At 61.9% G+C, this 55,999-nt stretch carries 57 protein-coding genes and 1 pseudogene (1 of these 58 cut by a window edge); 31 read left to right on the top strand and 27 right to left on the bottom strand.

Translation table 11 applies throughout. From position 1 onward, the window contains the following. The first annotated feature begins 10 nt into the window (after nt 1-10). Together B5V02_RS27630 and B5V02_RS27625 are read left to right on the top strand one after the other, a co-directional pair. Nucleotides 11-1,072 (top strand): NAD-dependent epimerase/dehydratase family protein, encoded by a 1,062-nt coding sequence (locus B5V02_RS27630; RefSeq protein WP_111547179.1) that lies wholly within the window; start codon nt 11-13, stop codon nt 1,070-1,072. A gap of 5 nt (nt 1,073-1,077) precedes the next feature. Beyond that, complete coding sequence (locus B5V02_RS27625; RefSeq protein WP_167458686.1) at nt 1,078-2,397, top strand: DUF4910 domain-containing protein; 1,320 nt, start codon at nt 1,078-1,080, stop codon at nt 2,395-2,397. Here the strand turns inward: B5V02_RS27625 and rfbC are convergent. Next, nucleotides 2,392-2,943 (bottom strand): dTDP-4-dehydrorhamnose 3,5-epimerase, encoded by a 552-nt coding sequence (gene rfbC, locus B5V02_RS27620; protein WP_111547178.1) that lies wholly within the window; start codon nt 2,941-2,943, stop codon nt 2,392-2,394. The two genes, B5V02_RS27625 and rfbC, sit on opposite strands and share 6 nt — an antisense overlap. Before the next feature lie 339 nt (nt 2,944-3,282). Between rfbC and B5V02_RS27615 the strand changes: the two genes are divergently transcribed. From B5V02_RS27615 to B5V02_RS41205, 4 genes are all read left to right on the top strand, one after another. Beyond that, nucleotides 3,283-4,578: a class I SAM-dependent methyltransferase gene (locus B5V02_RS27615; RefSeq protein WP_111547177.1), complete on the top strand. Its 1,296-nt coding sequence runs from the start codon at nt 3,283-3,285 to the stop codon at nt 4,576-4,578. Continuing rightward, nucleotides 4,575-5,390 (top strand): sugar phosphate nucleotidyltransferase, encoded by an 816-nt coding sequence (locus B5V02_RS27610; RefSeq protein ID WP_111547176.1) that lies wholly within the window; start codon nt 4,575-4,577, stop codon nt 5,388-5,390. The genes B5V02_RS27615 and B5V02_RS27610 overlap by 4 nt, the downstream gene beginning before the upstream one ends. Then, entirely contained in the window at nt 5,387-6,040 is a 654-nt protein-coding gene (locus tag B5V02_RS27605) for a PIG-L deacetylase family protein (RefSeq protein WP_111547175.1), read from the top strand. Before B5V02_RS27610 ends, B5V02_RS27605 begins: the two co-directional genes overlap by 4 nt. 206 nt (nt 6,041-6,246) lie before the next feature. Then, the gene (locus B5V02_RS41205) at nt 6,247-6,615 is read left to right on the top strand and encodes a hypothetical protein (RefSeq protein WP_208647142.1); all 369 of its coding nucleotides are present in this window, start codon (nt 6,247-6,249) and stop codon (nt 6,613-6,615) included. 131 nt (nt 6,616-6,746) lie between these two features. Here the strand turns inward: B5V02_RS41205 and B5V02_RS27595 are convergent, their stop codons facing one another. The 3 genes from B5V02_RS27595 to B5V02_RS27585 form a co-directional block, all read right to left on the bottom strand. After that, nucleotides 6,747-8,171: a glutamate-1-semialdehyde 2,1-aminomutase gene (locus B5V02_RS27595; RefSeq protein WP_111547174.1), complete on the bottom strand. Its 1,425-nt coding sequence runs from the start codon at nt 8,169-8,171 to the stop codon at nt 6,747-6,749. Between the two features lie 387 nt (nt 8,172-8,558). Further along, complete coding sequence (locus B5V02_RS27590; RefSeq protein ID WP_111547173.1) at nt 8,559-9,317, bottom strand: response regulator transcription factor; 759 nt, start codon at nt 9,315-9,317, stop codon at nt 8,559-8,561. A gap of 512 nt (nt 9,318-9,829) precedes the next feature. Continuing rightward, complete coding sequence (locus B5V02_RS27585; protein WP_111547172.1) at nt 9,830-10,054, bottom strand: exosome complex component; 225 nt, start codon at nt 10,052-10,054, stop codon at nt 9,830-9,832. A 487-nt stretch (nt 10,055-10,541) separates the two neighbouring features. On the opposite strand from B5V02_RS27585, the gene B5V02_RS27580 reads away from it, so the two are divergent. Further along, complete coding sequence (locus B5V02_RS27580) at nt 10,542-11,954, top strand: hypothetical protein (RefSeq protein ID WP_245446224.1); 1,413 nt, start codon at nt 10,542-10,544, stop codon at nt 11,952-11,954. A 46-nt stretch (nt 11,955-12,000) separates the two neighbouring features. On the opposite strand, the gene B5V02_RS27575 is transcribed toward B5V02_RS27580, so the two are convergent. After that, nucleotides 12,001-12,987, bottom strand: coding sequence for an aldo/keto reductase (locus B5V02_RS27575; RefSeq protein ID WP_111547170.1), 987 nt, complete (start codon nt 12,985-12,987; stop codon nt 12,001-12,003). Between the two features lie 162 nt (nt 12,988-13,149). Between B5V02_RS27575 and B5V02_RS27570 the strand changes: the two genes are divergently transcribed. The 5 genes from B5V02_RS27570 to B5V02_RS27550 all read left to right on the top strand — a co-directional run bounded on the left by B5V02_RS27570 (nt 13,150) and on the right by B5V02_RS27550 (nt 17,867). Beyond that, on the top strand, nt 13,150-14,364 hold the full coding sequence (locus B5V02_RS27570; protein ID WP_111547169.1) for an ABC transporter substrate-binding protein: 1,215 nt from the start codon (nt 13,150-13,152) through the stop codon (nt 14,362-14,364). 140 nt (nt 14,365-14,504) lie between these two features. Further along, the gene (locus B5V02_RS27565; protein ID WP_095080594.1) at nt 14,505-15,386 is read left to right on the top strand and encodes a branched-chain amino acid ABC transporter permease; all 882 of its coding nucleotides are present in this window, start codon (nt 14,505-14,507) and stop codon (nt 15,384-15,386) included. Continuing rightward, complete coding sequence (locus tag B5V02_RS27560; protein ID WP_111547168.1) at nt 15,383-16,414, top strand: branched-chain amino acid ABC transporter permease; 1,032 nt, start codon at nt 15,383-15,385, stop codon at nt 16,412-16,414. The genes B5V02_RS27565 and B5V02_RS27560 overlap by 4 nt, the downstream gene beginning before the upstream one ends. Continuing rightward, nucleotides 16,411-17,139 carry an ABC transporter ATP-binding protein gene (locus tag B5V02_RS27555; protein WP_111547167.1) on the top strand — a complete coding sequence of 243 codons (729 nt, stop codon included), beginning with the start codon at nt 16,411-16,413 and terminating at the stop codon, nt 17,137-17,139. Before B5V02_RS27560 ends, B5V02_RS27555 begins: the two co-directional genes overlap by 4 nt. Next, a complete protein-coding gene (locus B5V02_RS27550; protein ID WP_111547166.1) occupies nt 17,136-17,867 on the top strand; it encodes an ABC transporter ATP-binding protein in 732 nt (243 codons plus the stop codon). The genes B5V02_RS27555 and B5V02_RS27550 overlap by 4 nt, the downstream gene beginning before the upstream one ends. 8 nt (nt 17,868-17,875) lie before the next feature. On the opposite strand, the gene B5V02_RS27545 is transcribed toward B5V02_RS27550, so the two are convergent. Continuing rightward, entirely contained in the window at nt 17,876-18,616 is a 741-nt protein-coding gene (locus B5V02_RS27545) for a FadR/GntR family transcriptional regulator (protein WP_111547165.1), read from the bottom strand. 105 nt (nt 18,617-18,721) lie between these two features. Between B5V02_RS27545 and B5V02_RS27540 the strand changes: the two genes are divergently transcribed. Continuing rightward, on the top strand, nt 18,722-19,627 hold the full coding sequence (locus tag B5V02_RS27540) for an NAD(P)-dependent oxidoreductase (RefSeq protein ID WP_111547164.1): 906 nt from the start codon (nt 18,722-18,724) through the stop codon (nt 19,625-19,627). Between the two features lie 41 nt (nt 19,628-19,668). Here B5V02_RS27540 and B5V02_RS27535 read toward each other — a convergent pair whose 3' ends face one another. Then, complete coding sequence (locus tag B5V02_RS27535; RefSeq protein ID WP_111547163.1) at nt 19,669-20,559, bottom strand: ankyrin repeat domain-containing protein; 891 nt, start codon at nt 20,557-20,559, stop codon at nt 19,669-19,671. A 161-nt stretch (nt 20,560-20,720) separates the two neighbouring features. On the opposite strand from B5V02_RS27535, the pseudogene B5V02_RS27530 reads away from it, so the two are divergent. Then, nucleotides 20,721-21,125, top strand: a pseudogene (locus B5V02_RS27530) (NAD-binding protein); the annotation flags it as partial. A 245-nt stretch (nt 21,126-21,370) separates the two neighbouring features. On the opposite strand, the gene B5V02_RS27525 reads toward B5V02_RS27530, so the two are convergent. Further along, entirely contained in the window at nt 21,371-21,571 is a 201-nt protein-coding gene (locus B5V02_RS27525) for a hypothetical protein (protein ID WP_111547162.1), read from the bottom strand. A 297-nt stretch (nt 21,572-21,868) separates the two neighbouring features. Then, nucleotides 21,869-22,750, bottom strand: a complete 882-nt coding sequence (locus tag B5V02_RS27520; protein ID WP_111547161.1) for an AraC family transcriptional regulator — start codon at nt 22,748-22,750, stop codon at nt 21,869-21,871. A gap of 152 nt (nt 22,751-22,902) precedes the next feature. On the opposite strand from B5V02_RS27520, the gene B5V02_RS42785 reads away from it, so the two are divergent. Continuing rightward, complete coding sequence (locus B5V02_RS42785; protein ID WP_245446221.1) at nt 22,903-23,046, top strand: hypothetical protein; 144 nt, start codon at nt 22,903-22,905, stop codon at nt 23,044-23,046. A 101-nt stretch (nt 23,047-23,147) separates the two neighbouring features. After that, nucleotides 23,148-23,753: a GNAT family N-acetyltransferase gene (locus B5V02_RS27510; protein ID WP_245446219.1), complete on the top strand. Its 606-nt coding sequence runs from the start codon at nt 23,148-23,150 to the stop codon at nt 23,751-23,753. 20 nt (nt 23,754-23,773) lie between these two features. On the opposite strand, the gene B5V02_RS27505 is transcribed toward B5V02_RS27510, so the two are convergent. The 3 genes from B5V02_RS27505 to B5V02_RS27490 form a co-directional block, all read right to left on the bottom strand. Beyond that, a complete protein-coding gene (locus B5V02_RS27505; RefSeq protein ID WP_111547160.1) occupies nt 23,774-23,983 on the bottom strand; it encodes a hypothetical protein in 210 nt (69 codons plus the stop codon). A 10-nt stretch (nt 23,984-23,993) separates the two neighbouring features. Next, a complete protein-coding gene (locus B5V02_RS40850) occupies nt 23,994-24,173 on the bottom strand; it encodes a hypothetical protein (RefSeq protein ID WP_167458662.1) in 180 nt (59 codons plus the stop codon). A gap of 417 nt (nt 24,174-24,590) precedes the next feature. Continuing rightward, a complete protein-coding gene (locus B5V02_RS27490) occupies nt 24,591-25,304 on the bottom strand; it encodes an SOS response-associated peptidase (protein ID WP_111547237.1) in 714 nt (237 codons plus the stop codon). 499 nt (nt 25,305-25,803) lie between these two features. On the opposite strand from B5V02_RS27490, the gene B5V02_RS40200 reads away from it, so the two are divergent. From B5V02_RS40200 to B5V02_RS27475, 3 genes are all read left to right on the top strand, one after another. Beyond that, complete coding sequence (locus tag B5V02_RS40200) at nt 25,804-26,085, top strand: hypothetical protein (protein WP_146606155.1); 282 nt, start codon at nt 25,804-25,806, stop codon at nt 26,083-26,085. A gap of 160 nt (nt 26,086-26,245) precedes the next feature. After that, nucleotides 26,246-26,896: a hypothetical protein gene (locus B5V02_RS27480; RefSeq protein ID WP_111547158.1), complete on the top strand. Its 651-nt coding sequence runs from the start codon at nt 26,246-26,248 to the stop codon at nt 26,894-26,896. Continuing rightward, nucleotides 26,893-28,056: a helix-turn-helix domain-containing protein gene (locus B5V02_RS27475; protein ID WP_111547157.1), complete on the top strand. Its 1,164-nt coding sequence runs from the start codon at nt 26,893-26,895 to the stop codon at nt 28,054-28,056. The genes B5V02_RS27480 and B5V02_RS27475 overlap by 4 nt, the downstream gene beginning before the upstream one ends. A gap of 362 nt (nt 28,057-28,418) precedes the next feature. On the opposite strand, the gene B5V02_RS27470 is transcribed toward B5V02_RS27475, so the two are convergent. Both B5V02_RS27470 and B5V02_RS27465 read right to left on the bottom strand, forming a co-directional pair. Continuing rightward, nucleotides 28,419-29,207, bottom strand: a complete 789-nt coding sequence (locus B5V02_RS27470) for a FadR/GntR family transcriptional regulator (RefSeq protein ID WP_111547156.1) — start codon at nt 29,205-29,207, stop codon at nt 28,419-28,421. 9 nt (nt 29,208-29,216) lie between these two features. Further along, complete coding sequence (locus B5V02_RS27465) at nt 29,217-30,656, bottom strand: FAD-binding oxidoreductase (protein ID WP_111547155.1); 1,440 nt, start codon at nt 30,654-30,656, stop codon at nt 29,217-29,219. 161 nt (nt 30,657-30,817) lie between these two features. Between B5V02_RS27465 and gloA the strand changes: the two genes are divergently transcribed. Continuing rightward, on the top strand, nt 30,818-31,228 hold the full coding sequence (gene gloA / locus B5V02_RS27460; protein WP_019856614.1) for a lactoylglutathione lyase: 411 nt from the start codon (nt 30,818-30,820) through the stop codon (nt 31,226-31,228). Between the two features lie 86 nt (nt 31,229-31,314). Here gloA and B5V02_RS27455 read toward each other — a convergent pair whose 3' ends face one another. From B5V02_RS27455 to B5V02_RS27440, 4 genes are all read right to left on the bottom strand, one after another. Further along, entirely contained in the window at nt 31,315-32,283 is a 969-nt protein-coding gene (locus B5V02_RS27455; RefSeq protein WP_111547154.1) for an ABC transporter permease, read from the bottom strand. A gap of 153 nt (nt 32,284-32,436) precedes the next feature. Beyond that, complete coding sequence (locus tag B5V02_RS27450; protein WP_111547236.1) at nt 32,437-33,939, bottom strand: sugar ABC transporter ATP-binding protein; 1,503 nt, start codon at nt 33,937-33,939, stop codon at nt 32,437-32,439. A gap of 5 nt (nt 33,940-33,944) precedes the next feature. Further along, nucleotides 33,945-34,985, bottom strand: a complete 1,041-nt coding sequence (locus B5V02_RS27445) for an ABC transporter permease (protein WP_245446217.1) — start codon at nt 34,983-34,985, stop codon at nt 33,945-33,947. Nucleotides 34,986-35,082: 97 nt separating this feature from the next. Further along, nucleotides 35,083-36,165 carry a sugar ABC transporter substrate-binding protein gene (locus tag B5V02_RS27440; RefSeq protein WP_111547152.1) on the bottom strand — a complete coding sequence of 361 codons (1,083 nt, stop codon included), beginning with the start codon at nt 36,163-36,165 and terminating at the stop codon, nt 35,083-35,085. Nucleotides 36,166-36,379: 214 nt separating this feature from the next. On the opposite strand from B5V02_RS27440, the gene B5V02_RS27435 reads away from it, so the two are divergent. Next, a complete protein-coding gene (locus tag B5V02_RS27435; protein WP_111547151.1) occupies nt 36,380-37,975 on the top strand; it encodes a GMC family oxidoreductase in 1,596 nt (531 codons plus the stop codon). A gap of 66 nt (nt 37,976-38,041) precedes the next feature. On the opposite strand, the gene B5V02_RS27430 is transcribed toward B5V02_RS27435, so the two are convergent. Then, nucleotides 38,042-38,872, bottom strand: coding sequence for an NAD-dependent epimerase/dehydratase family protein (locus B5V02_RS27430; RefSeq protein WP_245446216.1), 831 nt, complete (start codon nt 38,870-38,872; stop codon nt 38,042-38,044). A gap of 158 nt (nt 38,873-39,030) precedes the next feature. On the opposite strand from B5V02_RS27430, the gene B5V02_RS27425 reads away from it, so the two are divergent. Continuing rightward, a complete protein-coding gene (locus B5V02_RS27425; RefSeq protein ID WP_111547149.1) occupies nt 39,031-39,762 on the top strand; it encodes a FadR/GntR family transcriptional regulator in 732 nt (243 codons plus the stop codon). A 48-nt stretch (nt 39,763-39,810) separates the two neighbouring features. On the opposite strand, the gene kdgD is transcribed toward B5V02_RS27425, so the two are convergent. The 4 genes from kdgD to B5V02_RS27405 all read right to left on the bottom strand — a co-directional run bounded on the left by kdgD (nt 39,811) and on the right by B5V02_RS27405 (nt 43,953). Beyond that, nucleotides 39,811-40,743, bottom strand: coding sequence for a 5-dehydro-4-deoxyglucarate dehydratase (gene kdgD / locus B5V02_RS27420; RefSeq protein WP_111547148.1), 933 nt, complete (start codon nt 40,741-40,743; stop codon nt 39,811-39,813). Between the two features lie 79 nt (nt 40,744-40,822). Further along, nucleotides 40,823-41,650: an ATP-binding cassette domain-containing protein gene (locus B5V02_RS27415; protein WP_111547147.1), complete on the bottom strand. Its 828-nt coding sequence runs from the start codon at nt 41,648-41,650 to the stop codon at nt 40,823-40,825. Further along, nucleotides 41,647-42,720 (bottom strand): ABC transporter permease, encoded by a 1,074-nt coding sequence (locus B5V02_RS27410; RefSeq protein WP_111547146.1) that lies wholly within the window; start codon nt 42,718-42,720, stop codon nt 41,647-41,649. Before B5V02_RS27410 ends, B5V02_RS27415 begins: the two co-directional genes overlap by 4 nt. A gap of 141 nt (nt 42,721-42,861) precedes the next feature. Beyond that, on the bottom strand, nt 42,862-43,953 hold the full coding sequence (locus B5V02_RS27405; RefSeq protein ID WP_111547145.1) for a sugar ABC transporter substrate-binding protein: 1,092 nt from the start codon (nt 43,951-43,953) through the stop codon (nt 42,862-42,864). Between the two features lie 187 nt (nt 43,954-44,140). On the opposite strand from B5V02_RS27405, the gene B5V02_RS27400 reads away from it, so the two are divergent. Continuing rightward, nucleotides 44,141-45,187, top strand: coding sequence for an aldo/keto reductase (locus B5V02_RS27400; RefSeq protein ID WP_111547235.1), 1,047 nt, complete (start codon nt 44,141-44,143; stop codon nt 45,185-45,187). Nucleotides 45,188-45,496: 309 nt separating this feature from the next. Then, complete coding sequence (locus tag B5V02_RS41930; RefSeq protein ID WP_245446213.1) at nt 45,497-46,003, top strand: hypothetical protein; 507 nt, start codon at nt 45,497-45,499, stop codon at nt 46,001-46,003. Between the two features lie 214 nt (nt 46,004-46,217). Here B5V02_RS41930 and B5V02_RS40840 read toward each other — a convergent pair whose 3' ends face one another. From B5V02_RS40840 to B5V02_RS27375, 4 genes are read right to left on the bottom strand one after another with little or no spacing between them, the layout of a single operon-like run. Further along, the gene (locus B5V02_RS40840; RefSeq protein WP_167458684.1) at nt 46,218-46,391 is read right to left on the bottom strand and encodes a hypothetical protein; all 174 of its coding nucleotides are present in this window, start codon (nt 46,389-46,391) and stop codon (nt 46,218-46,220) included. Between the two features lie 32 nt (nt 46,392-46,423). Then, entirely contained in the window at nt 46,424-47,551 is a 1,128-nt protein-coding gene (locus B5V02_RS27380) for a WD40 repeat domain-containing protein (RefSeq protein ID WP_167458683.1), read from the bottom strand. Nucleotides 47,552-47,564: 13 nt separating this feature from the next. Continuing rightward, on the bottom strand, nt 47,565-47,882 hold the full coding sequence (locus B5V02_RS40835; RefSeq protein ID WP_167458682.1) for a hypothetical protein: 318 nt from the start codon (nt 47,880-47,882) through the stop codon (nt 47,565-47,567). Then, entirely contained in the window at nt 47,879-48,352 is a 474-nt protein-coding gene (locus B5V02_RS27375) for a hypothetical protein (protein WP_111547142.1), read from the bottom strand. The genes B5V02_RS40835 and B5V02_RS27375 overlap by 4 nt, the downstream gene beginning before the upstream one ends. Before the next feature lie 565 nt (nt 48,353-48,917). Between B5V02_RS27375 and B5V02_RS27365 the strand changes: the two genes are divergently transcribed. The 7 genes from B5V02_RS27365 to groEL form a co-directional block, all read left to right on the top strand. Beyond that, nucleotides 48,918-50,591: an aromatic/alkene/methane monooxygenase hydroxylase/oxygenase subunit alpha gene (locus B5V02_RS27365; protein WP_208647141.1), complete on the top strand. Its 1,674-nt coding sequence runs from the start codon at nt 48,918-48,920 to the stop codon at nt 50,589-50,591. A gap of 55 nt (nt 50,592-50,646) precedes the next feature. Next, the gene (locus B5V02_RS27360) at nt 50,647-51,708 is read left to right on the top strand and encodes an NADH:ubiquinone reductase (Na(+)-transporting) subunit F (RefSeq protein WP_111547140.1); all 1,062 of its coding nucleotides are present in this window, start codon (nt 50,647-50,649) and stop codon (nt 51,706-51,708) included. A gap of 47 nt (nt 51,709-51,755) precedes the next feature. Next, on the top strand, nt 51,756-52,814 hold the full coding sequence (locus B5V02_RS27355; RefSeq protein WP_111547139.1) for an aromatic/alkene monooxygenase hydroxylase subunit beta: 1,059 nt from the start codon (nt 51,756-51,758) through the stop codon (nt 52,812-52,814). 17 nt (nt 52,815-52,831) lie between these two features. After that, nucleotides 52,832-53,203, top strand: a complete 372-nt coding sequence (locus B5V02_RS27350) for an MmoB/DmpM family protein (RefSeq protein ID WP_096455128.1) — start codon at nt 52,832-52,834, stop codon at nt 53,201-53,203. Nucleotides 53,204-53,274: 71 nt separating this feature from the next. After that, entirely contained in the window at nt 53,275-54,297 is a 1,023-nt protein-coding gene (locus B5V02_RS27345) for an amidohydrolase family protein (protein WP_111547138.1), read from the top strand. A gap of 5 nt (nt 54,298-54,302) precedes the next feature. Beyond that, complete coding sequence (locus B5V02_RS27340; RefSeq protein WP_111547137.1) at nt 54,303-55,100, top strand: iron-sulfur cluster assembly protein; 798 nt, start codon at nt 54,303-54,305, stop codon at nt 55,098-55,100. Between the two features lie 77 nt (nt 55,101-55,177). Then, nucleotides 55,178-55,999, top strand: partial view of a molecular chaperone GroEL gene (gene groEL, locus B5V02_RS27335; protein WP_111547136.1) — the 5' portion only. 810 nt of this gene lie beyond the right edge of the window; only the first 822 of its 1,632 coding nucleotides appear in the window; the start codon lies at nt 55,178-55,180; its stop codon lies off the right edge, out of view.

The following is a 55,999-nucleotide window of genomic DNA, read 5'->3' as shown; positions in this document are numbered from 1 at the left end:
AAGGTGTGCGATGAAAGTCATGGTAACCGGCCATCAAGGCTATATCGGCTCGGTGATGGTGCCGATGCTGCTGCGCGCAGGGCATTCGGTGACGGGTTACGACAGCGATCTCTACCGGCGCTGCACCTTTGCCTCGGGCGGAGAGCGGGCTTCCGTTCCGTCCATCCAAAAGGACGTCAGGGACGTGCATGCGCGCGACCTCGAAGGGTTCGATGCCGTCATCCACCTGGCGGCCCTTTCCAACGACCCGCTGTCCGATCTCGATCCGGACATCACCTACGAGATTAACCACAAGGGCAGCGTCCGTTTCGCGAAGGCGGCCAAGGAGGCCGGCGTGTCGCGCTTCCTCTTCGCCTCGTCGTGCAGCAATTACGGACAGGCGGGCGAGGGGATGGTCGACGAAACGGGCGAGTTGAACCCGGTCACGCCCTACGGCTGGTCCAAGGTGCTTTCGGAGCGGGACATTTCCGAACTGGCCGACAGCAGCTTCTCTCCCACCTATTTCAGGCCCGCCACGGCCTATGGCCTGTCGCCCCGGCTCCGCTTCGACATCGTGCTGAACAATCTGGTTGCCTGGGCCGTTACAAAAGGCGTGATCCTCCTGAAGTCGGATGGGACACCGTGGCGGCCGATCGTCCACATCGAGGACATTTCCAGGGCGTTCATCGCCGGACTGGAAGCGCCGCGCGAGATCATCCACAACGAAGCCTTCAATGTGGGACGGACGGATCACAACTACAGGATCCGCGACATCGCCGAGATTGTCGCCGAGGTCGTGCCGGGCTGCCGGCTTGAATTCGCGTCCGATGCCGGGCCCGACAAGCGGTCCTATCGCGTCAGCTTCGACAAGATCGCGCGCTCCCTTCCTGCCTTCAAGCCGCAATGGGATGCGCGCAGGGGCGCCGAGCAGCTTTACCAAGCCTACGGCAAGTCGAATGTCACTCTCGAGGAATTCGAGGGGCCACGCTTCCAGCGCATCGGCCACATCAGGTATCTTTTGGCCAACGGACTTCTAGACCAGCGGATGCGGCTCGCCGAAGCCTCGAGAACACTGGAGGCAGCGGCGGGATAACCGGTATGGAACACGTGAACCCCGGCGGACTCGGCTCGCCGCCGGCGTCCATCAGCGTCGGCCAAGAAATCTATGCCTTGGCCGAACGTCTCTTTCCGTTCTGCAGGAGCATCACCGGAGACGGCGTGCGACGAACGCTGGATATCCTGTCGGGGCACATTGACTTGGAACGGCATGAGGTGCCCACCGGCACGCAGGTGCTCGACTGGACTGTTCCTAGGGAATGGAACATCCGCTCGGCCAGCATCACAGGCCCGGACGGGCAAACGGTCGTGGATTTTGCCGACTCCAACTTGCACATCGTCAACTACAGCGTACCCTTCATGGGGATCCTGCCGCTCAACGAGTTGAAGGCGCATATCCATACGTTGCCTGAACAGCCGCAAGTGATCCCCTACCGCACCTGCTACTATACCCCGACATGGGGCTTCTGCATGGCCTACGACCGTGTGGCCAAAATGCCTGACGGTCTCTACCGAGTGGAGATCGATGCCGAGCTCAAGGACGGCAGCCTCACTTACGGCGAATACCTGCACTGCGGCCAGACCGATCGGGAATTCCTTCTTTCGGCGCATATCTGCCATCCGTCGCTGGCCAACGACAACTGTTCAGGCCTGGCCCTGCTGGCAACCCTTGCGAAAAGCCTGAGGGCAAGAAAAACACGATACAGCTACCGCTTCCTGTTCGCTCCGGGCACGATCGGTTCGATCGCGTGGCTGTCTCGCAACGAGGACCGGACACATCTCATCGACCACGGTCTGGTGCTGTCATGCGTGGGGGACGCGGGAAGCCCTGCATACAAGCGCAGCCGCCGTGGCGACGCCTTCATCGATCGCGCCATGGCTCACGTGCTGGGGCGTGAAGCCGGGGCAAAGTTGATGGATTTCTCCCCTTACGGCTATGACGAGAGGCAATATTGTTCGCCGGGCTTCAATCTTCCGGTCGGCATGTTCCAGCGGAGCGTCCACGGCACCTTCCCCGAATACCACACGTCGGCTGACAATCTCGACTTCATCAAGCCGGAGTACCTGGAGGATTCCTTCCGCATCCTGACGGACGTGATCGACATCGTCGAAGACGATTGGACGCCTTTGAGCCTCTGTCCCAAGGGCGAACCACAACTCGGCAGGCGCGGCCTCTACGCTGCCCTGGGGGGGCAGGCGTCTTCGGGAGCAACCTCGATGTCCCTGCTTTGGGTGCTCAATCTCGCCGACGGCCAGCATTCGCTGCTCTCCATGGCGGAGCGCTCGGGTCTGCCATTCAGGGAACTGGCTGCCGCCGCGAGATTGCTGTCGGATCACGGTCTGCTGGCCACGGCTTCATAAGGCTCCAGCGGCCGTTCGCTGCATGAGCAACGGCCACGTCCTGTCCCTTTCCGACATCGCCGTCGGCATCAAAGGCCAGGCTATCGAAAAGGCAGGGTCGTTGTAGCGGGCGCCCGTCGACGCATGGGGCGTATAGAACTGCGATATGAGATACGAGACCTCGGCATCGTCCGTAAGGGTCTGGAGCCCGTGGGCGAACCCGGCAGGGATGTAGACCTGCCTCATGTTCTCGGGCGTCAGCTCGAAGCCCAGCCAGCGGTGGCGTGTCGGCGAGTTCGGGCGCAGATCCACCACGACATCGAAAATCGCGCCGCGGACACAGGAGACGAGCTTCACCTCGGCGTACGGGTCGTCCTGGAAATGCAACCCCCGCAGTGTTCCCTTTTTGACCGAATGTGCGCGGCTGTGCTGGACAAAGCGGGTCGCCAGCCCGCAATCGGCCATCTCCTTTTCACAGAATAGGCGGGTGAAGGAACCGCGATCGTCAACCACCGGTGTCGGCTCGATCAGCCAGACACCCTTCAGCTCCGTTTCGGTAAACTGCATGTCTCCCTAAATCCCCAGCAGCCGGGCAAGGGCCGGCGGTCCGATTGTCGGCACCGCGCGCCCGGGCTGGAAGAGCTACCTAAGCCTTAGGTGGCCTCTCCGATCGCGGTAAGCCAGGCCGACCGCAGTACCCCGTTCGGAGGTCTTTGCTGAGTCATTGCCCCTGCCGTTTCCCTATAAGGATTAAGGCACCCGACGGATTGGCAAATCGAACTCGGGGGGCGTCCCGTCCTAACCTGCGTTGAAAAGGAAGCACTCCCTACGGAGCGCGGCGGGCACAGGTTCATCGTCAGGCCACCGCGTCTCCGTTTTTTCAAACCAGCGCGACAGGAGTACGGAATGAATATTCAGGCTGTCGAAATCGTTCGCGACCAGAACACGGCACGCCGGAATGTCAGCTGCAGGCTGTGCGGGTCGCGCCTGCGCCACACTCTGGTCGACCTTGGCATGTCGCCGCCTTGCGAGAGCTTCCTGCAGGCCGAGCAGCTTGACCAGATGGAACTCTATTATCCGCTCAATGTCCTGGTCTGTGACCGCTGCTATCTGGTGCAGCTCAAGGAGTATGTGAGCCCCGAGACCATCTTCAGCGAATACGCCTACTTCTCTTCCTTCTCGACAAGTTGGGTGGCCCACGCGAAAGCCTATTGCGGGGCGATCACGGAGCGACTTGGGCTTGGCGCCGACAGCTTCGCGGTAGAACTCGCAAGCAATGACGGTTACCTGCTGCAGCACTTCCTGCCGCTCGGCGTTCCCGTGCTTGGCGTCGAGCCGGCGGCCAACGTTGCGCGCGCTGCGGTCGAGAAGGGCGTGCCAACCCGGGTCGACTTCTTCGGGGTGCGGCTGGCACTTCAAATGGTGGCCGAAGGACTCCGCGCCGATCTCATCATTGGCAACAACGTCCTGGCGCAGGTGCCCGACCTCAACGACTTCGTCGCGGGAATAAAAATCCTGCTCAAGCCGGAGGGCGTGGTCACTCTTGAGTTCCCGCATGTCGAGCGGCTGATGACGGAGAACCAGTTCGACACCATCTACCACGAGCATTTTTCATATTTCTCGCTGCTGACGATCGACCTGATGGCGGCCCGCCACGGGCTGCGGTTGATCGACGTCGAGGAACTGCCCACCCATGGCGGCTCGCTGCGTGTCTATCTCGCCAACGAGGGCAGCAGCTGGGCTACGGATGACAGTATCGCCGAACTCCTCGACCGCGAAAAGCGGCATGGGCTTACGGAAATGACGACCTACACCTCTTTCGGCTACAAGGCGCAGCGCGCGAAGCGCGATCTCCTCGCGTTCCTGATTTCGGCCAAAGACGAGGGCAAGACGATTTGCGGTTACGGCGCGCCTGGCAAGGGCAACACGCTGCTCAATTACTGCGCCATCGGCACCGACTTCCTTGACTTCACGGTCGACCGCAATCCCTACAAGCACGGCCGCTTCACGCCGGGCATGCACATCCCGATCAAGTCCATCGAGGCGATCGAGCAGGCCAAGCCAGACTACATCCTGGTCCTTCCGTGGAACCTGAAGGACGAGATCATCCAGCAGATGCACCATGTCGCCGCCTGGGGTGCGAAATTCGTGGTGCCAATTCCTTTCGTGACAGTGATCGATCCATCGGAGTTACGGAGATGAAAGTCGTCCTTTTCTGCGGCGGTCGCGGGACCCGCATCCGCGACTATTCCGACAGCATACCGAAGCCGATGATTCCGCTCGGCCACCAGCCGATCCTGCGCCACGTCATGCAGTGGTACAGCGACTACGGGCACGACGAATTCGTCTTGTGTCTGGGCTACAAGGCCAACGTCATCAAGGATTTCTTCCTGAACACCCGGCCGCAGACCTTTTCCGATTGCGTCGTCACGCAAGGAGGCCAGGACGTGAAGCTGCTCGGCGACACGGTCAAGGACTGGAGCATCACCCTGCTCGATACGGGCATCTGGCGCAACATCGGAGAACGCCTCTGGGCTGCGAAGGACCACGTCAGGAACGAGAAGATGTTTCTGGCCAACTACTCCGATGGCCTGACCAACGTCGACCTCGACGATGTGATCGCGAAGTTCGAGGCCAGCGACAAGATCGGCTGCTTCCTCGCCGTGCGCGCGCCGCTGACATACCATTTGGCCGACATCGCCGAAGATGGTCGCGTGCGCGAGTTCCGCACGACGGAGACGTCCGAGATCTGGATCAACGGCGGGTACTTCGTGTTCCGTCCCGAAATCTTCGACTACATGCGTGACGGCGAGGAACTCGTTGTCGAACCTTTCAAGCGATTGATCGATGACAACATGCTGATGGCGTACAAGCACGAGGGGTTCTGGCGTTCGATGGACACGCTGCGTGATTGGCAATCGCTCGAAGACATGGTCGAAAAGGGTGACATGCCCTGGAATAGAAGGGTCACCGCAGAGAGAATCAGGCGCAGCATGGTAATGGCTGCATCATGAGGGGACTTGGCCTCGCACGTCGCGGCGAGGAACTCTCGATCCTCTGCCTTGGTGCCCATTCCGACGACATAGAGATCGGTGCGGGAGGTACGATACTCGGGCTGATTGCGTCGGGGGTCAAACTGCATGTCGACTGGTGCGTACTGAGCGCCGGCGGCCAGCGGTCGGCCGAGGCCAGGGCTTCGGCCGAGGCCTTCCTCGAAGGATCGCGCTCGTCCACGGTCGACGTTGCGGATTTCGAAGACAGCTACTTTCCGGCTCATAGCCGATCTATAAAGAAGTGGCTGATGGATTTAAGATCGCGGGTTCATCCCGATGTGGTGCTAACCCACGCCAGGTTCGATGCCCATCAAGACCACCGGGAGGTCAACCAACTGACCTGGAACGTCTTCCGCGATCATCTTGTGCTCGAATACGAGATTCCGAAATGGGACGGCGATCTCTGCCAACCCAATGCCTACGTGCCGCTTACGGCCGAGGTGCTGGAACGCAAGATCGAACTCCTTCACGAGCACTTCGGGACGCAGCGCTCAAAGGACTGGTTCGACCGCGAGACATTCGCCGGGCTTGCGCGGTTGCGCGGGATGGAATGCCGGGCGCCCGAGCATTTTGCCGAGGCGTTCACGCTTCGAAAGGCCAAAATTCTGTAGCGGTTTGCACACATTTTCTGGCGAAGAAACGAGCGGTGGATGACCGAATGAATCGGGTGAAAGGGGGGTTGAACTGACCCGGCGATCTGTTACTAAATTCGCTGTCGCGGGGTAAAAAACACCGACAGAGCGGGCCATCAATCCTAAGGTTTTCCTTTCTGCCTTTTCTGCCATCCATTTTGAAGTTGAAGGGATTTTTTGTCAAAATGGGCAATGCAAACATTGCGCCTGGATATTCTTTCAGCGAAGCTCGGATCGGAACGGTCGAGGGCGGAGAATCCGGGGTTCTTGTGTGGAAATCCGACCAACTGGTCGCCGTCCTTACCCAGATCGACGAGGAAGCCTACTGCATGAAAGGCAAATGGTTCCTCGAGACAGGCTTCGGGCTGCTGAGCGGGCTGCACAAGAACTTCGATACGATCGAAGAAGCCGTAAGATGGGTGGGCAACCACACTTTCCCCGAGCCTGTTGCCACTGCAGATCGATCAGCGGATTCCGCGGCAGCAAGGCGCCTGTGCAAGCCAGCGATGCCTTTCGGCCCGCGTCCTGTATCTCCCTCGCCTGAGGGGCCTTGACAGCCTGCACCTTGCTGTTTCTGCAGCCGAAGTGAGATCCTGTCCCATGGCCTCATGTGGAAACAATGTGGGATTGCCGTATACGGTCCTGCTTTGGTCCAAAAGAATGAGAAAGCAACGCTTTCGTGGCGTCAAGATGTCGCCGCGAGCTGGGTTTCAGATTGCCCCATGGTCGCATTATTCGCGGCTTGAGGGTTCTCTGGAGTCGTCATTATTTCAGCTCGGCCATCACCATTGTTAAAACGGCGGAAAACAACCTGCGTGGGGCGGCCTACCAAGAAACGGCTCGTTCCCGATTCCAGGGCCTGCGCATACACCGCCAGTGCACCGTCGACGGCCTCTATCGTCTTCATGACGGCCGCGTCGTCGTGGGTGTAGCTGACGACGAGAGACGGCATAAGCACTCCACGCCTGATCGTCTCCTGCAGGAACAGCGAGCGGTATGCCTGCGACGGCTTGCCGTTGGGGTCGAGCGTGGCATATGCCAGACAGCAGGAACGGCCGACAACCTTGAAGTGCCCATCCACCCCATGCCGTCTGGCAGCCTCTGCGATCCCCATCCTCAGTTTCGTCCCCTGACGGTGCAGGTGTTCGATCACGGACTCGTTCTGGTAAGTCCGCATGGTCGCGATCGCCGCCGCAAGCGCATGGGTCTCCGCGCCGTGCGTGGTCGACAGCAGAAACACCCTTGGGCGGTCCGTATGCTCGAGGCCGCCGAGCCGCATGTATTCGCGTTTGCCCGCGAGGGCCGAGACCGAAAACCCGTTACCGAGCGCCTTGCCGAATGTCGACAAGTCCGGTTCTATGCCATAGAGCTTCTGCGCCCCGGCCGCATGCCATCTAAACCCGGTGATCATCTCGTCGAGAATGAGCAGTGCGCCCTTTTCCCTGCAGAGACGCTGGACTTCATGCAGGAACCCGTCCACCGGATCGTCGCCGCGGGAAGGCTCGAGGATCAGGGCTGCCAGCTTGCCGGGGTGCCTGTCGAACAAATCCTTTACGCTGGCGATGTCGTTGTACCGGAAAGTGACGGTGAGCTTTCGGACCGCCTCCGGAATTCCGGCATTCATCGGTGTGGTCCCGATGAACCAATCGTCTGTCGAAAAGAAAGGATGGTCGGCGCAGCAGGCAACGAGATCGCGACCCGTGTAGGCGCGGGCAAGGCGAACGGCCCCCGAAGTCGCATCCGATCCGTCCTTGCAGAACTTCACCATCTGCGCGCCGATGAGCTCCAGGAACGTCTCGGCGCAGTCGACCTCGATCCTGGCTGGCCGCGTGAAATTGGACCCACCTTGGAGGGCCGTCTCCACCGCTCTGACCACGGTCGGGTAGGCGTGTCCCAGCCCGACGGAGCGGTTGCCCATGCCGTATTCGATGTACTCGTTCCCGTCGACGTCCCAGACATGGCATCCCAAACCACGCTCGATGAAGCCGGGCGCCAGGACGGGATACTGGTCCTCGCCTTTCGCGTAGGTGTGGCTACCGCCCGGGATCAGTTCACGACCGCGTTCCTGCAGGCGGACGGATTTGCGAAAACGAAGGTTTTGCTCAGACATGCCAACCACTCCATTCCGGCAGCAAGTCTACATGCTCGGCTCAGGATTTCGCGTTCTCCATAAGGTCAGCGGTTAGCACTTATGGTGGATACCCAGGCGGGCACCGACTTTGATACCGCGCAATGGAACAGCATTTCAGGGAACTACAGAACCAGATCATCGCGACGAATCCGGGCGTTTCGGAGCACTCCGCAAATATCCACCTGCAGCACACGGTCAGGAGTTCGGGGCAACGAACCGCATCGGAGCGGGGTCATCTATCTCGGGCGGCTCCCGATGCCATTCGCGGCGACGGAGATCCATCGACCTTCACTGAATGAGTCTGTAGTACGATACAAATACGACCCGCCAGGATTCACCCAGGGCGGGCCGTCTTATTGTTTGCGATTACTCTTCGGCCAGAGCTCCTTCTGCGAAGAGATCGTTGACCTTGTAGGCGACTTCCGTCCGGTTGGTCGCCTTCAGCTTCTTCATGATGTTTCGGATGTGGACCTTCACGGTGCTTTCGCGCAGGTTCAGTTCGTAGGCGATGATCTTGTTCGCCTTGCCACGCCGCAGCGCCTGGGCGACCTCAGCCTGCCTGAGCGTGAACATGCCCGTCAAAGGCCGTGTGTCGCAACTGCCTGAATTGATCAGGTGCCGCATGGAAAGGACACTGCTCGCCGGAACGAAGATGCCTCCCGCTGCCGCCAGGTTGATCGCCTCGACACACACATCGATCCCGACCGAAGTCGGAATGTAGCCGCGTGCGCCGCATTCGAGAGCCGTCAGTATCTGTGCAAGGTCTTCCGTGTCGGCCAGGATGACCACAGGGACTGCCTTGAACTCGGACGAAATATGCCTGATCTCGTCTGCGATGCCATGATCGGTGACCTTCCGGCCACCAAGGTTGAAGAGTATGGCTGCAAGGGGAGGGGCCGAACCCTTCCTCAGGCGCCATTCTTCGATCGAACCCATGGCGACGACCGCCATGCCCAGTTCATGATCCTCAAGGGCCGATGCGAGACACTCGCGGTCTAAGGCCCTTCCATCCAGCATGAGGAGGTATTGCTTGCCTGCTTGTTCGTGGACATTTTCAGTTCCGCTGGACGGAACTCCTGATTGACTTGTCGAAACGTGATTATGCAGTCCTACTGTGGAACCCATACTTATACCCACCCTTCCCCAACAAAGGCCGCCTTGCGGCGCCCAACAGAGCCCCTCATTCTCTAGAATTGAAAGTTTGATACCCAACCCATTTCAAAGCTCAAAGCCGGATTGCCCCAACCTGGAGCCTTGAGCAGTTCTTGGCTGCTGACATGTAGAGCAGCACTGGCAGTGTATGGCCTATTTATAAGCGGTCTCTAACTTAAGTTAATTTTCGGTAAATTTTTAAGTCGCTATAAGGACCGCACACAAATGGCCCCAAGCGCTGTGAGACGCAGGAACGGCAAGGCTCGGCCATCCGGCGTCTGCTCAAGGCTTACGCGGCCGGTCCGCGGAGAAAACGTGGAGACAGGATAGGGGAGTCACTGCCCGCCCACCCGCCGTCAGGCCAGTTCCCAAAGAAGTTGATTTTGGAGCGGCAAGCAGGATCCGCCTGCAGGGCAAGGCTAACGTCGGCAGAAATGAAGCCGTTCACCGTAAGGCTTTCGCGGACGCCAGATGAAGGCCTGGTCTCAGGCGTTTCCCTGGGGATTTGCCTCGCTTAGCCACTGCACATCCAGAACCGTCCCGTCAGCCTGGATCACGGCTTCGAAGGCCTCTATCAGCCTTTTGGCGGCTTTGCTGGCAATGTGGGACTCGGGGTAATTTGCCTCCACTACCCGGGCACGCTCGTAAACTTCCTTGAGTTGCCTGACCTGCTTGGGACCGAATACGCCATGTACAACCTGAGTGGTCATACCGCTTCTCCTCCTGGTGCTGGAACTCAAACAACCCGCCCGTCGCCCAGCGCTCCCACGATTTCAACATTAACACAGGGTTCTGCAACTGAAAGCCAAAACAAGCCTGCACCCGTACTATAAGATTACTATTTTCCTTGGTCGAGGCGTTCTTTAGTAGGCGTTCGCGGATTGAGGGTTAGCCGTTTGCAGGAGGGCCGGATTGCGAAAAGACCGCCATCGCGAAACAGCTCAAGAAGCCCACCGACCCGCTTGGTCACCCCTCGCTCGAAGACGAAAAGGCTTCATATCCTCTGATGCCGCCGTGCATTTTACAACGCAACGGCCGTGACCGGGTCCTGCGGATGTGGGTGTCAGGCTACGTCCTTTGGCTCTCTTGCCCGGGATATCCATCTGCCGAAAGATGAGCCGTCGGACAGCTTCCTGAGTCCGCACAGTCCAGGGCCAAACCAAGCGGGAGGCTCGATCAACAATGCAGGTCTCTTTGATGGGGCTGCTGGTGTGCGCGGCTATTTTGGTCGTTGCCCGCTATTCCAGGGGAATGCTGATCATCGGCCTGATCGCTTCGCAGGCGTTCGGTGCGACGGCCATCGTGACGCTGACCTTTTTAGGTGGGTCGTCTCCGCTGATCTACACCATGTTTGCGGCCTTGCTCGTCATGGCCACCACAGTCAGGCGTCGCATCTGGCTCGACCTTGGAAGTGTGTTCGGGAGCATCCGCCCGGTCTGGGTTCTCACAAGCCTCATGGCTTACGCAATCATCGGGGCATGGCTATTTCCAAGACTGTTCGCAGGACAGACCGCCGTCTTCGTGCAGTCGAAAACCCGAGGCGCCGTCGTAGAAGCGTCCTTGGCCCCGGTTTCGGCCAACACTTCACAGACGGGCTACTTCATTCTTGGCGGGCTCACCGCCATCGCGCTTTGTGTGCTGCTGCTGCACTCCAACAGGATCGACCAGGTCCGCCGCGGCTTCTTCTTGTGGTGCGGTCTGCATGCGGGCATGGGGCTGGTCGATTTTATCGGCAAGAATGCAGGAGCGGGAGACTTGCTGGGCCCGATCAAAACCGCCAATTACGCACTCATAACGGAAGCGGTCGAGGCAGGATTCGTACGGATCACGGGACCTTTTTCGGAAGCCTCTTCGTTCGCCAGCGCTTCCCTCGCCTGCCTGGCATTCTGCTACACGTACTGGAGAAAGACCAAGTCACGCCTTGCCCAATGGCTGGCGGGCATCCTGCTCTTCCTGACCATTCTGTCGACTTCATCGACCGCTTACGTCGGTCTGGCTCTCCTGTGCCTTCCGGTCGCCTTCTCGATGTTGGTTTCAGTCCTCAGGGGGCGGGTTGAGCGCGAGGAGATACTGGTAACCGCTCTGATGGCGATAGGCGTGGTCGCCATTATGGGCGTCAGCCTCTACGACGCCGGAGCCTTGGAGCCTTTCGTCAGGCTGATCAACAGCACCATCATCAACAAAGCGGATTCTGGCTCAGGCCATGAGCGCACCTATTGGAACATCAAGAGCCTGCAGTCCTTCCTGGACACCAGCGGCCTTGGCGTCGGTTTCGGCAGTTCGAGGGCATCGAGCTGGCCGATCGCGGTCCTTTCCCAACTTGGCTTGTTCGGATCGCTGATGATGGCGATCCTGCTCGGTGTCCTGGTCGCCGGAATGGGACGGATGCGGGAATGGGTGGACCCGGAAACGGATGCGGTCGCGACGAGCGTCAGGAATGCTTCGCTCGCCGGCATAATTGCCATCTCAGTGTCGGGTGGCAGCGCCGATCCAGGCATCCTCTTCTTCATCGCACTTGCCGTCGTTTCCGCCACGCGGGTCCGTGCTCGACGTTCCATGGCGGCGTTTGGGCGAACCGCCTGGCATCAGACAGCGGCAGAGGCAATATGAAGGATCTCGCCGTGGCGGAGAAGGTCGAAATGCTATTCGCTTTCGATCACCAGCGCTGGTGCACATAGGGCTTGATGTCCTGGTCGTAGATATCCCGGATCTTGCCCATGAGTTGATCCGACAGTGGCGCAAGGTGCGCCGCTTCGGCATTGGATATCGCCTGCGCCGGATTGCGGGCGCCCGGAATGACGACCGTGACCGCGTCGAACATCAGGATCCAGCGCAGGGCGAATTTCGCCATCGTCGTGTCGCCGGAAACCAGCGGCCGGATGCGCTCGACCGCCGCCAGTCCGACCTCATAGGGCACGCCTGAGAAGGTCTCGCCAACATCGAAGGCTTCGCCGTTGCGGTTGAATTTGCGGTGGTCGCTGTCCTCGAATTTGGTGTCGGCCTTGAACTTGCCCGACAGCAAACCGCTGGCCAGCGGGACGCGGGCGATGATGGCCACATCGTTCTTTTTCGCCAGGTCGAAGAACAACTCCGCCGGCCGTTGGCGGAAGGCGTTGAAGATGATCTGGACGCTGACGACGCCGGGATACTGCATCGCCTTCAACGCCTCTTCGACGCGCTCGACGCTGACGCCGTAATTGCGGATCTTGCCTTGCTCGACGAGCCGGTCGAGCCGCTCGAAAACCTCCGGGTGGTAGTAGAGGTCGGTCAGCGGGCAATGCAGTTGCACGAGATCGAGCGTGTCCGCCTCGAGATATCTCAGGCTGCGGTCGACCCAGTCGGTCAGGTTCTTCTGGCTGAAACCCTCGACGCTCTGCGCCGGCAGGCGTTTTCCGGCCTTGGTGGCGATGAATGGCCGCTCGCCGCCGCGCTCCTTCATCACCCTTGCAATCAGTTTTTCGGAACGGCCGTCGCCATAGACGTCGGCGGTGTCGATGAAGGTGACGCCGGCGTCGAGGGCCGCGTGCAGGGCGGCCACCGCATCGTCGTCATTGACCTCGCCCCAGGCGGCGCCGATGGCCCATGAGCCAAAGCCGATCTCGCTGACATCGCGGCCGGTACGGCCGAATTTCCGTGACTGCATGTCCTGTTCCTAACCGCGGCTTGGTGCTGTTTCCTGATCTGCGGGTCGCCTTTTATCGCATGGCAACGCGATTGACATCCCCGTTCGTTAGATTTACCAGATAACAGGGTTGTATGACAACCCGGTAAGACTGCAATGATTTGGAGTCGGGAGGATCTCAAGTTGAAAACCGTTCTGAAAATGGGCGCGTCGGCGGCCTTGTGCCTTGGCGCGCTTGCTCATCCTGCATTCGCCGAGGACAACATCGTCAAGATCGGCGTCGTCGCGGCGGAGTCGGGCTCGTTCGTTTCCGCCGGCCACACCTTGCCGGCAGGCGTCGGCCTTGCCGTGAAGCAGATCAATGACGCCGGCGGCATCAAGGTCGGCGGCAAGACCTACAGACTGGAAATGGTCAAGCGCGACGACCGCACGGATATCGCGACCGCAATAGCCGCCACACAGGAACTGGTGCGCGACGTGAAGGTGCAGGCGATCTTCGGATCGGAGACGCACGACTTCACGCTGGCCATGGCCAAGATCACGCAGCCGGCCAAGATCATCCATTTCGCCGGCAATTCGACGCTGGCGAAAATCCTGACACCAGACTCGGTCAAGCCGGGCGGCGAGGATCACTATCTCTTCCAGTCCGAGCCGCAGGAGTTCCAGCGGTCCGGATCGACCGCGCGCGGCGTGCTGACCTTGCTTGAGCCGCTGCTAGGGTACAAGCCGAAGAAGTCGGTCATGATCGTCGGCAACGACGCCACCGGCCAGTTCCTGTCGTCCTACTACTACAAGGCGCTGAAGGCCGAGGGGCAGGACGTTCCCGACATCATCTTCTATCCGCCTGACACAACCGACTTCTCGCCGTTCCTGACCCGCGCCAAGAGCCTCAATCCGGATATCATCCACTTCTGGTACAATGGCGATTCAACGCTGACGGCACTGCCACAGGCGCTCGAACTGGGTGCCGCCAAGAGCTACTTCCTGTTCGGCGTCGACCCCGGCATCTGGAAGGAGAAGCAGCTTTCGGCCGATGTGCCGGTGGCGATGAGCTGCGTTCCGGTCTGCTGGGGCGAGTCGTCCAACCCGAAAGCCAAGGCCTATTTCGACGCTTACTTCGCCGCCGGCGCGCCGCACGGCGTGACCTCGTCGGTGTCGCTGCTCTACCACGACTATGTCCACTTCCTCGCCGAAGCCTGGGAGAAGGCCGGCAGCTTCGATCCGGACAAGACGGTCGAGGCGCTGCTGACCCTCCACCATCAGGGCGTGGTCTCGGATGACCTGACCTTCAATCCAACGCACCAGGTCACCCATGCCACCGAGGTCTGCGCCGCGGCACCCGGCGGCGCCATCTCCTGCTCGATGCAGCAGCCACCGGCTGAAGCGCCGAAGAGCTGATCAGGCGAACCGACCCTCGAGTTGGCGGCGTCACCCGCCGCCAACTCATCCTTCCCAGAATATTTCCAGAATATTCTCGGAATACAGGCGGGTCTCGATCGCCGGCCTCCACGTCAACAGCGCCACCACTTAAACAGCGAATGCGAGCCGTGGACATTTTCATACAGCAGATCCTCAACGGGCTTTCGATCGCCAGCGTCATCACGCTGATCGCCATTGGCGTGACCTTGATCTTCGGCCTGACCGGCATCATCAACTTCGCCCATGGCGAATTCCTGATGATCGGCGGCATCGTCACCTGGCTTGCCGTCAGCGCCGGCCTCGGCTTCCCGCTGGCGGTGGTGCTGGCGATCCTGGCGGTCGGGCTGATGGGCTACATTCTCGAGCGCGGTCTTTTCCGCTTCACCCTGGAGCGGCCGACCAACGGCTTCATCGTCTCGCTCGGCCTCATCGTCGTGCTGCAGCATGTCGTCGTGCTGTTCTGGAATCCCAACCAGAAGAGCATTCCGCGCCCGCTGACCACTGTCTGGGAGGTCGGCGGTGTGCGCATCGCCTCGGTGCGCGTCATGGTCATCGCGATCACCATTGCCGTGGTGGCGCTGAGTTTCCGGATGATCACGGCCAGCCGCTACGGCCGGGCGCTGCGGGCGAGCGTCGAGGACCGCGATACGGCGGCCCTGATGGGCATTCCGGTGCGCCGCTACATCACCGGCGTGTTCGTGCTCGGCAGTGCGCTGGCCGGGCTCGGCGGCGCATTGCTGATCGCGCTGTTTCCGATCACGCCGTTCACCGGCGGCACCATGGTGATGAAGGGGTTCGCCGTCGCCCTGATCGGCGGGCTCGGCAACATCTACGGCGCCGTCGCCGCCGGGCTCATCCTCGGCATCGTCGAAGGGTTCAGCGCCGGCTACGGCTTCTCGCAATGGACCGATGCCTATTCCTTTGCCCTGATGATCCTGGTGCTGATCGTTCGCCCGCACGGCCTGTTCGGCGGCACCAGCGGACCCAGGATGGCGTCATGAAGGAAGGCCTCCGCCAGGATCGCGCCGGTTCCGTCTTCAAGGCGTTGCGATCCCTGCTGCCGGTGCTGGTCATCCTGGCGCTAATCGCAGCTGTGCCTTTGTTCTCGCCAAGCAACCGCTTCCTGTCGCTGGCGATCTCGGCCGGCATCAACGTGATTGCGCTTTACGGCCTTTCGGTGCTGTTCGGCCAGACCGGCATCCTGTCGATGGGGCACGCCGCACTGGTCGGCGTCGGCGCCTATGCGGCGGCGATCCTGGCGCGTGATTTCGGCGTCGGCTTCTGGGCAGCGCTGCCGGCGGCTGCGCTCGCGAGCGCCGTGTTCGCGATGATCGTCGGCATTCCGTCGCTGCGTGTCGGCGGCCACCACTTCGTCATCATGACCTTTGCCTTCGGCCAATTGCTGGCCATCGTGCTCACCAATGGCGGCGACTATACCGGTGCGGCGACCGGCCTCGACCTGGCCGGCCCGGTGACCCTGTTCGGCGCCGATATGAGCGACCTGACGCGCTACTATCTGATGGTGGTGGCGTTCGTAACATCAGCGGCGGTGGCGAGCTGGGCGATCATCAACTCGTCCTATGGCCGCACGCTGCGCGCCATCCGGGAGAACGAGAAGCTTGCCGCCTCGCTCGGCATCAATGTCGGCCGGCACAAGATCGGCGCCTTCGTCGTCAGCGGCATCTTTGCCGGCATCTCCGGCGTGCTGCTGGCCTATTTCCTCGGCCACATCTCGCCGTCGCAGTTCTCCTCCTTCCCCAGCATCTACCTGGCGCTGATGGTCATGATCGGTGGCGCCCGCCTGATCGAGGGACCGCTCGCCGGCGGCATCCTGGTCGCCTTCCTGCCGGAAGTGCTCAACCTCGACCCGGTCCAGTCGCGCATCGTCTACGGCGTTTGCCTGATCGCGGTGATCATGCTGCTGCCCGATGGCCTGATCGGCGGCATCGTGCGAGCGCTTCGCGCGGCATTTTCGGGCAAGCCGAAACAGGAGACGCAACAGCGCGGCGCGGCGGAGGCGCAGCGATGAGCCCGATCCTGGCGATCAGCGGCCTGAGCAAGCAGTTCGGCGGCGTCACCGCACTGGCCGGCGTCGACCTCGCCATCGAAGAGGGCGAAATCCTCGGCGTCGTCGGTCCGAACGGCTCGGGCAAGACGACGCTGTTCAATGTCGTCACCGGCGTCCACAGGCCGAGCGGCGGCAGCGTGCTGTTTCGCGGGCAAGACATCACCGGTCTCAAGCCGCATGCCATATCGCGGGCCGGAATCGGTTACACCTTCCAGCAGGCGATGGCCTTTGCCGGCCTTGGCGTCTTGGAGAATGTGCAGATCGCCGGCGAACACGTAAGGGCGAGGGCAGACAGCACCGCCAACCCGTGGCCGACACCGCAGGCACTGCTCGATTTCGTCGGGCTGAGCGCGGTTGCGAACGAGAAGGCCGGCGTGTTGCCGTTCGGCAGCCTGCGCCTGCTCGGCCTTGCGCTGGCGCTGGCCACGCGGCCTTCGCTGCTTCTGCTCGACGAACCTGCCGCCGGCCTCAATGATCGCGAGACCACGGCCCTGGTCGGGCTTGTCCGCCAATTGCCTGGCCATGGCATCACCGTCTGCGTCATCGACCACGACATGAAGCTGATGCAGATGCTGTGCCGGCGCCTTGCCGTGCTCGATTTCGGGTCCAAGATCGCCGACGGCCCGACCGAGGCGGTGCTTGCCGATCCCAAGGTGCTGGAAGTCTATCTGGGAGGCGATTTGTGAACCTGCTCGCCGTTTCCGATGTCGTCACCGGCTACGGGCCGACGATCGTCAACCGCGGCGTCTCGCTGACGCTGGGCGAGGGCGAGATCGTCACCATCCTCGGCCCCAACGGCGCCGGAAAGTCGACGCTGCTCAAGGCCATCGCCGGGCTGATCCGGCCGCGTTCCGGCAGCATCTCTTTCGATGGCACTGAGGTGACCGGGCTTGCCGCCGATGTCATGGCCAGGCGCGGCGTCGTGCTGGTGCCGGAAGGGCGCAAGATATTCGTCGACATGACCGTCGAGGAGAATTTGCGTCTCGGCGCCTATGCGCGTCGTGACGATGCCGCCGTCGAAACCGATTTCGCAACGATGCTGGCCTTCTTCCCGATCCTTGCCACCAAGCGGCGCGACAAGGGCGGCTCGCTGAGCGGCGGCCAGCAGCAGATGCTGGCCATCGCGCGCGGGCTGATGACGCGGCCGCGCGTGCTGTTGCTCGACGAGCCGTCGCTCGGCCTGTCGCCGCTGCTGGTCAAGGAGATCAAGGCGATCATTCTCGGCATCGGCGAACGCTTCGGCGCTTCGGTGCTGCTGGTCGAGCAGAATGCCGGCCTGGCGCTCTCGGTCGCGTCGCGCGGCTATCTCATGCAGAACGGCCGCATCGTCGTCTCAGGCGCAATCGCCGAATTGCGCGACATGTCGCTGATGCGGGAACTCTATCTCGGCGGCGTCACGGGAGCCACGGTATGAGCAAGCACTCAGTCGTGACTTGCCCTGTCGCGCAACTCCTCGAAGCGGGCATAGCTCTTGGTCAGATGGCTGCGCATGGCGCGCCGCGCCGCGTTGACATCCCTGGCCTCTATCGCCGCGAGAATGGCGCGATGTTCGCGCTGCATCCGGGCCAGGTACTTTTCCCGCTCCGGAATGGTCATCCGGTCGAGCCGTGTCCACTGGCGCGGGATCATGGCGCTGCCGAACGTGTCGAACAGCCGGGTGAAATTGGCGTTCTGCGTTGCCGCGAGAATGGCGCGATGGAAGCCGAAATCCTCTTCCGAGCCCGACCCGCCGGCGCGCACCGCCGCTTCCAGCGCGTCCAGCCGCGAGTTCATCTGCTCGAGCGCCGCGTCGCTTCGCCGTTCGGCGGCGAGCCCGGTCGCTTCGACCTCGATACCCATGCGCAGTTCCAATACGCGCAGCACCTCGTCGATCGATTCAAGATCGTCCGGCAGGATGGAAAAGGTCCTCGGCAGCGGATCCTTGGCGACGAAGGCGCCGAGGCCCTGACGCGTGGTGATCAGGCCGCGGGCGCGCAGTGCGGCAAGCGCCTCGCGCACGACGGTGCGGCTGACGCCGGTGGCGGCGACGATCTCCTGCTCGGTCGGCAGCCTCTGGCCCGGCGCCAGGTCGCCGGATTCGATCTGCGCGATCAGCGTGTTGACCAGCCCGGTCCGCAGATTGGGCGCTTGCGGTATGGCGTCGAAAAACATGGGCTCCGCCATCGGGGGACTCCGGTCCGATTCTCCGGCAAAGGATTGCATCGACAGGTGCCCGCCGCAAGGTGACGAAATGCGGCCCGCCGGCGCGGACCATGGTTGGAGGATTGCATGAAAGAACGCATAGGCTTCATCGGGTTGGGCAGCATGGGCGCCGGCATGGCCGACAATCTGATGCGCAAGGGCTGGCCGCTGACCGTCTGCGTGCACCGCAGCCGCACCGCTGCCGACCGGTTGATAGAAGCCGGCGCCACCGAGGCGGCAACCCCGCGCAAGCTCGCCGCCGCCTGTGATGTCGTCATCCTGTGCGTCACCGGCTCGCGTGAGGTCGAAATGCTGGTCAAGGGGCCGGATGGACTAGCCGCGGCAGGCAAGCCGCTGCTGGTCATCGACTGCTCGACCTCCAACCCGTCCTCGACGACCGCGCTTGCCGCCGAACTCGCCCCGCAAGGCGTGATGCTGATCGACGCGCCGCTGGCGCGCACTCCCAAGGAAGCAGCCGAAGGCAAGCTCGACGTCATGGTCGGCGGCCCGGCGGAGGCCGTCGCCCGCGCGCGACCGGTGCTCGAGGCGTTTGCCGCGCGCGTCGTCCACACCGGCCCGACCGGCAGCGGCCACACCATGAAGCTGCTCAACAACTTCGTCTCGATGGGCTATTCGGCGATCTACTCGGAGGCGTTGACGCTCGGCGTCAAGGCCGGGCTGACACCGCAGGTCTTCAACAGCGTCATCTCCGGCAGCCGCATGGATTGCGGCTTCTACCAGGCCTTCTTCGATTTCGTGCTGAACCGCAACGAGAACGCCCAGCGTTTTGCCATCGTCAATGCGCTCAAGGACATGACCTATCTCGCCTCTTTCGCCCAGGCCGCCGATGTCGCCAACCCGATCGGTGCGGCGGTGCGCAACGGCTTTGCCACCGCTGTCGCGACCGGCCATGGCGACAAGTTCGTGCCGGCACTGTCGGATATCATCGCCGGCCTGAACGGCGTCTCGCTGGTTGAGCCGCCGGCGAGGTGAGGGGGGCGGACCGATAAAGCGCGGCCCGAGAGATCATCGATTCAGGGCAGCGGGATCGGCTTGTCACTGAGTGTGCGCAAGTAGGCGATGACGTTGACCCGTTCGGTCTCGTCCGGGACACCAGGCGTCTCCATCTTAACGCCCGGCGTGGTGAGCATGGGCCCGAAGAGATATCTGTTCAGGTCCTCGTACGTCCATACACCTTCCCAGCCCAGCAAGGCGTCGGAGTAACGCATATTTGCCATGGATGCCTTGTCGCGGCCGACGACGCTCCACAAGTTCGGTCCTGTTTTGGTCACTCCCTTTGGCTCGGCGTTGTGGCAACGGTCACAAGCGTGGGTGAAGTAGGTTCGGCCTTTCTCGACATCGGCAGAAGCCAACTTCATTGAGATCGGGGCTGGTGTTGGCAAGACGACGCCGTGCGACAAGAGATAGTCGGCAACTTCGCGTTGCCCCCTGCTTTTTGCCAGATGGAGCGGCGTCTTGCCGTCCATTGTCTTCGCATTCACGTCTGCGCCGGCCTCAACCAGTGCCTTCACGCAGTCGAGACAATCGAGAGTGACGGCGACATGAAGGGCGAATTCGCCGCCACGGACGGAATTTGGATCTGCACCGCGCTCCAGCAACAGATTTAACAGATCGATCTTGCCTACCCCCACAGCCGCCATCAGCGGGGGACCCAAAGCCGTCTGGGCGTTGACGTCCGCACCACGTTCTATGAGCAGTTTTGCCGCTTCGATGTGGCCCATCCAGACCGCAAAATAGAGCGGCGTTGCGGTTCCATCACTCTCATTAATGCCGGCGCCTGCATCGAGCGCCGCCGCGATCGCCGCGACATCGCCGTTCATGGCGGCGTCATGAATGTCGGCGGCATGCGATACAATCGGGATGTGTGCGAGCAGTAGTGGAATGAAGAGCAAGGACATGCGCATTTGGCATCTCCCAAGGCAAACCGCCGTACGGCGTCACGCTTTCAAGGCGGCAAAAGTATACCACGAATGCCTGATCGTAGCCACGCACCATCGGTGCGACGCGACCGAGATACGAACGTTCGTGAGTTCACGTGGAGGTTGGGCGAACATCCCGCCCCGTCGGCCACACCATGAAGCTGCTCAACAATTTCGTCTCGATGGGCTACTCCGCCATCTATTCGGAGGCGCTGACGCTTGACGCCAAGGCCGGGCTGACGCCGCAGGTCTTCAACAGCGTCATCTCGGGCAGCCGCATGGATTGCGGCTTCTACCAGGCCTTCTTCGATTTCGTGCTGAACCGCAACGAGAACGCCCAGCGTTTTGCCATCGTCAATGCGCTCAAGGACATGACCTATCTCGCCTCTTTCGCCCAGGCCGCCGATGTCGCCAACCCGATTGGTGCTGCGGTGCGCAACGGCTTTGCCACCGCGGTCGCGACCGGTCATGGCGAGAAGTTCGTGCCGGCCTTGTCGGATGTCATCGCCGGCCTGAACGGCGTCTCGCTGGTCGAGCCGCCAGAGATGTGACGGGGCCGGACCGATAAGGCGCGGCGCAGGGCGTGCTATTAGGCGATTGTATGTTTGACAGACCCGGCCGTTGACGAGCCGAATGGCCACTCTATCGGACGTTCCGTATTTTAGCCAATCGACATATGGCTTCATGCAGTCGTCATGAAGGCGATGCAAAGTTAGCAATACCGAAAGGGCACGATCCTCTCACTTTCGGTGTTCCCAACTGACCTCCCAAGCCCGGTTTCAAGCCGGGCTTTCTTTTAACGCTCGGGGGCCAGCTTCGACCGGATTTCCTTGACGGCGTTTGCGACGGCGTCTGCGGTCGTGAGGTCGAGGGCCAGGTCCAGGATGCCCTCCGTTGTCTGAATCGAAAGGATGCCTAGAAGGCCCTTCTCATCCTCGAACGTACTGACGTGAATCTCGGTCGGCACGAAAGGCAGAGCCTTTGTAGTGCGGCGCATCGATCACCTATCTCCCCCAAGCGGCGACAATCGCGCACCCAGGTTACGATTTCAAGCGGGCCGTAGGCTACCCAGCGGTAGGGGAGCCTAACCGGTCATAGCGAAAGAATGGCCGGTGCAGGGATGCTTGGGTGAAGCGTGCCGCACCGGCCACTGCGGGATAGGCTTCGATTTGGGATCGTCCCCCCCGCACTGCCAACGCTATAGGCATATTAGCTATGGCTCAACTAGGACTGAAGTCCCTTGGTCACCGGGGCGGACCTGTCCCGAACCATTGCAAGCCGCCGTCCAGCAGAACTATTTCAGCGGCAGGAACAGCTCCGCGACCGTCTCATGCTCCGGCACCTCCGGGAAGAAGGCGAGGCGCTGGCAGTAGAGAGGGAAATCCCTTGCTTCTTCGCCGCTGACCGGCAGCCACTCGCGATAAAGGTAGAGCGCAGCAGGCTCCAGATTGTGGGTGTTGCCGACGACGCGCAGCACCGCGCAGCGTCCGCCGGGGATCTCGCCGGCCTTGATCTGCTCGCCGTTCGCCTCGATCGGTTGGTCCGTCCCGACACAAAGGTCCACGCTGTAATCGGCAGGCGACGCAGGACGCCGCTCGGAACGCCAGACATTGAAGGTCGGACTTGTCTTCGGCGACAGGCCAGCGGCCTTGCGCCACGCGATGAACTTCTGGATGGTGGCGCCGAGCGTCGCCGGGTCGCCCCGATGCTCCACGATCGCCACCGGCGTGGGGGGCACATCGCGGATCGTCACGTCGTCAGTGGTAAAAGTCTTCTGCATGAGCTTGCTCCTGGCGTTGTCGAGAGGCCCGAAGGCCGCAAGCCACGGCTCCCAGTCGGGAGACTTCCGGAACGACGAAGGCGATTGCCCGAACCGTTGCCGAAAGGCGCGGGCGAAGGCATCCGGTGCGTCGTAACCGGCATCCATCGCTATGTCCGTGACGCTTTCGGCGTCTCTGTAGGCCAGCCGGTACGAAGCGCGCTTCATGCGGGCAAGCTGAACATAGCGATGCACGGACAACCCGAAGGTGGACGTGAACTGCCGGTGGAAATGGTATTTCGAGAACGCCGCGACGCCGCTCGATGCTTCCAGGCCCAGATCGTCGTCCAGATGCTGGTCTATGTGGTCCAGCACCCGCTGCATTCGGGCATGGTAGTTTTCAAGTGCCGCCTTCACCGTCTCTTCCTCCGTGGCGACACCAGCTAGGCCCTTCCAGATATGTCGCGCTCGACCGATCTTGCGATTTGGCACGGATCGACAGGTGCCTGCCAGCAACGGCTTGCAGGCAAGCCCGATCAGCGTTTCACCATCGTCAATGCGCTGAGGATATGACCTATCTCGCCTCTTTCGCTCAAGCCTCCGATGTCGCCAATCCGATCGGTGCGGTGGTGCGCAACGGCTTTGCCACCGCGGTTGCAACCGGCCATGGCGAGAAGTTCGTGCCGGCTTTGTCCGATATCATCGCCGGCTGAACGGTGTTTCTCTGGTTGAGCCGCCAGAGGGCGGGGCGACACATAAATGCGGAATGACCGAGATTGGTGGTTAGCGAACGCGGCCTGGCAGCGCCGTTGCATTGGCGCCGTCTCAGGTCGAAAATGCCCCCATGGAAGCAGTCCGATTTCCCAAGCTCACGACACCAAGGCTCGTGCTTCGGGCGCCGAGCGAACGGGATATCCCAGCATGGTTTGCGCGCGCGACGGATGTCGAATCCGCCTCCCTTGCCGGCGATCCCGTTCCCGACGACATAAGCGCAGGCGAGCGATGGTTCGCCCGTTCGCGTCAGCGGTTCGCTGACGGTAAGGCGATCCAGTGGTCCATAGACCAAGCAGGAGTATCGGACGCGATCGGGACGATAACCCTGTCCTTCGGCGCAACCGACGCCAAGGCAGCCGCATTGGGATTTGTGCTGGCGCGTGCGCATTGGGGGCACGGACTGGGCAGCGAGGCGGCGCGCGAAGTCCTCCGCTACGCCTTTGAAACTCTGGCGCTTGAACAGGTGACGGCCGAGGCGGCGGCGCGCAATTTCGCGTCGCTGCGGATATTGGCGAAGCTCGGCTTCAAACATAGCGAGAGCTTCATCGATGAGTCCGACGGCGAGCGCTGCGAGCGTTTTGCGCTCGACGGAGACATCGGATCGTCACTGTTGGCGAGCAACGCGATGCCAGCCGATATGACCTGACCGACTTCGGTCATTCGCAATCACCCCAGTACAGGCGGCGTAGGATCGTAGCTGATGGCGACGATACCCGGAAATCTGTGGGCGAGGGCGAGAATTTGGGTCTCAAGCTCGCAGTTGTAGGCCATGAGCGCTTTGACGGTCTCAAGGGGGCTCTCATAGCGGGCGATGAGCTTCTCCGCTTCGGCGTGCAGTTCGGCTTTGGATTCGGCGTCCAAATGCATCGTGGCCATAGCGTTTCTCCTAACGGGTTGCCCGACGCGGCGCAGAGAGCGTGTCAAGGCGGTCCTGAAGGTGCCCGTTGAGAACGATCATCTCCTTTAGCGCCTTCACTGGGTCGCCCTTGTGCTGGGCAATGAACTTCTCAGCGATTGCCTGGAGGGCGGCTTCGTTGCGGCTGTCCAATGTCACAATGTGGTCCATGGCGATTGCTCCAAAAGCTGCATGGTCGCATAGAACAAAAAGGGAACATAATTGTCAAGAGCGAATTGACTCGGAGAGGAATGGGTTCCTATTTTTGAGCCATGCCGGAACAGAGCAGACGACCGCGCCGCCTTGTGCAGACCCTGTGCCGAGCGCATGAGGTTGGTCAGCTAGTCCGTGTCCGGTGCATCAACTGCAACATCACTCGCCACTATCTGCCAGGGGACCTCGCCAGGCTCGTCGGGGACATTCCGTTTTGGGACGTGGCCCGGCACATGCGTTGCGAGCGGTGCAGACGCCGCGAGCTTGACGTGGATATCCTGCTGCCAAGTGCATTGGAGGGCATGAAGATACGGGTGAGGCGGCTTGTCGAAATCCGCATGGTGCGGCGGGTGATTTGGCGGGATGACAGCTAGCCTAGAACAGTGAGCCCTGAGCCGGCGCCTGCGGTGCCTGCTGCGGAAACTTGATCTGCGTGGCCGGCTTCTCGACAATCACAAGGGCATCGTCCGGCGCCGTGCGCTGCAGCCGCTTCGCTTCCGACCACGGTGCTGTCAGCCAGGTCTCCGTTTCCTCTTGCGTCCTCAGGATAACCGGCATGGCCTTCTCGTGGATCGGCTTGATGAGGGCGTTGGGCGCGGTCGTCATGAAGCCGTAAAGCTCGAAGTCGCCGGGGCCGTCCTTGACCTTGCGCACCCCATGCCACGGCGTCCAGAGGCCAGCGAAGAAGAACAGCGGGCGGTCCTCATTGAGCGCGAACCAATAGTTTCGCTGGATGCCTGTTTCAGGGTCCTTGTCGCCGGGTGTCGGGCTCGGCTCCGCAAAGCTCGTCACGGGCACCACGCAGCGGTTCCCGACACCGACATACTCTTGCCAATGGCCGTACTGGGGATTGCGTATGTTGGTGGTGCCGTAGTCGGCCTTGCCCTTCATCCGCTCAATGGGCGTCGGCATGCCCCACAGCAGATTGGCAAGCTCCCGCACCCCGTCCAGCGCATTGCGCACCACCGGGCCGGGTTGGTTGGGATAGATGTCAATGGACGGCTCGAGGTTGCCCAAGATGTCCCGCAAGGTCCTAGTCCACTGGCGGACAGCTTCTTGCGACGTGGTGATGTTGTAAAGATTGCACATGGTCACACTCTGCCGTGAGAGTGGTCCTCCGACCAGTCGAAAAATTTGGAGGGTACTGCAGCTTCCTCGCATTCAGCAATGCGCATGACGCAGACAGCATTGCCGATTACGTCGGCCGGGCGCTTCTGGCCTTTAGGTCCTATAGGCGTTGACATCATCGACTTGTTCGGCGCCGGCCTTGATCATCAAATCAAGAACCGCTTGGCGAACTTTCGGCAGCGATAGCTTGTACAGATAGGGCCATGTGGAAAGTTTGAGGTTGAGAAAGTCGGGGACGCTCCACATCATTGTCGACCGGCGAGTACCTTTGTATCGGGTATGGTAATCTTTCACCTTGAGTTCGCAATTAACGGGATCCAGAAGTAGCGTCAAAACGTACGAGTTTCCCGGAGCGCCACGATATATGTACACGACCTTTTCATAAGGCTGCATTTCGATCCCTCCGATGGTTTCCGCTAAGCATATAGGAGTTCGGGTCAGTTTGAAATTCAGCCTTTGAATGGCCGACGTCGAATGCCATATTCGGTCAATGGAAAAAGACTTTTGCGAAATGGAATCGGGGATCGGTGTTTGGGCGCCCATTGAGGTTTATCAGGCGCTTGAACTAAACCCTGATCGCCGGAAGCGTTGCCCCGAGTGCCACGGCGCTGTCCGCGCTCACCGTGAGGGCAACAACGGGATGCGCGCTCATTTCGAGCACATCGAAGGTCATGATGGATGCTCGCTAAAACCGCGAACATTTTCCGGTACTAAATCAATGCATCCGGACGCATTATCATGACTGATAGGCACCCCAAGCGCCCGCGCGACCCGGCGCGCCGAGAAGAAGGCAGCGGCGAAGCGGTGGGGAACAAAGTAGTTGTCGCGCCCGAATAGGTGTTGACTTTTTTCCAAGAATACTCGCTTTTGTTGGAAAGTCCATTTTTCCAACGGAGATTCGTATGTCCGCGAGCAATCCCGCAGAGGATTTGATCGATGAAGAGTACCCGGCCGTATATCGGCCGCTGATCCCCGCTGCACTCAAGCGCGCCTACGCTAGCGCAGACGATGCGTTCGAGCGTCTGGAATTCCTTGGAACGCCAAGCGCAAAATTCCAACGCGGTGACCTGATCGTGCTGGCCGCTGAGTTTGAGTTCATAAGGCTAATACGGGAAGGACATCTTCCATTCGATCCTTCGTGGGAAGACTATGCCTGCCCGACAGGCAAACATTTGGTGATGCGGTCGCCCGGCGCTGAAATCACCATTAACCAGGTCGACTATCCTCACAAGAAACCGAGATGGGCGAAGTTCCGCGACCAGCTTGACGTTCCCAACGCCGAATATCTCTTCGAAGAAATGAACGCAGAGCGCGCCAGGGACGATACTCGGAAGCACATTCTCCTCCTTCACGGCCACGGCAATCTTCGTTTCGCCAATTTATCCGTCCCACACCCGACCGAAAACAAGCTGATCTGGTTCACTGACGACTTGCTCAAGCTGCCTCACGAGGTCGCCACCGACACGACTGGCGCTAGAGGCGAAGGACCAACGGAGTCGCCGGACGCCGAGTTGATAGACGAGATAATCAAGAAAGTTCACGACGAAGAATGACTGGCGATATTTTCCATTTTCCAGATCGCGCATCCGGCGTTGTTCCTCAACGCCTCGCCGACGCGCGCATGGCGCTACAGATGTCGCGCGCCGATGTAGCCCGAGCGCTTAACATCACCGGCACAGCCATAGGCCATTATGAGAATGGCGACCGTCGCCCTGACATGAATATCTTGATGCAGTTGGCTCGGCTCCTGCACCAACCCGTTTCGTTTTTTCTAAAGGAAACGCCGGCCAATTCGATCAACAAAAAGGTCCGGTTCTTCAGAAGCGTAGGACCGAAGAGCAATAGAATTAACATGGCTCTGGACGTTCGGACGAATTGGCTTTGGGAGTTTGTCCAAACACTTCTGGACGCAGGAATTAGGCTGCCGACACCCAACGTTCCATTCTTCGACGATATGGATCATGACGGCGAATATTCATTGGAGCAGATCGAATATATTGCCGCTCGGACACGGCGTCATTGGAACTTGGGTGACGCCCCCATAAACAATATGGTGGCCCTGCTCGAATCCCAGGGCGTGATCGTTAGCAGGTTTTCGCTTGGCTCCGAAAAGATCGACGCATTCTCTTGTTGGATTAATGGTCGACCATATGTGCTGTTGGGATCAGATAAAGGTTCTGCGGTGAGGTCTCGATTTGATGCCGCCCATGAACTTGGCCACCTAATCCTGCACCGCGACATCTCCCAGGACGACATGGAGTCTAAGGCAACCCGGGATCGCATCGAGCGCGAAGCCAATTGGTTTGCCGGGGCATTTCTTCTGCCGCGCGCGTCCATATTCCGTGAGTTCTATTCTACCAGGGCGAGCCATTTGAAGGGGCTCAAACAGCGCTGGTTGGTGTCAATGCAGGCGATTGCCCATCGCGCGCGCGACATAGGCGCTATTGATGAAAACCAATACGTTTCCTTCCGCATTCAAATGACCAAAACAAAGCAACTGGCGAAGGAACCTCTAGACGATACAATTCCGATTGAGAGGCCCGGCCTACTCTTCAATGCGTGGAAGAAATTGGTTGAACGGGGACTGCTTCCTAAGTTGGACTCAGACGAAACCTTGGGAATTTCGCTGGACGTCTTGAGCGACCATTTTGGCAGATCAATCGAAGTAGCTGAGAGAAGTCCGACACCCACGCTTTCAATCGTTGAAAAATAGCTGAACTGTTGCGCCTAAGCCGGGCAAACGCGGTCCCTATAAAAAGCGGATCGACGCCTGGCCCGCTCCCATGTTCCCATTTTGCGGGGAACATGAAGCATCTAAGAAATCCTCTGTATCGAATGTGGGTGCGCCGCCATCTGGTTAAGCTCCAAGGCGGATTGTGCTACATTGTCGCCCCCCGTTTACGAAGCGAGGCCCGACACGCCCTATCATCGAACACAAGAAAGCCCGTATGGATGGCGGCACTGACGATATGAGCAACTCGCCGCCGCCTGCTTTCATTGCAATCAGCATCGCGGCACGCAAAAGAACCAAGCCGAGCAAAAAGCTCAGGGTCAAATTTCAAGCTGATACACGACCTATCCGGCGGCCTGCTTACGAATAGCCTTCCGCAGTCGTGTGTGCCGCACCGGAGATGCTGCCTCTGCCTCCGCCTCACCACCATCATGCAGCCCAACACGCAACGCCGCGCCCGCCAGATGGTCGCGCATGGCCTCCTGCGCCGCCTGAACATCGCCGGCGCGGATGGCGGCCAGGATGCGCTCGTGTTCGCCGAGCGTGATGCGGGCCATGTCGTCTGATTTCTGCTGGTTGCCGGCAGCAAGAATGCTCTCGCGGACACGCTCGGAAACAAAGACCAGGAACTGGCCCATATAGTTGTTGCGCGTCGCCTCGGCGACGGTGCGGTGGAATTCAAGATCGCTGCGCAGCCAGGCGACGCTGCCATAGGGGGCCGCACGCATGCCGGCCAGCGCATCGCCCATTGCGGTGAGATCGGCTTCGGTACGCCGCTTTGCGGCAAAGGCCGCCGCCTGCACCTCGAGGATGCCGCGCAGTTCGAACAGGTTGCGGAAGGAGTCGGCGCGCTGCAGCGCCTCGTAGTCGATGGTCAGCACCGTCGGGTTGTTGCTCTCCACCACGAAGGCGCCGCGCCCCTGCTGCGACCAGATGCGGCCTTCCGAGCGCAGCCGCGCGATCGCCTCGCGCACCACGTTGCGGCTGACCCCGAACGTCGTCGCCAGCGCCTGCTCGGTCGGCAGCTGATCGCCGGGCTTCAGGCGCCCCTGCGCGATCTCGCGCGAGATGGAACTCGCAACCAGGGTGGAGAGGTGTGGTCCGCGATTGACCTTGTCGAGCTTCAGCGTCATCGCTCACACCTATAGACCATGATTGGCCTTGCTTGCCAGAATGCGGCCATTGCTCAGAAGATGGCGCGGATCGAAGGCTTGCTTGATGCCGGCCGCCAGATCAAGCGTCACCGGATCGATCCGTTCGAGGAACGCCTTCTGCTTGACCCGGCCGATGCCATGCTCGGCGCTGATCGAGCCGCCATAGCGGTCGACGACGGCAAAGATCTCGGCTTCCGCCTCTTCGAACAGATGCTCCACCGCTTGCGGTTCCATGCCTTCCGGCGGCACCACATTGAGATGGATGTTGCCGTCGCCGACATGGCCATAGGTGACGGCCAGCGCGTCCGGTCGCGCTTCCTCCAGCGCCGCCAGCGCGTCGGTGACGAAATCGGCAAGTTTGGAGATCGGCACCGAAACGTCGGTGCGCAGATAACGGCCGCCGCGTCCCTGGCGCTCGACCATGATTTCGCGATAGAGCCACAGCCGCTCGGCCTGCGCCCGTGTCGATGCCACGATGCCGTCTTCGACGATATCGGCGACGCCGCCGAGAAAACCCAGCAGCATGGCGGACAGGTCGATCAGCCCGCCGGAGGAAACCTCGATCAGCACATAGGCCGGATAGGCTTTGGTCAGCGGATCGGGAAAATCCACGCCCTCGCGCATGGTGATTTCGATGCCCTGGCGCAGGATCAGTTCGAAGGCGGTCAGAAGATCGCTGCAGTCGCGCCGTGCCCGCGCATAAAGCGCCATCGCGTCCTCGACGGAACGCAGGCCCACCAGCGCGGTCTCGATCTGCGTCGGCTTGGGAAAGAGTTTTAGCGCCGCGGCGGTGACGATGCCCAGCGTGCCTTCTGAGCCGATGAAGATCTGCTTGAGGTCGTAGCCGCGATTGTCCTTGCGCAGCACCTTCAGCCCGTTCCAGATCCGGCCATCGGCCAGCACCACTTCGAGGCCGAGCACCAGGTCGCGCGTCATGCCGTAGCGCAGCACGTTGAAACCACCGGCATTGGTGGCGACGTTGCCGCCGATGCGGCAGCTTCCCTGTGCCCCGAAGGTGATCGGCAGCAGGCAGTCGCTCTCTCCGGCGGCGCGCTTGGCGTCCTCGAGGATGCAGCCGGCCTCGACCACCATGGCGAAGTCGATCGGGCTGATCGAGCGGATACGGTTCATGCGCTCCAGCGAGATGACGATTTCGCCGCCATCCGCCGCCACCGCAGCACCCACGAGCCCGGTCAGGCCGCCTTGCGGCACGACGGGAATGCGCTCCGCGTGGCAGTGCCGCATCAGCGCCGACATCTCCTCGACCGAGGCCGGACGGGCGACCGCCAGCGGGCGGCCGAAATGGTCGCCGGACCAATCGCGGCTGTAGCGCGCGAGGTCTTGCGTCTCGGTCAGCAATCCGCCATTCGGCAGCACGCCGGCAAGGGCCGCTATCAGCGATGCGGAGGTGGGCGGCACGACATTCATGAGCTGGCTCTGGACCCTCTGGGAAAACGACTGGACAACCACCTTGCTTGTCGTGTTATCATACAACCCTGATTTAGAACATCAAGCGAGGCCATGTTCCCGCCAGCTGTTTGATGTGGACGGTCAGACCAGCCAATCAGCAAATTCGGAGGACTTTCCCAATGAGCGACGCCCCGGGCTTTCGCTATATGCACACCATGATCAGGGTGCTCGACCTCGACAAGTCGATCGCCTTCTACACCGAGGTTCTCGGCATGACCTTGCTGCGCCGCGACGACTATCCCGGCGGCAAGTTCACCAACGCCTTTGTCGGCTATGGCCCGGAGGACAAGGAGGCCGTCGTCGAGCTGACGCTGAACTGGGGCAGGGAAGAGCCCTACGAGATCGGCACCGGCTTTGGCCATCTGGCGCTCGGCGTCAACGACATCTACGCCGTCTGCGCCGAGCTCGAAAAGCGCGGCGCCAAGATTCCGCGCAAGCCCGGACCGATGCAGCATGGCACCACCCACATCGCTTTCGTCGAGGACCCGGACGGCTACAAGATCGAGCTGATCGGTCTCGACACGATGTAGCGACCTGGTCAGGCGGGGCCGCATCGAGCCTTTGATGCGACCCCGTCCGGTCCGCGCTTGCTTGGGAGGCGGTGCGGATGGATCTGTCACTTGATGACCGCGATCTTGCTGCGGTCGATGGTGATGGCGACGGCGGCGATGAGCACCGCGCCGAACACCATGTTTTCCAGGAAAATGTTGACGCCGACGAAGGTCATGCCGATGCGCACGATCGAGATGATCAGCGCGCCGACCGCCGTGCGCGCAACGCCGCCCAGCCCGCCGGTGATGGCGGTGCCGCCGACGATGACGGCGGCAATGGCCGGCAGCAGCAGCTGGTTGGCGAGGACCGGCGAGCCGCTCGACAGCCGCGCCGCCAATACGACGCCGGCGATGGCGGCCAGCATGCCGGAGGCGGCGAAGGCGATGATCTTGGTGCGGTCGACATTGATGCCCGCCGCCCATGCGGCCGGCTCGCCGGCGCCCACCGCAATCGCCTGGCGGCCAAAGCGCGTGTAGCGCAGCGCAAGAAAACTGGCGATGCCGATGACCGCCGAAATCAGCACCACCACCGGCAGGCCAGCGACCGTGGCGTTGATCCAGGCGGTGTTTTCGCGGCCGCCTTCCTCGATGGTGATGGCGCGGCCGTCGGATACCCACAGCGCGATGCCGGTGACCACGCCACCGGTGGCGAGCGTCGCCACGAAGGACGGCACGCGCAGCTTGACATGGACGATGCCGCTCAACGTTCCGAAGGCGAGCCCGGACAGGATCGCCACCGGAAAGGCGGCCAGCCCAAGCGAGGGCAGCAACTGCGCCAGGATGACGCTGGCCAGCGAGGCGACCGCCTGGATCGACAGGTCGATGCCGCCGAGCAGGATGGCGAAGGTGACGCCGGTCGCCAGGATGAACAGCACGGCGGTGTTGGCAAACAAAAGCGCCACGGTCTCGCCGGTGAGAAAGCCGGGTGCGGCGATCTCGATGATCAAAAGCAGGACGACAAGCAGGACCAGCGGAATGGCGCCTTGCGTCCATTTGCCCTCGAAGATGCGCCTCAGCGAAAAAGCTTCATTCATCGGCCTGCCTCAGAGACTGTTTCGAAACTCGCTCTGGCGAGTCATATGATGGTGGTTTCGAGAACCGGAGCGCAGCGGACATAGGTCCGTGAGCACCGGAAGCGCAGAAAACGCCTTCAGATGGCCGCCAGAGTAGAGTTTCCAAACGGTCTCTCATACCATTGCCCGCAACAGTTCGACCTGGTTCGGCTTGTTGCCGGGGCTGGCGTCGAAACGCGCGGTGATCTCGCCGTCGCGCATCACCAGCACCTGGTGCGACAGGCCGATGGTTTCCTCCAGCGTGTCGGAAATCAGCAGGATCGCCACGCCTTGCGCCGAGAGATCGCGGACCAGTTCGTAGACCTCCTCCTTGGCGCCGACATCGAGGCCGCGCGTCGGGTGGTCGAGCACGAGGATGCGCGAGCCCGCCGTCATCCAGCGCGCCAGCACCACCTTCTGCTGGTTGCCGCCGCTGAGCTTGCGGCAGGCGGCGTCTGGGCCGGGCGCCTTGATGCGCAGCCGCTTGATCCAGTCGGCGGCGAGCCGGCGCTCCTTGCCATAGTCGATCGCCCCATGGCGCATGACGCTCGACAGGTCGGCCAGCGAAATGTTCTCCGCGATGGACAGGAACATCACCAGCCCCTCGAGCCTGCGCTCGCGCGGCACATAGCCGATACCCCTGCGCACCGCGGGTTCCGGCGAGCCGAAACGCACCGCGTCGCCGGCGATTTTCATTTCGCCAGCGTCGTGCTGGAGGAAGCCGCCGATGGTGCGCGTGACCTCCTCGCGGCCGGAGCCGACGACGCCGGCAATGCCGACGATCTCGCCGGCCCTGATCTTGAGGTCGACGCCATGATAGGCGCCGCTCGCGCCCAGCCCTTTTGCCTCGACCATGACCGTCTCGCGCGGCTGCTGTTGACGAGCCTCGCGGTAATACTCCGCCTGCAGCCCGCGCCCGACCATGATCTCGTGCAGCTCCGGCGCAGTGACTTGCGCGGCGCGGTGTTCGGCGACGACCGCGCCGTCCTTCATGGTGTAGACGCGGTCGGAGATATTAAGCACCTCGTCGAGACGGTGCGAGACGAAGACGAAGCTGGCACGCGATTTGAGCGACCGCACGCGCGCGAACAGCACCTCGATATCGGCGGCGTTGAGCACCGAGGTCGGCTCGTCGAGCAGGATGAGCAGCTGTCGCTCGACCACTTCCTCCAGCGTCAGTGCCTTGGCGAGCTCCACCATCTGGCGCGCGGCGAAGGTGAGCTCGGAGGTGCGCGCCGTGACGTCTATATCGATGCCGATCTTGGCCAACTGGCGGCGCGCCGCCGCGTTCATGGCGCGCCAGTTGACGATGCCGAAGCGGGTGAAGCGGTCTTCCTCGCCGAGATAGATGTTTTCGGCGACCGTCAAATTGAGCACCAGCGACTGCTCCTGGAACACCATGCCGATGCCATGCCGGGCCGCGTCGCGCGGGTTGCGCATGCGAAGCTGCTCGCCGTCGAGGGTGAGGCTGCCGCCATCCGGCCGGTAGCTGCCGGCCAGCACCCGCATCAGCGTCGATTTGCCGGCGCCGTTCTCGCCGATCAGCCCGACCACTTCGTTTGGCCGGACCTCGATGCTGACGTCCCGCAGAGCCTGGACGCCGGGAAAGTTCTTGATGATGCCGGAAGCGCTCAGCATGGCGTTCACTTGACTATTCTGAGGCGAACGCGGTCGAGCGACAGCGCCACCGCGGCGATGATCATCAGCCCCTGCACCGTCTGCTGGATGTAGGGCGAAATGCCGAGCAGGATCATGCCGTTGGCAAGCACGGTGACGATCAGCACGCCGATCAGCGTGTTGACGACGCCGCCTTCGCCACCGGTCAGCGCCGTGCCGCCGACGACGACGGCGGTGACCGCGGCAAACAGCCTGCCGTCGCCGATGACCGCATGCGACTGGCCGAGTTGAGCGGCGGCAAGCACGCCTGATATGCCGAAGAAGAAACCGGCCAGCGCGAAGGCGGTGATGCGCACGCGCACCACGTTGACGCCGGAGAGCTTGGCGACGTCCTCGTCACCGCCGATGGCCAGGATGTGACGGCCGAGCTTGGTGTGATACTGGATGATGGCGGCGAGCAGGAACGCCCCGGTCGCAACCCAGACCGCCAGCGGCAGGCCAAGGAAACGGGTCAATGCCAGGTCGCGGATCGAGGCGTCGTTGAGCCGGATCGCCGAGCCGCCGAGCATATAGACCGACAGGCCAAGGCCGATGAACCACATGCCGAGCGTCGCCATGAAGGACGGGATGCGCAGCATGGTCTGGACGAGACCGCTGACGAAACCCATGGCGGTGCCGGCAACGACGGCGGCCAGCACCGCCCACCAGCCATAATCATTGCCATTGCCGTCATTGGCGGCGAGCAGCACGACCACCATCGCCGCCACCGACAGGGTGCCTTCGACGGAGAGGTCGATGCTGCCCATCAGGATGATGAAGGTCAGCCCCATCGCCAGCGTCAGCGGCACGGCGGCAGAGTTGGCGAGGCGGACCAGATTGCGCAGTTCGATGAAATTGGGATTGGCAATGGCGATCAGCACGCACAGCACGATCAGCACCGCCAGCGGCGCCAGGCTGCGCCAGCGCCTGCCACCGAACACGGTGGCGATGCGGCCGGGGAGAAATGTCATAAGCGTCGTCCGCTCGATGTCCGAAACGGACTTCAGGGGTTCTGTATGGATTGTCAAGAAACCGCTTCCCGTCTGCTGATGACAGTCGCCGATGCAATGCACGACGACGATAAAAGGGAGCGGGCCGCCAGGGAGCAGCAGCCCGCCCCGGTGGTCAGGTCCGGATGGCTCCAGTCACCCGACCCCACAGATCGTTCCAGTCGATCTCCGGTTTCGCGTCGACATTGGTCTTGTAATATTCCTCGACATTGTCGTGCGAGATCAGCACCGCCTTGCCGTAGAATTCGCGATGCTCCGGCGGCTCCTTGACCGGGTCGAACTTGCCGATCTTGGCGTTGTAGCCGATGGCCAGTCCCATGCCGCCCTGCCAGAACGGATCCGAGGTGACGGTGCAGGCGAACTCGCCGGTGCGCACGGCGTCGACCGCCGTCTTGATGCCGTCGACACCGACGATCGGCACCTTGCCGGCGAGGTTCTCGGCACGCAGCGCCTCGAGCGCGCCGGAGCCCATATCGTCATTGGCAGCCCAGATGCCCTTGATGTCGTCGCCGAAGCGGGTGAGCAGGTTGCCCATCAGGTCGAAAGCCTCGGTCGATTTCCAGTTGGCGACCTGGAAGTCGAGCAGCTTGATGTCGGGATTGGCGGCGAGTGCCGCGTCGAGGCCCTTCTTGCGCTCGATCGCCGCGGTGGTCGAGATCAGGCCGCCGAGTGCGACGATGCCGCCCTTGCCGCCGATGGTCTTGAACAGGATCTCGGCGATGGTCTTGCCGCTTTCGATGCCGTCGAACTCGATGTGCGAAACATAGTTCGGGTTGAAGTCCTTGGGGTGCAGATCCCCCGGCTTGTTCCATTGCGTCACCACATAGGCGCCGGCCTTGGCGCAGGCCTCGACGATCGGCCGCGCATCAGGCGTGTCGTTGGGATCGGAATTCAGCACCATGTTGCCGCCGGTCTTGGCGAGCATTGCCTTGATGTCGGCGATGCCTTTCTCGCTGTTGCCTTCCGAAACCAGCGTGACGTGTTCGAGCCCGGCCCATTTGGCGTAGGCCTCGGCGCCGGTCTTCCACACCGCGTGATAGGGGTTGGACAACGACCGGATTGATGTCACCAGCGTCGGCTTTTCCTGGGCGCGCAAAACCCTCGGCATGGCGAGCACCGCCATTCCAGCGGTGGCGCCCATCATCAGCGTCCGGCGGCTGACCGTGCCGGAAAGCGTCAAACTTGTCCTGTCCTTCATTATCAAACCTCCCAGTTGAAATCTGTTTCCCGCCCGGCGGCTTGCGCGGGGAGCGCGGCCGGGCCTCCGATCGACGGGTTGTCAAGCTCCTCTACTTGTACGACAACCCTTCAACACGATAACCATACCCTTTCTCTTGACGCGGCACAAGCGACTTGAGATCGTCGCACGCGGGAGGGCAGGGCGCTGATTTTGCCCATGCATGGGAGCGAGAATGTCGGATTACATCATTGTCGGCGGCGGCTCGGCCGGTTGCATTCTGGCCGCCCGGCTGAGCGAGGATCCGGACCTGTCCGTCGTCCTGCTCGAGGCCGGCCCGCCCGACACCGATCGCTACATCCATCTGCCGGTCGGCTTCTTCAAGATGACGGCAGGGCCGCTGATCTGGGGCTATGACACGGCGCCCGGCAAGGCGATCGACGGCCGCACCATGGTCTATCCGCAAGCGCGCGTGCTCGGCGGCGGCTCCTCGATCAACGCCCAGGTGTTCACCCGCGGCTGCCCTGAGGATTACGACGGATGGGCTGTTGACGATGGCTGCGCCGGCTGGAGCTATGCCGACGTGCTGCCCTATTTCCGGCGCTCCGAAGGCAACGACACCTTCGCCGGCCCGCAGCACGGCACCGATGGCCCGCTCGGCGTTTCCAGCGGCGCGCCGCATCCGCTGACCCGGGTCTTCGTCAAGGCGGCGCAGCAGGCGGGTCTTCCCTTCAGGGCCGACTTCAACGCCGGCCAGCAGGAAGGCACCGGATTCTACCAGACGACGACCCGACAGGGGAAACGCAGCAGCACCGCGGTCGCCTATCTCAGACCGGCGCTTGGCCGCAAGAACCTGACGCTGCGCACCGACGCCACGGGGAGCCGCATCGTTGTCGAAAATGGCCGCGCCATCGGCGTCGAAATCATCGTCAATGGCCGCGCCGAGTTGCTGCGCGCCGAGCGCGAGGTGATCGTCACCGCCGGCGCCATCGGTTCGCCCAAACTTTTGATGCTGTCCGGCATCGGCCCGGCCGCCCATCTCGGCACGCATGGCATCGAGGTGATCCACGACCTCGCCGGCGTCGGCCAGAACCTGCACGATCACATGGATGTCGACGTCGTCGCCGAACTCAACGGGCCGCACGGCATCGACCGCTACAAGAAGAAGCGCTGGCAGGCCGTCGCCGGCCTCGAATACGCGCTGTTCGGCAAGGGACCGGTGGCCTCCAACATCGTCGAAGCCGGCGGCTTCTGGTGGGGCGACCGCGCGGAGAAGACGCCCGACATCCAGTTCCATTTCTTGCCCGGCGCCGGCGTCGAGGAAGGCATCGGCTCGGTTCCCGGCGGCAATGGCTGCACGCTGAATTCCTACCATGTCCGCCCCCGTTCGCGCGGCAGCGTCACGCTCAGATCGGCGGATCTGCGCGACTCGCCCGTGATCGATCCCAACCCGTTTGCCGAACGCTACGACCTGGAGCGCGCCGTCGACGGCATCGAGATCAGCCGCGAGATCCTGTCTCAGCCCGCCTTCGCCAAATACATCAGCCGGGAACACCTTCCGGGTGCGGCAATGAAGGGACGCGCGGCGCTCGAAGCCTTCGCCCGCGAGCATGGCCGCAGCGCCTACCACCCGGTCGGCTCCTGCCGGATGGGCGGCGACGCGCAAAGCGTCGTCGATCCCGAGCTTCGCCTGCGCGGGCTTCAGGGGCTGCGTGTCTGCGACAGTTCGGTCATGCCAAGCATCGTGTCGTCAAACACCAATGCCGCCGTCATCATGATCGCCGAAAAGGCAGCCGACATGATCGTGGGGCGGAGTCCGTTGCCGGCGTAGAGCAATTCCAGGAAAAGTGTGAAACGGTTTTCCGTCCGGAATTGCGTCAAAACAAAGAGATAGAGCTTAATCGTCCGGGAACATGGAGCGCGGCGGGAAGTCGGCGCGGCTGTAGTCAACGACGATGAACTTGCCGCCCTGGTATCGCTCCACGACCGGGTTGTCCGTCACCTTGCCACGGACGCGCTCGGCCTGGCTGTCGGAACTGTCCAGAGGCGCCCAGCCGATCTTGTGCCTGGCATCGTGCCGCCAGAAACCGCGGCTGTTGTTGGACTGCCCCCAGATCACCGAGCAGCCGACGTGCTCGGCCTCGGCGCAGCGCTCGATCAGGCTGATAAAATCGTCATGCGATATCCAGGTCGACAGGATCCTTTCGTCCGGAACCTCCGGCAGCACCGAGCCGATGCGGATCAGCACGCTTTCGACCGCATGCTTGTCCCAATACAGCCGCGCCAGCATTTCGCCATAGGCCTTCGACAGGCCGTAATAGCCGTCCGGGCGCAGCAGGCAGTCCTGGTCGAGGATCTCTGTCCGCTCGTAGAGGCCGACCGCGTGCACCGAAGAAGGAAAAATCACGCGCGCCTTCTGGCTGCGCGCCGCCTCGTAGATGTGGAAGCTGCCGCGCAGATTTGGCCCGAGCACCGTCTCGAAGGATTGTTCGGTGGAAACGCCGCCGAAATGAAGGATTAGGCCGCATCCCCGCGCGAGATCGTTCACCGCCTGCTGGTTTTCGAGATCGACAATGTCGAAGCTTGCGTTGTGCGGCAGCTCGATCGGCAGGGGCACGACATCGGTGAGCCGCAAGGTCCAGCCGAGCGCCGCCAGCCTGACTGAGAGCAGGCGTCCAATCGTACCGGATGCCCCGGTCAACAGCACCGGTTTGTCGGAGAGAGCCAATCCCTGTCCTTTCATGGTAAGGAAACCGGGAGACATGTTCGCGCCGGCCTGGCAAGGCGAACGGAGATTGCGCGCCTCAAGCGCCCCGTGAATGTCATCATATCACCATATAAATAATGGGTTGCCAAGAACAGCGGTTCGTTTATTGCTTGGTGGCGATGAAACGTTCCTTTGGCCTTCCCCCTCAGATCAGCCGCACGGCGCAGGTGGCCGACTGGTTTGCGCGCGAAATACGCGCCGGCCATCTGACCAGTGGCGAGAAACTGCCGACCGAGCAGGAACTGATCGCGCAATTCGGTGTCAGCCGCACGGTGATCCGCGAGGCCATGGCTTCGCTGCGTTCGGAAGGGCTGGTCGTCAGCCGCCAGGGTTCGGGCGTGTTCGTCGCCGACCACGAGGCCAACACGACCTTTCGTATCGTCTCCGACGAACTTCACTCGCTGACGGAAGTCCAGAACGTGCTGCAACTGCGGCTCGCGGTGGAACTCGAAGCGGCCGGCATCGCCGCCGAGAAGCGCAGCGACGACGATCTTGCCCGCATGCGCGATTGCCTCGATGCCATCGATGCGTCGATCGCGGCCGGCGACAGCGCCATCGAACCGGATTTTGCCTTTCACCGGGCGATCGCCTCGGCAACCGGCAATCCCTATTTCGAGCGCTTCATGCATTTTCTCGGACCGGTCATCATTCCGCGTCAGTCGATCCGCCCGCGGACCGAGACGCCGGAGCAGCGGCGGCTCTATCTGGAGCAGGTGCAGATGGAGCATCGACGCATCTATCAGGCCATCGAGCGGCAGAATGTCGAAGCCGCCCGCTTCACCTTGCGCGAACATCTCGAGGCGGGCCGCGAGCGCTATCGCCGCATGGTCGACGGTTCGGCCAGACCGTAGCACGGCGTCAAACCTGACCTTCGATCCGTCCCGGCAGCCCATCCGATCTCACGCCAGCTCTCCAACCGGCATGCGGCAGGACTGCATGAGAGCCGCGAGCTGCCGCTCCTCATCCACTGTGAGGTCGAGAAGCGGTGACCGGACCGGCCCGCAGTCGATCCCGGCGATGCGGGCGCCGGCCTTGACGATCGAGACGGCATAGCCGGCGCGCCGGTTGCGGATGGCGAGATAAGGCAGGAAGAAGCTGCGGATGATGTCGCCGACTTCCGCCGTGCGCCCGGCCCGCAGCGCGTTGAAGAAACGCAGCGCCATCTCGGGCGCGAAATTGTAGATCGCCGACGAATAGGTCGTCATACCTATTGCCGCGGCGGCACTGGCATGGACTTCGGCCGTCGGCATGCCGCCGATGAAGATCAGGCGGTCGTCCATGCGGTAGCGCAAGGCGGTGAGTAGCTCGATGTCGCCGACGCCGTCCTTGAGGCCGATCAGGTTCGGGCAGTCCTGCGCCAACCGGTCGAGGGTTTCGGGCGTCAGCACCGCATTGTCCCTGTTGTAGGCGATCACGCCGATGCCGACCGAGCGGCAGATGGCCGTCAGATGCCGGCGCAGGCCTTCCTGTTCGGACTTGACCAAATAGGGCGGCAGCACCAGCAGGCCGTCGGCGCCATTGGCCTCGGCGGCCTTGGCGAACTCGACCGCCATATGCGTGCCGTAGCCTACGCCGGCCAGCAGCGGCAGGTGATCGGGAACTTCATCCGACGCTGCCCGCACGACGCGCTTGTACTCCTCGAGCGTCAGCGAAAAGAACTCGCCCGTGCCGCCGGCGGCGAAAAGCCCGCTTGCTCCGGCAGCGCCTTGTTGCGCGACATGGGCGCGATAGCCTGCTTCGTTGAACGCGCCGGCATCGTCGAAAAAGGTCAGCGGAAAGGACAAGAGCCCGCGGCCAAGGGATTTGGTCAGCTCGGTGGGTGAGAACGTCAAGACGAATACTCCGTGTATGGGGCCGGCAAATGGATGGTCGGGCCGGCGGGGATTTTTGCAGCCGTGGTGTTTGGCAGGCTCATACGATGCCCGGCCGGACTTCGGCCGCGGCGGCGTCGATCGCCTTGCGGCCGAGGCCCGACTTGACGATGCGGATCAATTCCTCCTCGCTCGTGTCGGCCGTGGACGCGTCCAGCGCGACCTCGCCCGAATGCAGGAAGTTGATGCGGTCGCAGACTTCGAAGATCTGATTGTAGTTGTGCACGATCAGGATCACCGAGACCTGGCGCTGCTGGCGCAGGTTCTGGATCAGGCCCAGCACATGCGCGCTTTCGCGCACGCCGAGTGCCGCCAGCGGCTCGTCGAGGACCAGGATCTTGGGCGACGAATAGATCGAGCGGGCAACGGCGATGCACTGGCGCTGCCCGCCCGAGAGGAGGTCGACCGTGCTGTTGACGCTGGGGATCGAGATGCCCAGCGTGTCCAGGTAGATTTGCGCCTGTTCGCGCATCTTCCTGTTGTCGAGCAGGTTCAGCCCCAGGATGCGCTTGTGGTATTCGCGGCCGAGGAACATGTTGTGGAAGACGCTGAGGTCGCCGATCAGCGCCAGGTCCTGGTAGACGGTCTCGATGCCTTGGGCGCGGGCATCGCGCGGCGAGGCGAAACGAACCTCCTTGCCTTGCGAGACGATCGTGCCGGTGTCGGGCTGGTGAAAGCCTGACAGGATCTTGATCAGCGTCGACTTGCCCGCCCCATTGTCGCCGACCAGCGCCAGAACCTCGCCCCGGCGCAGCTTGATCGAGACGTCGACAAGTGCTGTGACGGCGCCGAAACTCTTGGAGATGTTTGACATTTCCAGCACGACGGGCGCGTCGGCCGCGAGCGGCGGAATGGTCTGCGTGTTCATAGGCGCCTCCTTGTGCGCAGCCGGTCGACCTGGATGCTCAGGATCATCGCCGCGATGATGGCAGCGCCCAGATAGATGTCGGAAACGGTGGCCTGGGCGCCGATCATCACCAGGCCGTTGTTGAGCGAGGCGACCACGAACGCGCCGATCAGCGCGCCGATGACGGTGCCGGAGCCACCTAGCAGCGACGTGCCGCCGATGACCGCCGCCGCAATCGCCTGCAAGGTGAGAAACGGGCTGCCGGCCTGCGGGTCGGCGGAGGTGAACTGGGCCGTGTTGATGATGCCGGCGAACGCTGCGCAGCCGCCGGCGATCATGAAATTGTAGATCTTCATCCGGTCGGCGCGCACACCAATCTCGCGGGCGCCGATGATGTTGCTTCCCGTCGCGATCGTGTGCAGGCCGAAGGTGGTGCGGTTCAGCGCCAGCGCCAGCGCCAGCACGATCAGCACCGTCCACAGGAACGGCGTGAACGCCGTCACGCCATGCCAGGACAACAGAGCATCCGACGGTTGGTAGAGGCTCTGCCCGAAGATCGCGTTGAACGGCTGTTCAACCGGCGCCACGATCGGCTGGCTGTTGTAGATCGAGACGACGATGCCTTGCAGGAAGAACAGCATGCCGACCGTGGTGATCAGCGAGGGCACACGGAAACGCACCGTGATGATGCCGTTGATGGCGCCGACCAGCACGCCGATCAACACACCGATCACGGCGCCGACGGCCAGCGGCACGCCCCAGGTGACCGACATCAGCGCCATGACATAGGGCGCGATCGAAAAGATGGCGCTCAGTGAAAGGTCGATCTCGCCGGTGATCATCAGCATGACTTCGGCGGCGGCGATCAGGCCAAGCCGGCCGGTGTCGCGCAGCACGACGCTCATGAATTGCGGCGACAGGAACCCGCCATCGCTGCCGACCTGGAAATAGATGACCAGGACGATGGCGACGACGGCGATGCTGGCCTCGCGATAACGGGAAAGCAGGATGAGCAGCCTTTCCGTCATCGTGTGCGGCGCCTTGACGCCAACGGCGTTCTTCCCGGCTTTTAAGGGTTCGATTGGCGGCACTCTTGTCTTCCTGATTTCGAATTCTGGGCGAAGAGACGGATCGGCGCCGGGCGAGCCGATTGCATGGGCGCAGCCGGCACCCTCGCCGCGCCATCGGACAATGACGTGGCGAGGGCAGGCGTTTCGCTTGGCTGAACAGTGTCAGGTCGGCTCGACGTCGCTGCGGCCTTCGAAACGGGACTTGCCGACATAGGCGTCGACATTGTCCTTGGTCACATAGGCCTGGCTGGTGTCGCTGTTGGCCGGACCGACAAGACCGCCGGAGAGCTTGTAGAGATACATCTGCTGCACCGGCAGGAAGCCCTGCAGATAGGCCTGCTGGTCGGTGGTGAAGTTGACGTCGCCGGATTTGATGAAGTCCAGCGTCTGCGGGAACAGGTCGAAGCCGGCAACGGCGCCGCCGGCTTTCACCAGGCCGTATTTGTTGGAGATGAAGCCGCAGGCATAGGTGTCGGAACCACCGGTGCCGAACATGCCCTTCACGTCCTTGTGGCTGAGATAGTAGCTTTCGACGCGCGAGATTTCCGTTGCCGGATCCGGGCCGGTGTTGACGACATCGTAAGTGACGCCGCTGCCGCTGCCCTTGATCGCCTGGATGTAGCCATCGAGGCGCGGCTGCGTGTTGAGCGAGCCGGGCACGCCGATCGACAGCATGACGTGGCCGCCCTTGGGGATCAGCTTCAGCCACTTCAGCGCCGAGTTGTAGCCGGACTGGTAGAGCGGCTGGCCGACATAGGACAGCCGCTTGTTGGGGCTGCCGACCGGCACGTCGGCGTTGAAGGCGACGACCGGGATGCCGGCCTGGGCGGCCATGTCGGTGGCGGCGTCGAAGGCGGTCGGATCGACCAGGCAGACGGCAATGCCGTCCGATTTCTGCGCGATCGCGGTCTGCATGGCGCTAACCATCTCGGAGACGACGTTCTTCTGCGAACCCGTCCACTGGTAGCTGCACCCAAAGGCGGCGCAGGCGTCCTGGATGCCATAGACGGTCGGTGTGAAGAACTGGTCGAGCGTCACGTGGCAGACGAAGTGGAACTTGTAGGGCTTCTTCGGCAGTCCGGTCGATGAATCCGCGGCTTTCGCAGCGTTGATACCGCCGGCAAGACCTGCACCTGCCAGTCCGCTGGCAAGGCCGGCGGCACCGAGACCGAGTTTTCCGGCCAGTGCGAAAGCACTGCGCCGGCTGATGGCGGCATTCACCATCCCCATCTGATTTTTCGTTTCGTCGTCCACTTGGTTCCTCCCTCGTCGTTTTGCGGGCTTGCCCACATTTGTCGTCTGGTTACATTGTTATATGACAACTTTTGTGTCAATGCTTTTTCGACACCGGTTCACGTCGGGCCTTTCGCGGCCCGAGCGCGGTGCGGGAAGGCTGCCGCTTGGCCGGCACGAAAAACAGCAGGGATCACAGGAAGAGAGAATGGCTGAAATCGAATTCAGGGCTGTCGCGAAGAACGGTCTGAGGGTGACGACGATCGGGCTCGGCGGCACCGGGCTGGGCAACATGTACCGCGCCGTCGACACCGACGCCGCGGTCAAGACGGTGCACGCGGCCTATGACAACGGCATCCGCTATTTCGACACCGCGCCGGTCTATGGCTTCGGCGTCAGCGAGACCCGGCTTGGGCTGGCGATCAAGTCGCTGCCGCGCGCCGACATCGTCATCTCGTCGAAGATCGGCTACGACCTCGTGCCGATCCCGCCTGAGGACCTTCAGCCGGCGCTGTGGGACCAGCCCGGTTCCTTCCGAGCCGAGTTCGACTATTCGCGCGATGCCGTGATGCGCTCGCTCGAGGGAACGCTGAAGCGCCTCGACACCGACTATGTCGACATGGTCTCGATCCATGATCCGGACGAAGCCATTCATTTCGGCCCCGGCGAGGATCCCTATGCCAGAAGCCGCTTCCGGGAAGCCATGGACGGCGCCTATCCGGCGCTCGACGACTTGCGCTCGCAAGGCGTCATCAAGGCGGTCGGCGTCGGCATCAACCAATGGCAGATGCTGTCCGACTTCGTCGTGGCGGGTGCGTTCGACTATTTCCTGCTGGCCGGCCGCTACACCTTGCTCGAGCAGGAGCCGCTGGCGACCTTGCTGCCGCTGTGCGAGCAACGCGGCACCAGGATCATCATTGGCGGACCCTACAATTCCGGCATCCTGGCCACGGGCGCCGTCAAGGGCGCAACCTTCAACACCAGGCTGGCACCGGAGCCGGTGCTTGAGCGCGTCCGCCGCATCGAGGCGATCTGCGCTCTTCACAAGGTGTCGCTGCCGGCTGCCGCCCTTCAGTTTCCGCTTGGCCACCCCCTTGTGTCGAGTGTCATTCCGGGCGCGCGATCGGTCGAGGAACTGAAACAGAACCTGGCCTACCTCAGCGAGGATATTCCGCCGGCTCTGTGGGCCGATCTCAAGCGAGAGGGGCTTATCGAACCTGGCGCGCCCGTTCCTCGAGCACAGCAGACGACCTGAAAGGCGGTTCGACGGTATCCGTGTCGAGTGAAAATGAATTGCCTTTCAAAATCAGGCGGTTATCATGGGTTGAAACAACCGAGTGGGAGTAGGGGGCTGCGGGCAATAACAAACACTCGGCGGGCCTCCGTCCCACCCACACCTCGATGCTCTCGGCTTCGGACTCCTTCCTAAACAGATTGACCGATCTGAAACGCGGTCAGGTGCTGAAGTAAAGTGCTATACGCAATGCATAGGGCGGTGGCATAGAATGACCTGCAATTGGGCGGGTCTGCTGGCCACCGACAGCTTGCGGACGAGGGGGAGAATATGATGCGGAACACGATGCTGGGCTTCGCGGCACTTGCCCTGGCTGCGTGTCAATCGGCTCCTGAAGCGCCGCAATCGGCCGCTCTCGAACCTGCGTCAAATCCTGTTGCTGTTCCTGCTGCCTTGGATCCCGCCGCAGTTTCTCCTGGCTCGGCAATCATGGATCAATCCGTGACGATCACTCCCCCTGCGAAGGGCGTTCCAGCAAAGTACGCCGCATTTTCGGGCATGTGGGCTGGACGATTGGAGGGGACGTCTGAAGCCAAAGTCGCTGTGCAGACGATTTCTCCGAACGGCAAAGTGACGGTCACCTTTGCGTGGGGAATTGTGGGCGATAACAATCCGGGAGAGGCCGCCGGAGCAGGAAAAATTGTAGGGACTACGTTGAAGCTTGGGCGCCTTCCGAATGGTGCGGACGTCAGTCTCATGATGCTGCCCGACGGAACCCTGGCCGCAACCTATATGCTCGCCGGCCAGACCTATACGGGCGTGTTTATCAGGCAATAATCAAAGAAGCATCCAAATCCAACCGCTCGAATTGTGGCCCGACCGGTCCTATCGATAGCCTGTGAAAGCGCGGAATTCGCGAGCAGCGCAGGAACGGACAGTCTCGTTGGTCTAAAGCGCGTCGCGTCGAAACGGATTCATGCGACACGTTTTAGGTCTTTGCTTTTATGCATGTCGTTGTCCCAAAACCGGGGCCACTTTTGGGCGACATGCATTAATTGGTCTTCAGCTTGCCAACGCGGTTTTCGGCGATCCAGCGGGCGGCGAGCACCAGCGCGCCCATGCTGAAATCCTTGCCATGCCTGGCCACCATCTCTTCCGACAGTTTGGCCAGCCGTTCGAAAAATTCGTCCTTGCTCTCGTCTTCGGCCGTAAGTTCGGTCTGCATCTCATCCTCCTGTTTCATACGGACTGTGTCCGCTATTTGAACATCTGTGCGGGAAAGGTGGCGATCGCGGCGGTGCCGTCGACAGATCCTATCGCCAGATGCCGCCCGTCGCCGGACCAGGCGAGAGCGGTGACAGCGCTGCCCAAGGGCCTGACGAGAAGTTCGTCGCGTGACCCGATCTGGGCGACGATGATACGGCCGTTGGCGTAACCCGCGGCAATCAGCTTCTTCTCGGGGTGCGCCGCCACTGTTTCGACCAGAACCAGCCCGGCGCGACCCGTCTCCAGTGCGCCCGAGGTTTCGCCGCCAAATGGCGGGGCGGTCATCGACCAGCCGGCGATCCGGAACGCGCCCGAGGCAAACAGCGCATTTGTCGACGGGCTCCAGCACACTGTCCGAACGGGCGATGGAAATCCCGCGACGATATCGGCTCGGCCATCGGCCAGGCTGATCAGCGCAAAGCCGCCGGTCTCCAGCCCGCAGGCCAACCAACTCCCGTCGCCGCTCCAGCGGATCGACACCGGGCGCGATGAAAGAGAAATGTCTCGTATCAAGGCAGCGTCGCCTTCGACCGACCAGATCGACAGCCCCTCATCAAGGCCGCAGGCGAGGCGTCTCCCGTCAGGTGAGAACGCAAGGGCGTCCATGGACGATGTCGTGGCATGTTTCAGCTTCACCGCATCGCCCTGGCCACTCGATAGGAAGACATCTTTTCCGTTGCCGGCGGCTGTCAGCGTCGCCCGGGCGCTGTAATCGATGGCAATGATCGGCCCGTCGATCCTGACCAGGGGTTCCGCGACTTCACCGCCGGCGGTCAGATGCAACGCTTCGCCGCTGGCCGCGCCGACGAGAAAGCCGGAATGCGCATGGGCGCAGAGCGGGACGTCGCCATCTCCGAATGCCGCCGTGGCGATCAATGGCACCGGTGGCTTTTCCCTGGGGCGGATCGTCGTCTGGCCGAGATCATTGCTCACCCTGATCCGCGACTCCGGCGGCTCGTGATCGGCGACCGCGGCAATGGCGACGGTTCCGTCGACGGAGGTAAAGGCGACAGCCAAACCGTCGGCGCTAAAGCGCAGATCGGCGATCGCCGACGGTCGCTGCCAACTGCGGGCCAAAAGATCGAACAAGGTCAGGTTCTGCATCGTCTGCTGGTTCATGCTATCTCTCCCATCAGTCCTCGTTCGCCGTTGCGGCAAGCCTGCGATCAACGTCCTCGATGTCGCCTTCCGCCGCGACGATGCGATCCTCGCAAGCCATGCATGCCTGCATGATCGCCGCACCGCTTCGCTCTGCTTCATGCAAATCCTGCACCAGTTGTGCATTGGCGCCGCTTCTGCCGATTTCCAACTCCAGGCGCAGCACGTCCATTTCGATGCCGGCGCGTTTCTGATTGAGCCGCAGCGCTTCGGCGGTGAGGGCGGAGACGCTGGCGACGAGATCGAGCCGGCGAGCAAGCAGCGCGTCACGCCTGTCGGATCCTCCGGTCATTTTTCGCTCCCCAAAAATCCCTGCGGTTTTTCGAAAGCCGACAGCAATTTTGGCAACGTGCCGGCCTGCGAATGGAACTGTTTTTCGGCCGTCTCGATGTGGCTCTTGAGCTGATCCCAGATGTCGACGCGGATCATCGATGTCGTGTCGCCGGTCAGGCGCTCGATCTCGTCGACGCGGAACTGGCGTGTCAGCGAAACGCCGGAAAACACGAAGTCGCGCAGCAGGATCGCATGGTTTTCGATGAACAGATGGATCATCGGATGCGTCTCCGTGGTGACGCCGCCGGCGGCAAGCTCGGCCCGGATGAAGTCCTGGAAATGGCTCTGCAGGCGGTGCTGGCTTTCGCCCATGAAGCGCATGACAAAGACCAGATCGCGGGGCATCAGCTTGACAAGATCGCCGGTGACGCCGTCGGCATGGCTGGACATTGGCCGGGGTGGCCCGCTCCTATCCTTATCGTTCGGCATGGTCTTTCTCCAGCGCCAGGCCCGCCCATGGGCCGCGCTTCAAATAGTAGAGAAAGACGAATAATTAAATAGATGGCTTGAGAAATTTGGTATTTGTTGCGACTGCTAACTAGATATGTTGCAGTTGCGAACGGATAGATAGTATTACAGTCGTAAGTTACATCTGTAAAATAACGTTACAGTTTGTTGTCCACTCATGCGCCGAAAAGATGGCGATCTTGTTTTAAGCGTTAACCGCGGACTTCGTTTTCAAACTGGCACGACGCTTGCATTGTTCATTTTCACAAGAAGCCCATCGCGCTTGGCGCGGTGCCAAAAGAACGAAGGAACGGAGGAAGCAGGGACAAATTCCGCTTCGATACGCCCATCGCAATTGCGGTTGGCGCCGCGGGGTCTCTGCCAAAACGCCTCGAAAACCTTTGCCGCGATCCACTTGAATGGCCGGACCATGAGTCGCGCCTTGATGCGCAACCCTTTGTCATGCCGCTCGCACTCTCACTGGCGGTGCTTTGTGCCGCTTCATGCCGGGGTCAAGGGACCCGCGGCTCAAACCTGGTGGAGGCTTATGACCATGACGTCTCTGACGCTCAACAAGATTACCTCGCAACGCGGAATTTCCGTCGGCGAGGCGACCAAGAAGATTGCCGATCTCGGCTGGAATCCTTCCTACGTGCAGGAAGCGATGACATTTCCGACCGACTACAAGATCAACAAGACGCCGCGCGATCCAATGAAGCAGGTTTTGCGGTCCTACTTCCCGATGCAGGAAGAGAAGGACAACCGCGTCTATGGCGCGCTCGATGCGGCCTTGCGCGGCGACATGTTCCGCAACGTCGAACCGCGCTGGGTCGAGTGGATGAAGCTCTTCCTGGCCATCATTCCGTTCCCGGAAATCTCCGCCGCCCGCTCGATGGCGATGGTCGCCCGCATCGCACCTGGCGAGGAACTCCGGACCGGCTTCACCATGCAGATGATCGACGAGTTCCGTCACTCGACGATCCAGATGAACCTGAAGAAATGGTACATGGAGAACTACATCGATCCGGCCGGCTTCGACATCACCGAGGAAGCCTTCGGAAAGTGCTACGCCACCACCATCGGCCGACAGTTCGCCGAGGGCTTCATCACTGGCGACACGATGACCGCCGCCTGCATGTACCTGACCGTGGTGGCCGAAACCGCCTTCACCAACACGCTGTTCGTCGCCATGCCTTCGGAGGCCGCCCGCAACGGTGACTACGCGCTTCCGACCGTCTTCCTGTCGGTGCAATCGGACGAGAGCCGGCATATCGGCAACGGCCACTCGCTGCTGATGGCGGCGCTCAAGGAGCCGGAGAACCATCTCTTGCTCGAGCGCGACCTGCGCTACGCCTTCTGGCAGAACCACGCGATCGTCGATGCCGCCATCGGCACCTTCATCGAATACGGCACCACCAACCGCGACAAGAACAAGGAGTCTTACGCGGAAATGTGGCACCGCTGGATCTATGAGGACTACTACCGCACCTACATGCTGCCGCTCGAGAAATACGGCATCAAAGTCCATCACGACGACGTCCAGGCAGCCTGGGAACGCATCACCAAAAAGAACTACGTCCACAAGGTCGGGCAGTTCTTCGCGGTCGGCTGGCCGGTCAATTTCTGGCGCATCGAAGCCCAGACCGACAAGGACTTCGAGTGGTTCGAGCACAAATATCCGGGCTGGTACGCCGAATTCGGCGACTTCTGGAAATGGTACGCCAAGCTCAGCCACAAGGGCGAGAAGGTGCTGCTGTTCAACAGCGACGTCGGCTACGTCTATCCGCACCGCTGCTGGTCCTGCCTCGTTCCCTGCCTGATCCGCGAGGACATGGTGGTCGGCGAGATCAATGGCGAACTCTACACCTTCGCCCATGAGCTCGACCGCTGGACTGCCACGGTCGCCTTCGCCGACGAGTATGAGGGCCGTCCGACGCCCGCGATGGGCCGCTTCAGCGGCAAGCGCGAGTGGGAGACGCTCTATGACGGCTGGGATCTGGCCGATGCCATCAAGGACCTGAACTTCGTCCGCTCCGACGGCAAGACGCTGGTTCCGCAGCCGCATCTGCGCTTCGACGACAAGGAGATGTGGACGCTCGACGATGTGCGCGGCAACACGCTCGGATCGCCGCTCAACGCGCTACGTGCCATGTCGCCCTCGGACCGTGAGAAGCATCTGGCGGAATACCGGGCCGGCTTCACGGTCAATCCCTGCAACTGATCAGGCCAAAGGGGGGGCGGGTTCGTCCCGCCCCTACCTTTCACTGGAGGTCCGTATGTCGGAAACCCACACGGTCAGGCTGAGCCCAGTCGGCGTCGAATTCGAGGTCGAGAATGGCGAAACGGTGCTCAACGCCGCGTTCCGCCAGGGCATCGCGCTGCCGCACGGTTGCAAGGAAGGGCAGTGCTCGGCCTGCAAGAGCGTGTTGCTCGAAGGCGAAGTCGACATGCTGAAATACTCGACCTTCGCACTGAACGACATGGAGAAGGAAAGCGGGCACGTCCTGTTGTGCCGTTGCATCGCCTACTCCGACCTGGAAGTCGAGCTTCTCAACTACGACGAGGAGATTCTGGCGAAAGCGATCGCCGTGAAAACGTACAAGGGCCGGATTGCTCGGATCGAGCAGCTGACCCACGACATTCGCGGCATCGAAATCGAACTCGGCTCCCCGATGAAGTTTTGGGCGGGGCAATATGTCGACATCACGGTTACCACGCAAAAAGGGGAGACGATTACGCGCTCGTTCTCCATGGCAAATACGCCGGACCAAACCCAAAAACTCTCCTTCATCATCAAAAAATACCCAGAGGGAAAGTTCTCGGGAGAACTCGATTCCGGAGGCATCAGGGCCGGAGCCGAAGTCACCGTCGTCGGACCCTACGGAACCTGTTTCCGCCGCGACGAACGGCAAGGACCCCTGATCCTGGTCGGGGCCGGATCGGGCATGTCGCCGATCTGGTCGATCCTCAACGACCACCTGAAGAGCGGCGAGAAACGTCCGGTCTATTTCTTCTACGGCGCCCGCACCCGCAACGACCTGTTCTATCTCGACAGGATCGCCGAGCTGGTCGGCAATCATTCCGACGTCACCTTCATTCCCGTGCTGTCGCACGCCAATGACGACGCCGAATGGCAAGGCGAACGCGGCTTCGTGCACCAGAGCGTCGACGCCAAGCTCAAGCAACTGGCGGTCGACGGGCAGGGCGATGTCCATGCCTGTGGCCCGCCGCCGATGATCGATGCGCTGCAGCCGGTCCTGTTCATGAACGGCTTCGAAACGGAGCGGATCTTCTTCGACAAGTTCACCACATCGGCAGGTGCAACGCCGGCCCATTGAGGGCGGCCGTGCCAAGCCAACCACAACTGCAACAAGGGAGAGAGACTATGCCTGCAACCTCGAGTTCAGTCGGATCCGGAGCCGCCGGCGCGGCGATCTTCGCCGATTCCGACAGCCGGAAATACCGGTATTTCGACCCGAAAGGCCAGCGCGCCACCCACTATGAGGACATGACGGTCGACGTGCAGCCCGACCCGGAACGCTACCTGATCCAGGACTGGATCATCTCCTTCGCCGACGGCAAGGGCGCCTATGTCAAGCAGAACACCGCCGCGCAGAGTTCCAACTGGCATGCCTTCCGCGCCCCCGACCAGGAGTGGGAGCGCACGCACTACCAGCGCCAGTCGAAGATCGAGACGATGGTGCAGAGCGTCATCAACAATGCCCGCAAGTCGGGCGCGCCGAAGACCTTCGACAAGGCCTGGGTCAAGATCCTGCAGACGCAGCTCGGCGCCTGGAAGCATGCCGAATTCGGGCTCGGCACCTCGCTGATGCAGGCGCAGCGCTACGGCTACACCCAGATGATCAACAACGCGACGCTGACCAACTCGTCCTACAAGCTCAGGCTTGCCCAGGACATCACGCTCTACCTTGCCGAGATCGGCATGGACCTTCCCGACTGGGACGACGAACTCGGCAAGAAGGCCTGGCTCGAGGACAAGAACTGGCAAGGCACGCGCGAAGCGGTCGAAACCATCATGGGCGCGACCGATTACCTCGAACAGTATTTCGCCATCAACATCGTCTTCGAGCCGCTGGTGGGCGAAGTGTTCCGCTCCGGCTTCCTGATGCAGATCGCCGCCGCCAACCACGACTTCATCACGCCGGCGGTGATCTCGGCCGCCGAGGCCGACTACGAGCGCAACCTCGCCAACACGATCGACCTCATCCACATGCTCGCCAATGACGAGACGCATGGCGCTGCCAACCGCAAGCTCTTCCAGGGTTGGGTCAAGAAACACGGCGCGCTCGCCGACAAGGCAGCCATCGGCCTGCAGCCGATCTGGTCGATGCCGCATTCCAAGCCCGTCGCGTTCGTCGATGTCCGCGCCAAATCCGAGGAACGGATTGGCCAGATCCTCGGCGAACTTGGCCTCAAGCGCTGAAACAGGAGAATTTTGTCATGTCATTAGCAGCACGCGACGCAACGCATTCCAACATCTTCAAGGCGATGAAGGACATCACCTTCGAGCAGACGATTTCGCATCAGTGCGGCGTCACCATGAACGACTCGGTCGAGGCTCGCGCCATCGCCGAATTCATGGGCCAGAAGCCGGGGGTGACGATCACCTACCAGCCGGCGCTGATCCGCATCGACGGCGATGGCAAGCTGATCTTCAAGATGGATGCGATCGGTGAATATCTGGGCCGCGAGATCTCAGCCGAGACCTTCGAGGTCAACACCTCCACCCACTACGGCCGCATGGTTCGCGTCGACGACAACACCGTGATCCTGTTCGGCAACATGGACGAGATGTTCGAATACATCGAATAGCCGCCAAAAATCTGGCGCGCCGTTGCTTGCGGCGCGCCGAACCCGTCAATGCGATCATTGTGGAGGCAAGAATGTACAGGACACCGGAAGGCAAGGACATTTTCGTGGTCGACGGCCACACCCATTTCTGGGACGGCAGCCCGGAAAACCAGAAGAATATCCACGGCAAGCAGTTCATCGAGTGCTTCTATGCCTATCACACCGGCTTGAGCCCGAAGGACCAGCTGTGGGAGAAGAGCAAGTTCGAGAAATACAGCGCCGATGATCTCTATCGCGATCTGTTCATCGACGGTCCCGACGATGTGGCGATCGTGCAGTCGACCTATCTCAAGGACTTCTACAAAAACGGCTTCAACACGATCGAGCGCAACGCCGAGGTGGCCAAGCGCTATCCCGAGCGTTTCATCGTCAACGGCGCCTTCGATCCGCGCGACGGCGAGAAGGCGCTTGAATACATCCACTTCCTCAAGGAGACCTACAACGTCAAGGGCGTGAAGATGTACACGGCCGAATGGAACGGCGCTTCCAAGGGCTGGAAGCTCACCGATCCCGATGCCTATAAATGCTTCGAACTCTGCGACAAGCTCGGCATCGGGAACATTCACGTCCACAAGGGCCCGACGATCCTGCCGCTCAGCAAGGATGCGTTCGACGTGCATGACGTCGATCATGCGGCGACGGATTTCCAGGGCCTCAACTGGATCATCGAGCATTGCGGCCTGCCGCGCCTCGACGATTTCTGCTGGATCGCGACGCAGGAGACCAATGTCTATGGCGGGCTGGCGGTGGCGCTGCCGTTCATCCACGCGCGGCCGCGCTATTTCGGCGAGGTCATCGCCGAGCTGCTGTTCTGGCTCGGGCCGGAGAAGATCCTGTTCGGTTCCGACTATGCGATCTGGACGCCGCGCTGGCTGGTCGAGAAATTCTGGGCCTATCAGATCCCTGAGGACATCGCCGCCGAACGGGGCGTGCAACTGACCGACGAGATCAAGGAGAAGATCCTCGGCCTCAACGCCGCGCGTCTCTACAACATCGATGTCGAAGCCAAGAAGAAGGCGCTCGCCAGCACGCCCTTCAGCATCGCGGCGGAGTAGGAGCCATGGCAACCGCCAGCGTTTCCGGCGGCCGCGAGAAGGAACTCTGGCGGCGCCTTGGTGAGGTCAACGACCCGGAACTCGACGAACCCATCACCGAGATGGGCTTCGTCGAGCGGGCGCAGGTGACGGGCGAGGGCAGCGTGGAGATAGACTTCCGCCTGCCGACCTATTGGTGCTCGCCCAACTTTGCGTTCCTGATGCTGGACGGCGTGCGCAAGGCGCTCGACCAGCTCTCCTGGGCGCCGGCCTATCGCGTCAAGCTGCACGACCACATGTTCGCGGAAGAGGTCAATCGCGGCATGGAGGCCGGCAAGACATTCGGCGACATCTTCGCCGTGCTTGCCGAGGATCAGGATCTCGGCGCCTTGCGTGAAACCTTCGCAATGAAGGCATTCAAGCGGCGCCAGGAGGCCGTTTTGCGCGGCTTGCGGCTGCACGGTCTGACCGATCGCGAAATCTTCGGCATGGACCTGCCGGCATACGACGTCTCGCGGTTCGAGCCGGGCGAGGCGGCCAAGCAGAAGCCGAGATACAGGGCGGCTCTGCTCGAGCGGTTTCCCGATCGCCGGGCGGACGAGCCCGTCTTCGTGACCTGGGAAGGGCAGCGCATACCGCCTGGCGCACTCAGTGCCCATCTCGCCGAGCTGCGCGGCGTGCGCATCAACATGGAGTTCAACGGCGCGCTGTGCCGCGGGCTCAAGCAGACCAGATACAAGGAACTGGATGTGATCGACGGCGAACCGACGCTGGTCGATTTCATTCTGGATCGCGTGCCGGCCACGACCGCACCGACCGCCTGAAGCAGAACTGACAGCAACGGCCTCCCTCGCACGAGGCCCCCAACCAACAACCCGCCCGTAAGGCGGAAGGAGGAATCATGCCCAAGATAATGCTTCACAATTCCGAGGCCCGCCGTGCTCTCGCCCGTGGCGTCTTCCGGCTCGCCGCCGCGGTCGAGCCGACGCTCGGCCCCAAAGGCATGAACGCCATGATCGACCGGCCGATCGGCACGCCGATGGTGACCCGCGACGGTGTCAGCATCGCCTCCGAGATCGAGCTGCACGACCGTTTCGAGAACATGGGCGCGCAGGTCGTCCGCGAAGTGTCGATGCAGACCAACGAGATCGCCGGCGACGGCACCACGACGGCCATCGTGCTCGCCAACGCGCTCATCCAGGGCGGCGTCGAGGCGAATGAGCGCGGGGTGAAATCCGTTGATCTCTGCAAGGGCATCGACCTTGCCGTGGCGGCGGTGGTGGCCGCGCTCAAGGCTTCCGCCAAGCCCGCCAAGGGCAACGGCATCCTGGCCTCGGTCGCCAACATCGCGGCGACCAACACCACGCTTGGCGCGCTGGTGGCGGAAGCCCATCGGCGGGTGGGCGCCGGAGGCGTCATCACCACTGATTTCAGTGTCACCACCGAGACCACGCTCGATGTCGTCGAGGGCATGTCCTTCGAACGCGGCTATCTCTCGCATCACATGGTGACCGACCAGGAGAAGATGGAGGCTGTTCTTGAACGGCCCTACATCCTGATGACCGACCTCAAGATCAAGGAGCCCGGACAACTCGATGCGGTTCGCCGCATTGCCGACGAGGCCGGCCGGCCGCTGCTGATCGTGTCCGAGGAAATGTCGCCGGAAGTGGTGGTGACGTTGCTCGGCAAGCAGGGACCGGGGCGCTACCTCGTCGTCCATCCG

The sequence above is a fragment of the Mesorhizobium kowhaii genome (assembly GCF_003253745.1).
GTDB classification, from domain to species: domain Bacteria; phylum Pseudomonadota; class Alphaproteobacteria; order Rhizobiales; family Rhizobiaceae; genus Mesorhizobium; species Mesorhizobium kowhaii.
Note: the sequence above shows the minus strand (reverse complement) of the source record. Positions and strands in the feature narration are given on the sequence as shown.

Coding starts and splice junctions, on each gene's coding strand:
- B5V02_RS27630 (WP_111547179.1), top strand. CDS start 11: ATGAAAGTCATGGTAACCGGCCATCAAGGCTATATCGGCTCGGTGATG.
- B5V02_RS27625 (WP_167458686.1), top strand. CDS start 1,078: ATGGAACACGTGAACCCCGGCGGACTCGGCTCGCCGCCGGCGTCCATC.
- rfbC (WP_111547178.1), bottom strand. CDS start 2,943: ATGCAGTTTACCGAAACGGAGCTGAAGGGTGTCTGGCTGATCGAGCCG.
- B5V02_RS27615 (WP_111547177.1), top strand. CDS start 3,283: ATGAATATTCAGGCTGTCGAAATCGTTCGCGACCAGAACACGGCACGC.
- B5V02_RS27610 (WP_111547176.1), top strand. CDS start 4,575: ATGAAAGTCGTCCTTTTCTGCGGCGGTCGCGGGACCCGCATCCGCGAC.
- B5V02_RS27605 (WP_111547175.1), top strand. CDS start 5,387: ATGAGGGGACTTGGCCTCGCACGTCGCGGCGAGGAACTCTCGATCCTC.
- B5V02_RS41205 (WP_208647142.1), top strand. CDS start 6,247: ATGGGCAATGCAAACATTGCGCCTGGATATTCTTTCAGCGAAGCTCGG.
- B5V02_RS27595 (WP_111547174.1), bottom strand. CDS start 8,171: ATGTCTGAGCAAAACCTTCGTTTTCGCAAATCCGTCCGCCTGCAGGAA.
- B5V02_RS27590 (WP_111547173.1), bottom strand. CDS start 9,317: ATGGGTTCCACAGTAGGACTGCATAATCACGTTTCGACAAGTCAATCA.
- B5V02_RS27585 (WP_111547172.1), bottom strand. CDS start 10,054: ATGACCACTCAGGTTGTACATGGCGTATTCGGTCCCAAGCAGGTCAGG.
- B5V02_RS27580 (WP_245446224.1), top strand. CDS start 10,542: ATGGGGCTGCTGGTGTGCGCGGCTATTTTGGTCGTTGCCCGCTATTCC.
- B5V02_RS27575 (WP_111547170.1), bottom strand. CDS start 12,987: ATGCAGTCACGGAAATTCGGCCGTACCGGCCGCGATGTCAGCGAGATC.
- B5V02_RS27565 (WP_095080594.1), top strand. CDS start 14,505: ATGCGAGCCGTGGACATTTTCATACAGCAGATCCTCAACGGGCTTTCG.
- B5V02_RS27560 (WP_111547168.1), top strand. CDS start 15,383: ATGAAGGAAGGCCTCCGCCAGGATCGCGCCGGTTCCGTCTTCAAGGCG.
- B5V02_RS27555 (WP_111547167.1), top strand. CDS start 16,411: ATGAGCCCGATCCTGGCGATCAGCGGCCTGAGCAAGCAGTTCGGCGGC.
- B5V02_RS27545 (WP_111547165.1), bottom strand. CDS start 18,616: ATGGCGGAGCCCATGTTTTTCGACGCCATACCGCAAGCGCCCAATCTG.
- B5V02_RS27540 (WP_111547164.1), top strand. CDS start 18,722: ATGAAAGAACGCATAGGCTTCATCGGGTTGGGCAGCATGGGCGCCGGC.
- B5V02_RS27535 (WP_111547163.1), bottom strand. CDS start 20,559: ATGCGCATGTCCTTGCTCTTCATTCCACTACTGCTCGCACACATCCCG.
- B5V02_RS27525 (WP_111547162.1), bottom strand. CDS start 21,571: ATGCGCCGCACTACAAAGGCTCTGCCTTTCGTGCCGACCGAGATTCAC.
- B5V02_RS42785 (WP_245446221.1), top strand. CDS start 22,903: ATGACCTATCTCGCCTCTTTCGCTCAAGCCTCCGATGTCGCCAATCCG.
- B5V02_RS27505 (WP_111547160.1), bottom strand. CDS start 23,983: ATGGCCACGATGCATTTGGACGCCGAATCCAAAGCCGAACTGCACGCC.
- B5V02_RS40850 (WP_167458662.1), bottom strand. CDS start 24,173: ATGGACCACATTGTGACATTGGACAGCCGCAACGAAGCCGCCCTCCAG.
- B5V02_RS27490 (WP_111547237.1), bottom strand. CDS start 25,304: ATGTGCAATCTTTACAACATCACCACGTCGCAAGAAGCTGTCCGCCAG.
- B5V02_RS40200 (WP_146606155.1), top strand. CDS start 25,804: ATGGCCGACGTCGAATGCCATATTCGGTCAATGGAAAAAGACTTTTGC.
- B5V02_RS27480 (WP_111547158.1), top strand. CDS start 26,246: ATGTCCGCGAGCAATCCCGCAGAGGATTTGATCGATGAAGAGTACCCG.
- B5V02_RS27475 (WP_111547157.1), top strand. CDS start 26,893: ATGACTGGCGATATTTTCCATTTTCCAGATCGCGCATCCGGCGTTGTT.
- B5V02_RS27470 (WP_111547156.1), bottom strand. CDS start 29,207: ATGACGCTGAAGCTCGACAAGGTCAATCGCGGACCACACCTCTCCACC.
- B5V02_RS27465 (WP_111547155.1), bottom strand. CDS start 30,656: ATGAATGTCGTGCCGCCCACCTCCGCATCGCTGATAGCGGCCCTTGCC.
- gloA (WP_019856614.1), top strand. CDS start 30,818: ATGAGCGACGCCCCGGGCTTTCGCTATATGCACACCATGATCAGGGTG.
- B5V02_RS27455 (WP_111547154.1), bottom strand. CDS start 32,283: ATGAATGAAGCTTTTTCGCTGAGGCGCATCTTCGAGGGCAAATGGACG.
- B5V02_RS27450 (WP_111547236.1), bottom strand. CDS start 33,939: ATGCTGAGCGCTTCCGGCATCATCAAGAACTTTCCCGGCGTCCAGGCT.
- B5V02_RS27440 (WP_111547152.1), bottom strand. CDS start 36,165: ATGAAGGACAGGACAAGTTTGACGCTTTCCGGCACGGTCAGCCGCCGG.
- B5V02_RS27435 (WP_111547151.1), top strand. CDS start 36,380: ATGTCGGATTACATCATTGTCGGCGGCGGCTCGGCCGGTTGCATTCTG.
- B5V02_RS27425 (WP_111547149.1), top strand. CDS start 39,031: ATGAAACGTTCCTTTGGCCTTCCCCCTCAGATCAGCCGCACGGCGCAG.
- B5V02_RS27415 (WP_111547147.1), bottom strand. CDS start 41,650: ATGAACACGCAGACCATTCCGCCGCTCGCGGCCGACGCGCCCGTCGTG.
- B5V02_RS27400 (WP_111547235.1), top strand. CDS start 44,141: ATGGCTGAAATCGAATTCAGGGCTGTCGCGAAGAACGGTCTGAGGGTG.
- B5V02_RS41930 (WP_245446213.1), top strand. CDS start 45,497: ATGATGCGGAACACGATGCTGGGCTTCGCGGCACTTGCCCTGGCTGCG.
- B5V02_RS40840 (WP_167458684.1), bottom strand. CDS start 46,391: ATGCAGACCGAACTTACGGCCGAAGACGAGAGCAAGGACGAATTTTTC.
- B5V02_RS27380 (WP_167458683.1), bottom strand. CDS start 47,551: ATGAACCAGCAGACGATGCAGAACCTGACCTTGTTCGATCTTTTGGCC.
- B5V02_RS40835 (WP_167458682.1), bottom strand. CDS start 47,882: ATGACCGGAGGATCCGACAGGCGTGACGCGCTGCTTGCTCGCCGGCTC.
- B5V02_RS27375 (WP_111547142.1), bottom strand. CDS start 48,352: ATGCCGAACGATAAGGATAGGAGCGGGCCACCCCGGCCAATGTCCAGC.
- B5V02_RS27365 (WP_208647141.1), top strand. CDS start 48,918: ATGACCATGACGTCTCTGACGCTCAACAAGATTACCTCGCAACGCGGA.
- B5V02_RS27360 (WP_111547140.1), top strand. CDS start 50,647: ATGTCGGAAACCCACACGGTCAGGCTGAGCCCAGTCGGCGTCGAATTC.
- B5V02_RS27355 (WP_111547139.1), top strand. CDS start 51,756: ATGCCTGCAACCTCGAGTTCAGTCGGATCCGGAGCCGCCGGCGCGGCG.
- B5V02_RS27350 (WP_096455128.1), top strand. CDS start 52,832: ATGTCATTAGCAGCACGCGACGCAACGCATTCCAACATCTTCAAGGCG.
- B5V02_RS27345 (WP_111547138.1), top strand. CDS start 53,275: ATGTACAGGACACCGGAAGGCAAGGACATTTTCGTGGTCGACGGCCAC.
- B5V02_RS27340 (WP_111547137.1), top strand. CDS start 54,303: ATGGCAACCGCCAGCGTTTCCGGCGGCCGCGAGAAGGAACTCTGGCGG.